Consider the following 50,951-nt stretch of genomic DNA (forward strand, 5'->3'; position numbering starts at 1 on the left):
AGCAAGCATTTTGCTTAAAATGGCATCTTTACGAGCCTTGGGAATACGCGACATGATAAGTAACCAGCCCCCTGAGTAAGTTGGAATCCCTGAAAAGGGAGTATCTCAACTATCCTGACACAGGGGGAGGGCTTGCGCTTACGCGTTAAGGATGTTGATTTTTTACGGCATGAAATTGTGGTGCGTTCGGGCAAGGGCGATAAAGACCGCGTGACCATGCTGCCTGCGAATATCATCACGGCTTTGCAAGCGCAAATGGCATATGCAAAAGCGCTGCATGACGCCGATTTGGCGCAAGGCTGGGGCGAGGTTTATCTGCCGTTTGCCCTTGCTCAAAAATATCCGAATGCCAGTCGGGAATGGGCCTGGCAATATATTTTCCCTTCGGCTCAGCGCAGTGCTGATCCGCGCTCGGGGCTGATCCGGCGGCATCATTTGGATGAAAAGGGCATGCAGCGGGCCATGAAGCAGGCGCTGCAGGCAACGGGCATCCCAAAGCTGGCTACGCCACATGCATTGCGCCATTCTTTTGCTACCCATTTATTAGAGGCGGGCTACGATATTCGTACTGTGCAGGAGCTGCTGGGGCACAACGATGTACGCACCACGATGATTTACACACATGTTTTAAATCGGGGTGGCATGGGGGTGCAAAGCCCGCTGGATAGGTACGGCGTTTCTTAAGTGGCATTCTTAAATTAAAGGACGTCTTTCAATCCGGTTAAATAAGAGTTTGCAGCTCGTTAATGAGCAAGATTCAGAAGGTGCTTTAACGAATAAGGTTTCGTGTTGAAGGCGATGGTGCAGGGTTTGGCAGGCAAGAAAAAAGGCAGGTTAATGATAAGAGGGTGTGGCCTCCGTATCATTAACCCGCCTTGCCGCTATTGGCGGATAAGGTTTTATTTCATCAGCAAGTGTGCTGGCCACCATTGATGGCGATATTGGCGCCGGTCATAAAGCCGGATAAGTCAGAAGCAAGGTAGCTGACTAAGCCTGCAATTTCTTCCGGTGTACCAAGACGATTAACAGGGATGCCGGCAATAATCTTGTTGCGCACATCTTCAGGAACAGCCATGACCATGTCTGTAGCGATATAGCCCGGTGAGATGGTATTAACTGTAACGCCTTTTTTTGCAACTTCTTGCGCTAAAGCCATACTAAACCCGTGTACACCCGCTTTTGCTGCGGAGTAATTGGTTTGGCCAAACTGGCCTTTCTGGCCGTTAATGGAAGAGATATTAATAACACGGCCCCAGTTACGCTCTACCATGGCATCAATAAACTGCTTGGATACATTAAACAGCGAATTAAGATTAGTGCTGATCACGCTGTCCCAATCCAGCTTGCCCATGCGTTTGAACGTGGCGTCACGGGTAATGCCTGCATTGTTTACTAATACATCAACAGGGCCGATTTCTTCATTGATTTTTTCAGCCATGCGAACGCAGGCGTCATAATCAGTGACATCACACTCATAAGCGCTAAAAAGATAGCCCGATGCTTTCATGTCTGCCAGCCATTGCAGCTCTCTGCCTGCCTTAGAGTAAGTCGCTACAACATTAAAGCCGCTATCTGCGAGTGCCTTGCAAATAGCAGAACCGATACCACCCATGCCACCAGTGACGAGTGCGATTTTTTTCATAGACTCTCCCTTTCTTTGCTTGTGTGAATGTTTGTGTAGAAGCCGTTAAAAATCTTACATTGTTTGTACGTATAAGCAAAGCATGTTTTGTTGTAAGGTGTGTGTGAATTGTATTACTAGTTTTTTCTAGCCATAAAAACAAGCTTGTGTTGCATAAGTATTTGTATTTTATGAAATTTGCATTAATCAATTCTAAATGTGATTTTTCTTTGAATGTTTAGCTTTATTTTAAGCACTTAAGATATTTACAAGTTTAATTGTTGGTTGTTGAAATTTATTGGCGCAATATTGCGCGGCTCAAATGAAAAGGATGGCTGCTGTGGCGGTTGGCGTGATCTTAATTACAGGCTGTTCAAGTGGAATTGGCTATGTAACGGCCCATGGGCTAAAGGCCAGTGGGTGGCGTGTTTTTGCAACAGCCCGGGCGGATGCAGATGTGGAGCAGCTGAAGGCCGAGGGTTTTGAGGCTTTACAGCTTGATGTTGCCGATTCGGCTTCAATACAAAATGCTGTGGCGGCACTGCTTAAAAAAACCGGCGGGCGTATTGATGCATTATTTAATAATGCAGGTTTTGGTGTGCCGGGCGCGGTGGAAGACCTTAGCCGGGAGGCGATGCGTCATCAGTTTGAAACCAATGTATTTGGAGCAATAGAGCTGACAAATGCCGTTTTGCCGGTGATGCGCCAGCAGGGGCACGGGCGCATTATTTTTAATGGATCAGTACTCGGTTTTGCGGCCATGCCTTACCGTGGTGCTTATAACGCGAGTAAATTTGCATTAGAAGGGTTTGCAGATACGCTGCGGCAAGAAATGATGGGCAGTCATATTCATACTGTACTTTTGCAGCCCGGCCCAATTACCAGCCGCTTCAGGGCCAATGCCCAGCAGCAATTTATGCGCTGGATTAGTGCGGATAAAAGCTTTCATCAGCCTTCGTATCTGGCCATGCAGGCGCGGCTGGCGAAAGTGGGGCCTGCCGCGCCCTTTACTCTGCCCGCCGAAGCGGTGCTGGCTGTTGTGTTAAAGGTACTGAGTGCCCGCCGCCCGTCTGCCCGCTACCAAATAACTACGCCAACAAAAGTGTTCTGGCTGCTTAAAAAAATCTTACCGGGCCGTTTACTGGATTATATTTTATTAAAAGCATCGGGTGATGAGCCCGGATGCAGTTATGGCCGCTCCTAAATGACGTGTGATTTCTGCACTTGATTTTTAATTTTTAGCGCAAAAAAGCGTAAAACAGACGCGGAAGCGGTGTTTTTGCTTGGTTTAGCGACGAGTCAATCCTGTTTGGAGAAAATAATGGGTCTTTTTTTTGATGGACGCACAAAGTCAGGCTCTTGTCGAGAATTGAGCCGCTTCTCCCTATCGGGTAAAATAGCGAATTCCAACCTGCTATTCATGCCATGACCAAGTTTATTTTCGTAACCGGTGGTGTTGTTTCCTCACTGGGCAAGGGCATCGCCGCTGCGTCGCTGGCTGCTATTCTTGAATCGCGTGGCCTTAAAGTCACGATGATGAAGCTCGATCCGTATATCAACGTTGATCCGGGCACAATGAGCCCATTTCAGCATGGCGAAGTTTTCGTAACCGAAGACGGCGCTGAAACCGATCTGGATCTCGGCCACTATGAGCGTTTTATTCGCTCTAAGATGCGTAAATCTAATAATTTCACGACCGGACAAATCTATGAATCCGTGATCACTAAGGAGCGCCGTGGCGATTACCTGGGTGGCACGGTGCAAGTGATTCCGCACATCACCGACGAAATCAAAATGAAGGTGAAAGAAGGCGCGGGCGAAGTTGATGTGGCGATTGTAGAAATCGGCGGTACTGTGGGTGATATCGAATCACTGCCGTTTCTTGAAGCGATTCGTCAAATGCGCTCTAACCTTGGCCGCAAAAACACACTCTACGTTCATTTGTCGTATGTGCCTTACTTGGCCACTGCTGGCGAAATCAAGACTAAGCCAACTCAGCACAGCGTAAGAGAATTGCGTCAGATCGGTATTCAGCCTGATATCTTGCTGTGCCGTATGGACAGAGAGTTACCGGATGAAGAACGCCGTAAGCTGGCACTGTTCTGTAATGTAGAAGAAAACGCCGTGATTGCCTGCTACGACGCAGGCAGTATTTATCAGGTGCCGGGCATGCTGCATGCCCAGGGTATTGATGATATTGCGTGCGAATTGCTGCAAATTGATGCACCTAAGGCTGATTTATCTGCTTGGGATAAGATTGTTTACGGCTTAAACAACCCTACACGCACTGTTAATATTGCGATGGTAGGTAAGTATGTTGATCTGACAGAATCTTACAAATCCTTGTCTGAAGCACTGATCCATGCCGGTGTGCACACCACAAGTAAAGTTCAGATTCATTATATGGATTCTGAAGAGCTTGAAAAAAATGGCACAGACAGCCTGAAAGATATGGATGCCATTCTGGTGCCGGGCGGCTTTGGTAAGCGCGGTGTGGAAGGCAAGATTCTGGCTGTGAAATATGCGCGTGAAAACAATGTACCTTACCTCGGTATTTGCTTGGGCATGCAAATTGCGCTGATTGAATACGCACGTGATGTAGCCGGCATGAAAGGCGCCAATTCAACTGAATTCGATCTGGATACTGAATTCCCTGTTGTTGCGCTGATTAATGAGTGGGTAAACCACGACGGCAGGATTGAAACACGCGATGCGAATTCTAATCTGGGCGGCACGATGCGTCTGGGTGCACAAGAGTGCCGTCTGGGTGAAGATTCATTGGCTGCACGTGTATATGGTGCATCAACGATTACCGAGCGCCATCGTCACCGCTATGAAGTAAACAACTATTACCTACCACGCTTAGAAGCGGCAGGCCTGACCATCAGTGGTAAATCAACAGGCACAGAACAATTGGTTGAAACCATTGAATTAAATGGTCATCGCTGGTTCTTTGCTTGTCAGTTCCACCCTGAATTCACGTCAACACCGCGTGATGGTCATCCGCTGTTCACTTCCTATATCGAAGCGGCACTATCGTACGCCAAAGAGCAGGGTCGTGAAGGTCTGAGCTGCTAAAACCGTGAGGGGTAGGTGTGAGGGGCCAGGAGGAACTCCCTCTCACCTTACACCTTACTCCTCACTCCTCACGGAGCGAAAAATGAAATTATGTGGCTTTGAAGTCGGTATCGATCAACCTTTCTTTTTGATCGCCGGCACCTGTGTGATTGAAAGCGAGCAAATGGCGCTGGATACAGCAGGTCAATTAAAAGAAATGGCCGATGCGCTGGGCATTCCTTTTATCTATAAATCGAGTTTTGATAAAGCAAATCGCAGTTCTGGCAAATCATTCCGTGGTTTGGGAATCGATGAAGGCCTGCGTATTTTGTCTGAAGTTAAAAAACAGATTGGCGTTCCGGTAATTACCGATGTGCATACTGAAGCCGAAGCGCCGATTGTGGCCAGCGTAGTTGATGTATTGCAAACCCCTGCCTTTTTAGCGCGTCAGACTGATTTTATTCACGCAGTGTGCGCTACAGGCAAGCCGGTTAATATCAAAAAAGGCCAGTTTATGGCCCCCGGTGATATGGTAAATGTGATTAATAAGGCGCGCGATGCAAACGGCGGGCTGGATAATCTGATGGTATGCGAGCGTGGTGCATCTTTTGGCTATAACACGCTGGTAAGTGATATGCGTGGTTTAGCGATTATGCGTGAAACCGGCTGCCCGATTGTTTTTGATGCAACGCACTCGGTACAACAGCCGGGCGGGCAGGGCGATCGCTCTGGTGGCCAGCGTGAATTCGTGCCGGTATTGGCGCGTGCTGCGGTGGCAGCGGGGATTTCCGGCTTATTTATGGAAACCCATCCGGACCCGTCAAAAGCATTGTCTGATGGCCCTAACGCCTGGCCCTTGGCCCGAATGAAAGAATTGCTGATGGTGTTAAAAGATATTGATCGCGCAGTAAAGGGTCATTCTTTTATTGAACACAGTTTGTAAAATAGTTTGCAAATGGCCAGATAGTCTGGCCATTTGCATCTATGAAAGAATATTTCATGGTATTTGTAGGATTTGTGGCTTATTGGCACGCAAAAACGCGTAGCGTCCTTGTTGAAATTGCTGTTTATGTAGTAAAAGTACATTTTGTGATCTGAGATAGCCTGCCATCTTAGGTATTGATGGCGTGTTAGCGATGAGAATCACAGATTTGCTGATCGTACTCAAAGACACTGACTGTGCTGTTAAGGCACACTTATTGATTGAACACTCACTGTCATAAAGAGTGTGTATTTTTAGTGCCGGACTATTCCGGCAAGCTAGTCTTCAGACCAACCCTCCATATAGGTGTTTGAAATATGAGCGCAATTGTTGAAGTAATCGCCCGCGAAATTCTTGATTCACGCGGCAATCCAACTGTAGAAGCCGATGTATTGCTGGAATCCGGCGTGATGGGCCGTGCTGCAGTGCCGTCTGGCGCATCCACAGGTGAGCGCGAAGCGCTTGAGCTGCGTGATGGTGATAAAGCCCGTTACCTGGGTAAGGGTGTACTGAAGGCTGTTGAAAACATCAACACCGAAATCTGTGAAGCCATTATTGGTCTGGATGCAGCTGATCAGGCGTTTATCGACAAAACCATGATCGATTTAGATGGTACTGACGACAAACGTAACCTAGGCGCAAATGCAATCCTGGCGGTATCGATGGCTGTTGCTAAAGCGGCTGCTGAAGAAGCAGGCCTGCCACTTTACCGTTACATCGGTGGTTCAGGCCCGATGAGCCTGCCAGTACCAATGATGAATGTGGTAAACGGCGGTGAGCACGCATCTAACAGCCTGGATTTCCAGGAGTTGATGATTGTTCCTGTTGGCGCGCCAACTTTCCGTGAAGCACTGCGTTACGGTGCAGAAGTATTCCACAACCTGAAAAAAATCCTGCACGACAAGGGTATGCCTACCCAAGTTGGTGATGAAGGTGGTTTTGCTCCGGATGTAGCCAATGCTGAAGAAGCATTGGAAATGATCATGTCTGCTATTGAAAAAGCAGGCTACAAAGCTGGCACTGATTTCTGCATCGCTCTGGATTGCGCTGCTTCTGAGTTCTTTGATAAAGAAACCGGCAAGTATGTTTACAAGAAAAGCGATAAACGTGCACTGACTTCCGAAGAGCAAGTGGATTACCTGGAAAGCCTGGTCAATAAATTCCCAATTATCTCGATCGAAGATGGTATGGGCGAGCGCGACTGGGCAGGCTGGAAAGTACTGACCGACCGCCTTGGTAAACGTGTACAAATCGTGGGTGATGATTTGTTTGTTACCAACACCAAGATTCTGGCTGAAGGGATTCGCTTAGGCGTTTGTAACTCCATCCTGATCAAGGTTAACCAAATTGGTTCGCTGTCCGAAACACTGGCTGCAGTTGATCTGGCTAAACGCAATGGCTACACATCCGTAATGAGCCATCGTTCAGGTGAAACCGAAGATGCAACGATTGCAGATCTGGCTGTTGCAACTAACTGCATGCAAATCAAAACTGGCTCATTAAGCCGTTCTGATCGTATTGCTAAATACAATCAGCTGATTCGTATTGAAGAAGAATTGGGTGAAGCAGCGGTTTACCCAGGTAAAGATGCTTTTTACCAAATCAATAAGTAATTGCAAAAGATAGAGTAATATACCGAACCGGAGCCATCAGGCTCCGGTTTTCTTCTATACAGAATGAACTATGCGCCTTCTTGCTATTATCTTTTCTATTATGATTGCAGCCCTGCAATGGCCTCTTTGGGTCGGTAAGGGGAGCTGGTTGCGTGTATGGCAACTGGATCATCAGTTAGTAGAAAAAAAACTACATAATGAAAAATTAAAAGAGCGCAATGATACTCTGGATGCGGATGTGCGCGATTTAAAAACCGGATCAGATGCGATTGAAGAGCGGGGCCGCAATGAGCTGGGCATGATTCGGCAGGACGAAGTGTTTTTTCAGGTATTGGATAAAGACCACCCCGCCTTAACGGCAACAACTCCCTCTCCTGTCACGAAGTAATCTCTCCATTACACTTTCTTAATTTATGGTTAAATTTTTAACTGTAATGGCTTCACTCAGGTATAGTGAAACAAAAAGGGGGTGTATATGACAGAGGTTCCCGTTGCAAGGCGCAAGGCAGACACATTGTATTTTCAATTGGCGGGCGAGATTGCCCATGCAATTGCTACAGGTGTTTTGCAGGCCGGGGAGAAACTCCCTTCTATCCGCAAATTGTCGTCGCAAAGACAGGTTAGCTTGTCCACTGTTATGGAAGCCTACCGGGAACTGGAAGACCGCGCTCTGATTGAAGTGCGGCCTCAATCCGGCTTTTACGTTCGCAGTAAACCCACCGCTTTGTTTTCCCCGGAGCTAACTCAGCCCCCTCAATCCCCAAGTGATGTGGTGATTGATCCTATGTGGCTGCCTGCCACTTTAGCGCGCCTGCACGATATTAAAATTGATTTTGGTTTTGCTATTTTAGCCCCTGCATTATTTCCTAATCAGCAATTGCAGCGTTTGCTGGCGCAAGTCACCCGGCAAGATCCTGATTTAATTGCCGATTACGGCCGCCCGGCAGGCGATGTGGAATTGCGCCGCCAGATTGCACGCCGCTCTTTAAATTGGGGTGGGCAATTTGAGGCGGATGAAATACTGATCACACAAGGCGCAATCGAAGCACTTAATTTATGTTTAAGAGCAGTGACCCAGCCGGGTGATGTGGTGGCCATTGAATCACCTGCTTATTTCGGTTTACTGCAAATATTAGAAAGTTTTCAGCTTAAAGCGCTGGAAATACCCACTCATCCGCAAACAGGTATATCCATTGAAGCGCTGGAATTTGCCACGCGCAATGACAAAGTAAAAGCTTGCGTATTACTGCCTAATTTCTCTAATCCATTGGGCAGCTTAATGCCTGATGAAAATAAAAAACGGCTGGTTGAATTGCTGGCAGAGCGGCATATTCCACTTATTGAAGACGATTTATACGGCGAATTCTATTACAAAGGTGAGCGCCCGAGGCCAGCAAAAGCCTTTGATAAAGAAGGCAATGTCATGCTGATTTCGTCTTTCACTAAAACAGTTGCGCCAGGGTTCAGAATTGGCTGGGTGGTGGCTGGAAAACACCATCAGAAAATAGAGCAGCTGAAGTTTATTAATACTTTTTCCAATGCCATGCCGCTGCAAAGAACGATTGCCCGGTTTTTAGAAAGCGGGGGCTACGATCATCATTTACGCCGCTTGCGCCGTGCATGTCATGAGCAGGTGGGGTATGCGGTTGCGGCCATTGAGCGTTCATTTCCTGCAGATACTCGGCTCTACGTGCCACAAGGCGGCTATGTGTTTTGGGTGGAGCTGAATGCTGCGGTGAATACGCTGCTGCTTTTACAGCAGGCACTGAAAGAGGGGATAAGCTTCACCCCTGGCTCTTTGTTTTCCCCAAGCCACAGCTACGGGCATTGCTTAAGGATTTGCTGCAACGAAACTTGGAGCGAGCGGCATGAGCGGGCAATTGAGCGCTTGGGCGAGCTGATACAGCAGCAAATTGGCCCGGTTTTACCATGAAACACTGACCACTTTGCCCTCAGCTGCTTTGTCTTCCTGATCTCTCATAACAACCTGGCAGCTTTGGGGCGAATCAGGCTGTGTTTCTTCACAGCCATCAGAGTAGCTTAAGATGCAAGGCGGATTGCTATGTGATTCATCGACCAAAATCACATTCATTTTTGCGCCGCAAAAAGCGTTGATTGCTTGTTGCAAGCCAAGAATATCGTTGATATCGGCAAGTGCAAAAGGGTGGATAAGGCTTAAGCCAAGCAGTGCTGAATAAAAATGTTTGCGCATGATCAAACTCCTACTCTGTATTTGCAGAATAGAGCGCAAAGCTGACGTGTAAGGGCTGAATGGGGCTAAATCCGCCGAACGGATACATCCGGTAATGTTTGATAACAATCAGCAAAAATTTGAGTGTTTTTGTCCTCTTTCGTCAGACAACTTGTTTGTTATTGCTTGCTCTGGCGGTATTTTCGTAATATAAACCGCGCCGGATCAATGGCTTGTTGTAAGTCTGCCTCGATGGGGGCCGGGTCATGATGAAGCTGACAAGCCAGTGTTTCAGCCGCAATCAGCGCCCAGCTCAGCCCCCTGGAGCCGAGGCCTAACAAGCAATATGCGCCATTTAATCTGGGGATTTGATGAAGCTGGTGTATGGCCCCGCTAATACTCTGCGGATCCGGCAGGGCACCGGCAAGCGGCAGGCGATCCAGGCTGTTTGGGCGGTAGCAGGCGCGGCTGCCTGCACTCTGGCGGGGTGCAAAGGCAGGCAGCAAGGATTGCAGCTCAGATAGATTGGACTGCTCTGCAGAGGCTAAATCATCATTTTTAACTTCGGCGGCACCAATGCAGCGATAGCCCTGAAAAGCGGGGGTGATGTAGCCCGAGCCAGTAAGGCTGTGGCGCGGCGTTGCAGATGCGGGAATCAGCGTCGTGCTGCGCAATGTTTTACTCAGCGGCAATTCAAGTTCCGGAAGCAGCTTCAGGGCTTCGGTGGCATTGGCGATAATTAAAACCGGCGCCGCAGCCAAAACGCCGCCATGCTGATCCAAAGCCTGCCACCCTTCGGTTGTGTGTATCAGCTGTTCCACATGGCTGTTGCAGCGCAGCTGTATCTGCGCTGGCCATTGCGCCAGATTGGCGCGGCATACGCTGGCAGGATTAGCCCAGCCCCCCTTGGGGAACCACCATCCACCGTGATTTGGGCACTCGCCCAGCAGGTTGGCAGCGGCGTCTTGAGTTATCCAGCTTAATACTTTTTCAGGTAAATCCCTGGCTATTTCCTGCATCAGCATGGCTTGCGTATCGTCTTTGGCAATTTGCAAAATACCATCGCTACCAAAGAAAACATCCAGCCCTGCGTTTTTTAATTGCGTCAGGTGCGCTTTAGTTTCTGCACAGCCTGCACGGCTTAGGCGGGCAGGGATATTGTCATCCCGGCTGGCGCTGGGGTGGAATAAACCCGCGTGGTTGCCCGATGATTGTGTGGCGATTTCGCCTTGTGCTTCCAGGATATCGATTTTCCAGCCACGAGCCGCCAGCCGCGCAGCAATGCTGGTTCCGGCAAGCCCCGCGCCAATAATCATGGCGTGGTGAGGGTGCTTTGGCGTTTTATCAAAGGGCGGGCGCGTGCACAGACCCGCCTGATAGTCCCCCCAATCCTGCAGCAGATAGCCTGCGCTTTTTAAATGCGCCTCTCCGGATTTTTCGCGGGTGACCACGCGTGTGGCCGCGCCCGATAAGCGCCAAAGGGCTTTGTAGTGTGCGGTACTCAGATCAGGCGTGTTGATATCGGCCGCATCCAGAGTGGCGCTCAGGCTGCGAAGCTGGGCCAGTGGCTCGCCCCACATCAGCGTAAGAATCAGTGCGCCGTCTTCTAAATGAATTCGCTGAAAGCCACGCGGTAAAGCGGGCCATTTACTGACTAATTCATCATGTAAAGCGGCCAGCTCCGGCAGCGGGCAGGCCGCCAAGCTGGCTGTATTAATCATGGCAAAGTAATAAAAGCGCTGGCTGCGCTTTGGGTCTTGCCGCCACGCCTGCCAGGCCTGCAAAAAGCCCGCACCATCTGCAAAATCAAATTGCAGCATGACAAAGCGATCTTTATTTTGCCAGCGGTCTGGCAATTGATGGCGGGCTAAAAAAGGGTGAAGTACAGGCATCAGGCTTTAAGCGCCTCAATGCGCTGATGTTTATCCATAAAGCGTTTGAGTGCGATCACAAATACCGCACCCACCATCAGCAGGGCGGTAGCAAAAAAGCGGTTACCTGCCAGTAAATGTCCTGCCTTGATGCCTTCAATACCCAGCGAGTAAACGCCCATGGTGATCATGCCGAATGCGGCGGCGACCGTGCCCTTGCTGACGTTACTGGAAAAAAGCACCAGCCTGAATAAGCCGGCGTTCACAAGCCCGCAGCCAAAAGCATAGAAGCTAATACCAATCACCAATGAAATATAGTGGCCAGGGGCGATCATCATACTAATAAAGCAAAATCCCAGCCCAAACAGCTGTGGAATCAAACCAAGGCCAATCATGCGCCGCACGGGTAAATAATTGCTTAATTTAGCCAGCGTGAAGTTGCCAATAATCAACGCACCAAACACAGGCATTTGCCAGTAGCCAAATTCAATTGGGGAAAGGCCCGCGTCTTTAATCAGGATAACGGGCGAAATGCCAATCCAGGTCAGCAGGGGGACGCTGCATAGGCCCATCGCTAATGCGCCGGTTAAAAAATGCGTATTGCCAAAAACTTTTCTGTAATCCTGCCAGACCGCATTCAAAGTGAACGGTGTATTGGCCTTGGCGGGTGTCACCGTTGGCATGGCGTGCCAGAGGCCAACAAAAGCAACAAAAGACACTGCCGCAATTAAAACAAAAATCATCCGCCATGGCGCAAATTCAATCATGATTGCGCCCGCAAGAGGGCCAAGCAAAGGGGCGATCATTGCCACATTGGCCATCAGTGCTGTTACTTTAATGGCGGTTTTTTCGTCGAAGGATTCTTGTACCAGTGCATAGCCCACTGCACCAATAAAACACATGCCTACGCCCTGAAAAACCCGCAGCACAATAAATTGCTCGATCGTGCGATTCAGCAGGGTGAGTAAGCACATACAAATAAAAAACATCACCCCTGTCAGCATCACCGGCCTGCGGCCTATCCGGTCGGACAGCGGGCCCAGCAGCCATTGCAATGAGGCTCCGCCAACCAGATAAGCGGTCATCGAGGTGGGTATCCACTGTGGGCCCGCGTTAAATTCGTGCGTCACCGCCAGCATGCCCGGCAAAATCATATCGTTAGCGATATAGGTAGAGAATTCAAATAATACTAATGCCAGCGGCAAAAGCAGGGTACGCCAAGTGAGCTGCGTAATAAGGGCGGGAGATGCGGGCATGAAATGTAAGCAGGGCGATGATTAACCAAGTATTTTGTCGTGTTTGGCATAATTTAGATAGGGAAGGATTGCCAGCCGCTTAATTATTTTCTGCGGCTGAGGCTTGCTCTGCCGCTTGTTTCAGTACGACACCCTCTACTTGCTTGGCTTTTTCTAAAGCTTCGCGTTGCGGCTCGGCAATTTTATGCGGCGCTGGGCTAGGGCCGCAGGCGCTCAGAGTAATGACAAGAGGGATAATGAAAAGTGATTTCATGATAGGCCTGTGTTGTAAGGGAATTTCGAAGTAAGCCCAAATCCCAGTCCGTAGAGAACACGGAAGCTTTACGGAGAAAGCCTTGTTTTGCTGCGTTTTTCCCGCGCACCTTCGTGCTTTACGGGGTTTAAGGTTTGGGTTTGCTTTGCGTAATATCAGCTGTTAATCGTAAGCATTCTGAATGCACTGCAGGTATTCGCTTACCGTTTGTGTATATCCCAGCTCCAGCGCATCGGCAATAAAGGCGTGGCCGATGGAGACTTCCAGCACGCCGGGTACGGCACGTAAAAAGCGGGTTAAATTGTCACGATTTAAATCGTGGCCGGCATTGATGCCCAATCCCAGAGCCAGAGCGGCCTCTGCAGTGGCCGTAAAACCTGCCAAAACCTGCTCTTCTTTGTCTGTGCCGTAAGCATTGGCGTAGGTTTCGGTATAAAGCTCGATACGATCAGCTCCCAGCTCGGCCACAAAGGGCATCACAGCAGGGTTTGGGTCCATAAAGAGGCTGACGCGCACGCCCAGTGCTTTGCATTCTGCGATCAGCGGGCGTAAGCGATCCATATCGGCGGGCAAATTCCAGCCCACATTGGAGGTGAATTGCTCTTCGCTGTCGGGCACAAAGGTGGCCTGATGCGGGCGGTATTCACGGATAAAATCCATCAGGTTTTGGGTGGGGTTGCCTTCAATATTGTATTCGGCCTGCGGCCAGCTTTTAAGTAAGGCGGCTAAATCACTCACATCATTGCTACGGATATGACGCGCATCGGGGCGTGGGTGGACGGTAATGCCCTGAGCACCGGCAGCAAGGCAAATCTGCGCAGCTTTTACAACACAGGGTATGCCCAGATGGCGGGTATTGCGCAGCAGCGCTACTTTATTTACGTTAACAGAGAGGGCGCATGGGTGTGTTGGCGTTGTCATGGTGATGTGTTTTCTTTTAATAAGACAGCAAGTGGTGCGTGGCGTTAGAAAGAGGATTGAACAATCATGTCACGGCGGATCAAAAGCCCAAGCTCTTTCGTTTTTGTAAGGATGCAAGAGGGGGATTCTGCCTCAAGCTCGCCCAAAGAGCCATAGCCCCAGAGTACACCACAGGCATTTAAACCATTGATATGCGCGGCTTGCAAATCAACGGCACGATCGCCAATCATTAGTGTTTGCCGGTCGATCGACTGGCTGGCTAGCAAAGATTCAATCTGCTGCCATTTATGGATGCCAATATCACCACCGCAGATAAAATCAAAGTAATCGCTGATGCCAAATAGTTTCAGAATTTTATCGGCAAAATCGGCGCGTTTAGAGGTGCAAATCCCCGTGCGGATATTCTGTGTTGCCAGCGTTTGCAGTGCTTCTGCGATGCCGGGGTAGAGCGTATTTTCTGAATAACCCACTTCAGCGTAGCGCTCGCGGTATTTTGCGACCAGCGCAGCAATTTCTGCATCATCATTCACCCCCGTAATCAGCTTGAAGGATGCATCCAGAGGCGGGCCAATATACTGCGCCAGCGATGCCTCGGCTTGCTGTGGATAGCCTCGTGATTCAAGGGCGTAATTAATCGAGCGGGAAATCCCTGTAAATGGATCACTGATTGTGCCGTCTAAATCAAATAAAAGCTGAGCCATGCGTATCCATGATGTGATTTAAAGGGGGGGGGGTGCCATAAAGACCAGCTCCCAGATATGCCCGTCTAAATCCTGAAAGCCATGTGCGTACATAAAACCATGATCCTGCGGGTCGTTATAGGTAGCGCCACCTGCGGCTACCGCCTTGGCCACTATTTCATCGACTTCTTTATGGCTGTCGCACGACAGGCAAAGCAGTATCTCGGTGTGGGTGTGGGCATTACAAAGGGGCTTGGGCGTAAAGGTTTGAAATCTGGTTTCGTTTAACAGCATGACAAAAATATCATCTGAAACAATCATACAGCTGGCACTGCTGTCAGAATACTGAGGGTTAAAACTAAAACCCAGTGATTGAAAAAAACCAAGGGATGCTTCGAGGTTTTTTACAGGCAAATTAACAAATATTTTACGGCTCATAGCTACACCCTCAGAATAGGATTTCAGCGTGGCAGATTCCTTGCGCTGTTGACTAAGACGCCAAAGCGCCCAATCCAGTGTAGAGAGCGCTGGGCTAAATCGCTACTGATCCGTGTTTGTTTGTTAATTTTAAGGTAAGAATAAGTAAGCGAATTGGGCGCTTGCCTATTTTTTAAGTGGCTCGCACCAGCAATCGCCACTTTTGGCAGAGCAAACACGTATTTCATTTGCGCAAGGCAGCGGGCTTTCTACCCAAGTTTCTGGCTTTTTAGTCTTACTGCTGAGCAAGCCTTTAATGATTTCTTCATCTACTGCGGCCCCTGCCTGCATCAGCGGCTCCTAGTAGAGCGGCGCATTTCGATGGTCATCCAGTTGCTTGCCCGCAACCGCACCCAATAGCGTGCAGCCACAAAGCGGGGCAGTCAAAAATAGACTGCACAGAAATTTATTTGGCATGGATATTCGCTGGAATAGTAATGCCGCTACCTTACGCCACCTAAAAGAAATATGCCGTTGCAATAAGTGCGGATTGTTATTTGTCTGTAACTGAAATCCAGATTTCAACCTCGCCCGAACCTGCATTCCAGTCAAACGTGGCCTCATAAATTTCAAAATCTGGCTTATGCGCGGATTGATAAGCAGAGTGCGGCAGCCATTCATTACAAATCGCCCCCCATAATGCGCCCAACTGAATAAGGGGGCCGCTGTGTTTAAAGACGGCATATTGCTGGCTGGCAATCCGCATCCTGCCCATGTCAGTGGGTACGTCCTGTAACGATGCGACTTCAACTCCACACATATATTCAAAGCCCAGTGCCGGATCATGCCCGCACATTACGCCGTAAACATTTGATCCTTGCTGGCCAGGGAGGGGCAGAAGCGAGCGAAACTGCCGCCATTGCTCAGGCTGGCTTTGGATGGATTCAGCAAAACCATGTTGCTGCCTTAAGCCACCCAGCAGCATGGGGCGGCCTTGTTCAAACCGTATGGGGTGCAATGAGCTCAATTTGTGATCCTGAAAAAATGATAAGCAGGGCAGGCAAATCGATGGCCTATGAAAACCACTGTTGTAATTTTTGTGCCGCCTGCTCTTTGATATCCGCCGTGATATACATCGACACCATGCCAATTGCAGCGGCGAGTGCGCCCAAATCATCGCTGTAGCCCGCAACGGGAATCACATCAGGAATAGCATCCAGAGGCAAAATAAAATAGGCGAGTGCGCCAAACATAATGGTCTTGGCCCATGCGGGGGTTTCAGGACGCTGCGCTGCGTAATAAAGCCAGAGTGCTTTTTCGATGACTTCTTTGCCAGCCTTAAGGGCGAATGATTTGAGCTTTTGCCAGAAGCCGTCATCAGAGTAGTTTTGTGCTGCAGTCATGAAGTTCACCTTGAGGTTGATGCTGATGCATGGGCATTCTGGTATTTCAGTAGTGATGAAGATGGTTTGATGTCAGTAAATCCACATAAGCTACATCAATCAGCTGGCCGGGGCGAATCCCTGATTGCTGCATCAGGGACTCTGCTTCTTGTATCCCTGCTGCCTGGCTTTTATTTCTATATATCTGGCCATGAGTGTTGTTTTACCTTGTTTTTGTCTGCAGGGCGTAACTCAATCCACAATAAATAATTTTGCACCTGATACGGTAGAAGAGCGGTGTGGCTCTGCCTGATCGGCCACCTGGTAGCTCATGCCTGCGCTTAAAGTAAAGCGCCGCCCGTCTTCCAGCTCGGTGAGTAGTTCGCCATCCAGGCAAAGCAAAATGTGGCCCTTGCTGCACCAGTGGTCTGCTAAATAGCCTGCGCTGTATTCCACCATGCGTACCCGCAGATCACCAAAATATTGGGTGCGCCAATAAGCTACACCTTTTTCGCCAGTATGTTCTGTGCGTTCAATGGCTGACCAGTCTGTAGTACAAAAAGGGGTATCGGTGATTTTCATGCGGAGCTCCGGGAGTGAGAGGGCTTGCGTCGCCACCACGAACGTTTTTGCGTGGTTTTATATGATTTTTTCTTGTCCATGCTGCCGTTACAGGAGCCAAGACAGTCGCATACATCAATACAATCCAGTGCGTCGGTGAAATCACAATCCCCTCTTTGCGCGATGGCCGGGCGGCGCTGCAAAGGTGTGTGCAGGTGATAAATCTGCCCGCATCGAATCATGCGCTGCCTGAGAATAACGATTCCTGCCCATGCACCATGCCTGCGAATGCCCCGAAAGCCCAGTGTGGAGCAACTGGCCCTGCCTGTGTGAAAATGATAAGCGCAGCAAAAACCTTTGTAGGGTGAAATGTATTTTTTATAAAACCGGATGAATAGCAGCAGAATATAGCGCAAGGCAAATTAACCTTTAATAGCATAACAAATGAGTTAAGCAGACCTGAATGCGTTTGTTTTTAAATGCTATTTTGATGAGCTTCTGACAGATACGCCTTTAAATGCTTTGCTTCGATATCGCCCGCTTCTTGTATTTTGATATGGCGGCGGATTTTTCCTTTGCCTTCCAGTACCTGATGGGGGTCTTGCAGATCACAGCCCCGGCTAAATTCAAGGCTGATATGGCTGGTATATGCAAATACGCCGCAAAACGGAATGGTGTCTGCAAAAATCAATCCGCCATACATCACGCGCTCGCTGGCGTGGGGAATCAGCGAATAAATCAGCGCCCTTATGGATTGCACTATTGCATGTAATTCCGGATTATTTAAGCAAATATCACGCAGTAATTGCTCTGTTTTTTCATCGCTCATGCGGGTGTGCCTCAGGTAAAAATAATGAATAAACAGAGTTGCTTGCTTTGATTAATACAAAACACCACGTCATCTGCCTGATGTTGCCATCTCAACTTGCTTTCATCAAGATTAATTTTAAAGCGGGCATGTCAGGCTGTTTCCGGCCCTGTTTGTCATGATGCAACGCCGGGATTTCATAGATTGCGTTTATAATTCCGGGGCAGCTGACCAATAAGAGCGTAATGATGAGCAATGAACTAATCGTTGAAGATATTCAGCTGGGTGATGGCAAAGAAGCCGTAAGAGGCGCTTTGATTACCACGCAATATCGTGGTTTTTTGGAAGACGGCACGCAGTTTGATTCTTCCTATGACAGGGGTGTGCCGTTTAAATGTGTGATTGGCACCGGGCGCGTGATTAAGGGCTGGGATCAGGGCTTGATGGGTATGAAGGTGGGTGGCAAGCGTAAGCTTTGGGTGCCCGCGCATCTGGCCTATGGCGAGCGGCAAATCGGCGGGCATATCAAGCCAAATTCTAATTTGATTTTTGAATTGGAATTACTGGAAGTGCTGACGCGTGACGAATAGCGCAAATTAAAAAGCAGCCCCGCATGCGGCGGGGCTCAGGCGGATCTTATAAGGATTTGCCGTCGTAGTGATGTACAGGAATGGCGGCAAGATCGATGCCTTCCAGACAGCGCAAATTCACCGCCATCACGGTATTGCCCTCTGGGTCTTTGCCTTCGCCATAGGGGTGGATGCCGCAATTAGGGCAAAAATGGTGATTGATCAAATGCTTGTTGAATGTGTAAGTGCTGACCGCTTCTTTGGGCGTATGAAGGGTGAACTGATCGCCTGGCACAAACCATAATAAAGAGCCTTTGCGCGAGCAGATCGAGCAATTGCAAGCAAGAGCGCTGCCAATCTCACCTTCAGCACTGAACGCAATCTTGCCACAGTGACAACTGCCTTTATAAACCATGAAATTTCTCCTTTAGGTCTTTGGGTATAACGCTGGGGAAAATGAATTCAAAATAGCATGTGTTTTATGGATTGCGGATCTGTGCAGTATTGCCTGCCTGATGATTCAATTAAAGCTACTCCATCAGGGCGACGGATTTTATCTGCGCCCATACCTGCATGCCGGGGCGGATATTGAGCATGGTGGCCGATTTTTTGGTCAGCCTTGCCAGAATCATGGCATCGCCGACTTTTACCCTGACCAGCACGAGGCCTTGGTGCTCATCGCCGGCAAGGGCATCAACACAGCCAAGTAAAATATTCTGGATGCTGCTTTTGCCCGGCGGCTCAATGGCCAGGCTGACATCTCTGGCGAGTACCCGTACCCGCAGTTTACGCCCTACCGGCAGGCCCTGATCTCTGGCCCACAGGCTGCCGCCTGAAAAAGTGACTCTGGCTAAATGCCATTCCGCATCCAGCTCTGCCACGCAAACATCCAGAATGGCACCGGCATCTTCACCCAGGCGAATCGGCAGATCGAGACGGGTCAGCGTATCGGCCAGCGGGCCGGTTGCCAGTACTCGGCCGTTTTCCATCAGCACTAAATAATCGGCGAGCCTGGCAATTTCATCAGGGGCGTGGCTGATATACAGCACGGGGATGCGCAATTCTTCGTGCAGACGCTCCAGATAGGGCAGGATTTCTTGCTTGCGTTTTACATCAAGCGCGGCCAGTGGCTCGTCCATCAGCAAAATATCCGGGCTGAGCGCCAGGGCGCGCGCAATTCCAACCCTGCTGCGCTCGCCGCCAGACAGCCGCTCGGGTTTGCGCTCCAGCAGATGAGCAATACCCAGCAGCTCAATGGCTTGCTCTAAGCTGACCTGCTGCCTGGCAGGGATGCGCTTTAGCCCGTAGCGCAGATTGCCTGACACGCTGAGGTGCGCGAATAAGCTGGCTTCCTGAAACACATAACCCAGCGCGCGTTTGTGTGTGGCTAAAAAATGGTGTTCATCCTGCCAGACTTCACCATTTACGATCAACCGGCCCCTGGCGCGCTCCAGCCCTGCAATACAGCGCAGCAATGTGGTTTTGCCAGAGCCGGAAGAGCCGAACAGGGCGGTGATGCCATGGCTGGGCAAGTCTAAATCCACATCAAGCTGAAAGCCGGGCCAGTCCAGTTGAAAGCGTGCCTGAATACCTGTCATTTTGTGCTCCTGCCGGGCCGCCACAGATACATGGCCAGCAGCACAATAAAGGAGAACGCCAGCATCACGGCAGAAAGGCGGTGCGCCTGCAGATAATCCATCGCTTCTACATGATCATAAATCTGTACCGAAACCACGCGGCTGACGCCGGGGATATTGCCCCCTATCATCAGCACAACGCCAAACTCGCCCACCGTATGGGCAAAAGTCAGGATCGATGCCGTTATAAAGCCGGGCAGGGATAAGGGAACGGCAACGGTAAAGAAAGCATCCAGCGGAGATGCCCGTAAAGTCGCCGCGACTTCCATCGGGCGCTCTCCCACTGCTTCAAAAGCGGTTTGCAGCGGCTGCACCATAAAAGGCAGCGAGTAAAACACTGAAGCAATGACCAGCCCCCAGAAGGTAAACGGCAGCAGCCCAAGCCCCAGCGCCTGAGTCAGCTGCCCGACAGGCCCCTGCGGCCCCATCGCCAGCAGCAAATAAAAGCCCAGCACCGATGGCGGTAAAACCAGCGGCAGCGCCACCACGGCAGCCACCGGCCCTTTCCACCATTTCTTGCTGCGCGCCAGCCACCATGCGATGGGCGTGCCAACAATCAGCAGAATGAGGGTCACGATGCTTGCCAGCTTCAGCGTCAGCCAGATGGCTTGCAAATCATTCTCAGCTAAAAGCATTCATCTTTTCTCGATCTGCTTAGGGATAGTTGTCACAGGGCAGGTGATGCCTGGCGCAATAAGGCTGAATATCAAATCGTATATCCAGAAGCATTAATGATTGCTTTTGCCGGGGCGGATTGTAAAAATTTAAGCAGTGCTTCAGCCGCAGGCTTGCCTTTTCCCTTGTTTAGTAAGACCGCATCTTGCCGAATTTCTGAGTATAAAGACGGCGGCACGATCCATGCAGATCCACTTTTAAGCTTGCCTGCTTCAAACGCTTGTGACATTGCAATAAAGCCCAGCCCGGCATTGCCAGTAGCAATAAACTGATGGGTTTGAGCGATGTTTTCGCCCGTTACCAATTTAGGTGTTAAAAGTTCAAACAGCCCGAGCGCTTTTAAGGTTTCGCTCGCGGCTAATCCATAGGGGGCAAGCTTGGGATTGGCAATGGCGAGGTGAGCAAAACCGCCTTTTTTCAGAACCTCACCCTTATCGTCAACATAATTGGCTTTTTCGCTCCACAGCACTAATTTGCCAATGGCGTAGGTGAAACGATTTGTGGCTAAGCCTTCTTTTTCCAGTCTGGCTGGGGTTTCATCATCGGCAGCCAGTAGAATCTCAAAAGGCGCACCATTTTTGATCTGCGCATAAAATTTGCCTGTTGCCCCGCTGGAAAGCAGCAGTTTGTGGCCGCTGCTTTGCTCAAACAGCGCGGCAATTTTTTGCATTGGCCCTGCAAAATTAGCTGCAACCGCTACTTGAACTTCATCGGCACAGGCCGGGATAGAAATGCAGATCATGGCGGCTGCAATAAAGTGTTTGGCAGTCATTGATGCTCCAATTAAATAAGTTGGCCAATTCGGAGGGGTAAGCTCAGCTTGCTAACGGATAGCTTAAAGCTTTTCGCTGCGGGTGTGTTGGTGCGAAAGGGGTAGGCCGCGTAAAGGCTTACTCTTCTGTAATAAAATCCCTTATTCTTGCAAACGCTGCCTCCGGATTATCCCGCCATGCGCCGTGGCCACAGCCTGCAAATTGCGTAAATTGCATCCACTCCTCAGGCAGTGCCCGGGCAATATCTTTCGCGTCTTCCAGAGGGCAGACAGGATCCAGCTCTCCGGCCAGGACGAGTACCGGGCATTGTGCTTTTGCAAGACCCGGTAATAAGTTCATGGTTTGCTGCTCCGTGCCTGCCCAGGTAAGTAAAATTTCGTGATTGGGAAGGCTGCGTCCTGAAGTTGCTTTCTTTGTGGAATAAAGTGGTTTGCAGATTTGCTGGTAGGGCCGCAGTGTCGCTTCGCAAGGGTTGCTCCAAAATTGCAAAGCGGCCTCTCTTGCCGCCGGGCCACCTAATTGGGCAAACATGGCAAGCTTACGCTCCAGATTAAGCGCAGCCGAGGTGCTGGATAAAATCACTTTGCCGGGGTGTTCCGGGTATCTCGCTAAATAATGCTGAGCCACAAAGCCACCAAAAGATTGCCCTAGCACGATGGGTTTGCTGATGCCCAGTGCGGCGCAGAGCGCCACCAAATCATCTGCAAAGTGATCCAGCGTCAGCTCTGCCACCGGGCGCGGATTGCTGCGGCCATGGCCACGGTGGTCGTAATAAATAATCTGTGCAATATCGCTAAGCTGGCTGAATGCTGGTTTAAAGCCGGTGTGATCGTAGCCGGGGCCGCCATGCAGCAGGATCAGCGTTGGTTTTTCGCGCATTTGCATGCCATCAGCAACCAGGCTTAAGCCCTCGGTATCTACAAATAATTGCACATCGTGGCTGAGGGCTATTTTCATTGGGGGCCTAATTTAAGGCGATCATGCCAATCACTGACTAAAAGCCCATACAAGGCCGTATCGGATACCACGCCATCTACAATCCAGCGTTCACGCAAATAGCCTTCGCGGCTAAAGCCCAGGCGTTCCAGGCTTTTTGCTGAAGCCATATTTCTGGGGTCGATATCTGCTTCTACGCGGTTTAAATTTAATTGAGTAAAGCCAAAATCAAGCAATGCACTCAGCGCTTCATGCATATAGCCCTTACCCCATGCTGAATGGGCCATGCCATAGCCAATTTCTGCACGGCGGCATTGTTTATCCAGATCAAACAGCGTGCAGTTACCAATTAAAACACGGTCTTCTTCGCGCTCAATTCCCAGACGAATATAGTCTCCCGCGGCCATGGCTTTTAAATCGCGGGCAATCAGCGCTTCTGCAATTTCAATAGAATCCCATGGGGGTGTGCTCCAGTATTGCATTACTTTTTCATCAGAAAAAATAGCCAGCAATGCAGCCGCATCCGTTTCTTGTAGTGGCCGCAATATTAAGCGGCTGGTCTGCAATTTAACTTTTTCAAAAGTGGTCATTTGTGCAATCTTTAAAATATTAAAGGCCTGATATGGGCGAAAGGCCCCTGGCAAGGAGCAATGATGGATATATAAACAGCGAGGCAGAGATTCAGCGTTTAATTGCCAGCACTAACACACCCGCAGCAACCAAAGCGATGCCCAGCCACTCTCTTGGGGAAGGGCGCTCACCTAAAAATGCAAAAGCAAAAACGGCAACTAAAACAAGACTGAATTTATCAACAGGCGCCACTTTTGATGCGTCGCCAATTTGTAAAGCCCTGAAATAGCAAAGCCAGGATATACCTGTGGCCAATGCAGAGAGTGTTAGAAATATCCAGGTTTTAGCAGTCAGTGCGAATGGATTGCTCCATTTTCCTGTAAATCCAATAAATCCCGTGAGCACAAAGACAATAATCACCGTTCGCAACAGGGTGGCAAAATCAGAATCGACACCTTTAATACCTATTTTTGCAAAGATGGCAGTCAGTGCCGCAAAAATAGCCGACAGTATTGCCCAAAAAAACCACGGATTACTCATTGGCGATTACACCTTAAAACAGGTGATACAAACAGATTTAAAGGCATACCTGCATGAATGAAAGCTTATTACAATTTTATGGTGGGAATGCCTTTTGTACTAAAAATTTATTCTGCCTTTGGTGCGCAGGAAGGTATCTTATCATTGGCTGTTAAAGCATTCAGCTGTTTCCAGCTGGCTCTTGGGCAAGCTGCTGGTTTTTTATCGGGCATGCACAAAATGTAATAGCTTTCGACGGCCTTATCTTTTAAGCATTTTTTAAAGTCTTTAATTTCAAGATACTTCGGAGGCAGGGCGGCAGCGCCGTTTACTGCAGTGCCAGCCGTTGTTGCAAGCAAAACAATTGTACTGATCTTACAGATATTTTTTCGCATATCATGGCCTGTATAAAATGAACAATGATGTTGTAATTTATAAACGAACTGCGGAGCATATATAGGGTACAGGCAAACAAACAAAGTGGCGTACTCAAAAGGGTTTGATTCGTTTATTTTGCATTTAAATAACTTGCCTTCGGCAGATTGCTTTGATGCAGAGGATGTCACTTATGTCCAGCGCATCACTGCCATGATGATCTGAGTCTGCCTTGAATAGCCATGGTACAAGTATCCGCTGCTTAATCCATCATCAACTTGCCTTTTGCATACCCGGTGGAGTTATAGTTTATTTTCAAATCATTCAGAAGAAAATCGATTGAGTTAAAAAGATCAATTTTTATGGCTGCGGGCGTTTGGGCTTCTTTTATGGTCAATATTGTTTTTTTACTCCAGCGCTCAAGCATATTATTGATGGATGCACCTTGCCTTACGGATAGCTCAATACTCAATACATTGCTTTTTTTACTTCTTATATCGATTCTCAGGGCATCTTCTGAGTCTTCATACACGGCGCCAGGATTGATTGCCTGAATGGTATATTTCTTCAGCGCGCTGTTTGAGTATTCTTCCAGTGCTTTTGCAGTTATTTCGTATTTTTTTAACAGTTTTTGTGCGGATGGGGATGTGTAAGAATAAGCTAAAAGTGCATTATTAGTTGTTTCAGCATAAATTGTGCTTGAAAAAATAAACACTATAAGACAGATCAAAATCTTCAAGGCAGTCTCCTTTGTTTTAAATATTGCAGGGTTTATGTATGGCGATTAGACCTGTGCTATCTCCCTCGTCCATCAGTGATATGCCATGCAAAGCAGCGCGCTAATTTTGGGGGTATGCCCGGCGCATCTTCTTTCAGCCATTTTTCAACGGCAGGCCCTTCGCCATCGGCGGCCGATCCGGCCCAATAAGTCAGATACCCGCTGCTTTTATCAGGCGCAGCGTTATAAACCAAATAGGGCTCATCGGTTACACGGGTGCTGATATAAATAATGTACCATTGCTTATAATGAATCACTTCAAAAATATCAGTGCTATCTGTAATTAAGGTCTGATTAAGTGAAGGCCCTAATTCCCGGTTGAGATGCACATTAATGGCTTTGGCAAATATGGTTTTCTTTTTTTCTGAAACAGGCCGTATCATTTTTTCGCAAGGGTTTGCAAATGCAGAAAAAGAAACGCAGTAAAAAATAGCAGCGATGAAACATATTCTCAAATTTTTTACTCTGTTTGCCATTGCCTCTGTTGAATATTCAGCCATGGGCAGGCTCTTTATTTCGCCAGTCATTTTTATTCATGGCCAGTACAATAGTATTCCATGAGGCCCCTTTGAAAAACCGATCATTGATGCGCTCGGCTTCAATATGCATGCCCAGTGATTTACAAAGATTGACCGCGGCTTTATTGCCTGCGATTGTTTCAGCATAAATACGCTGAACTTTTAATACGCTGAATCCAAAATCAATGATCGCCTGCGCGGCTTGTCTGTCTGCACCTGTACCGTGCCAGCGCCTTCCTAATTCGCAGCCAACAGAGGCATTGGCCGTATCTTCAAGACGAATACCACAAGAGCCCATTAATTCGCCGGTGAGGGAAACAACAGCCAGTTGAAACTTTCGCCTTGGCTGCTCTTTTGATTGCTGAATAAATAAATCCAGTAAAAATTCGGATTTTTCAGCTGAGAAATCTTCCTCGCTATAAAAACGCTGAAATTTTTCATCATTACGCAGTTTCTTATATTCATTTAAGTCTGCGGGCGTGAAATCTCTCAGTAATAGCATTGGGGTTGAAATGGGCAGCATGACTTAATTCCATCCGTAAAAAAATGCGTAATAAGCCGAATTTTAAAGCAATGTTTCAGTTTAAAAGCTCAGCCTGAATAGCAGCGCCTCCTGATTATCCGCCTCCGGGCCTGCATTAAATTGCCGCAAAAGAATAGCCCCCGCTTTTTCTGCAGCGCGGCGCGAAGAGATATTATCAATACCCATGGCGATATCTATCCAGCTCAAACCGTGGCTTTGTGCCAAAGGGCAAAGTTGCATAATGGCTTGCGCGGCGTAGTTTTTTCCGCGCTTCCACGGAACCACCGCATAGCCAAGGTGCCCCAAGCAATAAGCAGGCAATTCTGAAGTCCCTTTTTGCCAGCGCAGGCTTATATTGCCTGCAAACTTGCCATCGGAAATCCAATATCTGGCTCTGGGTAGCCGGGGCACCGTGCTGCCGTCATTTAAAACCACCGGCGGGCCGCGCCCCTCTAAATCTGTTAAAGAAGCCAGAAACTTGTCTGCATTTTGCGCAATGCGGGCCAGTTGGGCTGACGCACCTTCGGGATCTTGATCGCTGTCTCTGGTCCAGCTTCGTTCGAGCGCTGCGACATAGCTGGGCAAAAGAGCCAGGTTGGGTAAGGTGAGTGTGATGGGCATATATTAATCTGGCCTTGGTGATAAACTTGCTATTCGGGGTGGTGTATAGTTTATTTATTCATCCGGAAGGCCATCCCATCCTCTGCGATCCCACGCGGCAGTGACTCTGGACCATATTTCATCAGGGGTTGATCCTTGCCAGACGCCTCCTAATAAACTGGCAAATAGAGGATTTGTTTTTGCTTCCTGCTCTATTTTTTCAATCATCGATTCGCCAAAATTTTCGATTAAATCCTCAAGCGGGCCCGCAGATAAATTCGCCATAATCTTATTGCTGCTGTCTTCCCTTAAAGTGGCGAGAATAAAAGCAAAAGTGTGTTCGGGATTTTTCTGGGAAAAGAAAAACACCTCTTCCCATGCCCACCATAACTGATCTGCAATCTCTGATTCTGCACCTGCATGCTGTATTTTTATCCAGGCAGAAATTAATTCGGGTGAAATCACTGGGGGCTGATTCATAGTGCCAACTTTTAAAAGGGTTGCTCATCATAAAGCAATAGTGCGATTTGCTTGTAGTCTGATAGATTTGCTATTGCCGCAAATAATGTAAAACATTGTAATGCAGCCGAGGGCAATTAATGATTCTTTATGCTAAAGACTGGCATGAGTGTTGCTGATAAAGTATATGTAAACTTTTTAAAAAGTTGTATTCTGATTTATTTAAGGACTATTCATGCGCCAACGCCTTAACCTGATTTTGCTTGGGGTAAACGATATTGAAAAAGCCACGGCTTTTTACGAAGCACTGGGCTGGCCTAAAGCAGCATCGAGCCATGCCGGATTTGTGAAATTTGATTTGGGCGGCATTGTGATGGCGATTCAATCCCGTGAGGCATTTGCCAAAGACGCCAACTTTGCTACGGCAGAAGGGAGCGGTTTTTCAGGCGTGGCATTGGCCTATATCGCCCGCAGCCCGGAAGAAGTGCCGCGAATTTTAGATAAAGCCGCCAGGCTAGGTGCAACAATCACAAAACCAGCCACAAAAAACGCATGGGGTATAGCAGGCTATTTCCGAGATTCAGATGGTCATTTATTTGAAGTGATTTATGAAGATGGCTGGGTTTTTGATGAGTTTGATGATTTGGTTGTTTGATAAAAAGTATTGATCTTTGAAATTGAATTTGTTTCTGTAATTATTTAGCCTCTCCCTTCGCCGCCAACAACAAGGGCAAGATAAAAAGGGAACAAGCACATGCAATTCATCGTGCTTGAAAAAGTGGATTGGGTGCATAGCTGTAATTCAAGGCAATATGCATGAGTGATCATGGCTAAAAGAATAAGCCCAAGTGTTAAGCCGAATGCGATAACAGCAGCGGCCAGCAGGAGAACAAAAAATGATTGAAAATCCTTATTGCGTAAGGAGTACCAGCTAAGGGGGATTCCAATTATGGGAATAAACCAAGCAATAATGATGTCCATTTAATTCTCTGTGATTGTAAATGCTTGTTGCCTCAATTGTTTAGTGTATATCTAAAACAAAACCCCGCATAAGCTATTAACTTACGCGGGGTTTTGTTTGTTCAGGCAAAAAGCTAAAACTTACTCAGGGCGCATTTGCGGGAAGAGGATGACGTCGCGAATGCTTGGTGAGTCTGTCAGCAGCATCACTAAGCGATCAATACCAATACCACAGCCGCCGGTTGGTGGCATGCCGGATTCCAGTGCGCGGATGTAGTCTGCATCGAAATGCATGGCTTCATCGTCACCTGCGTCTTTTTGCTCGACTTGGGCCATAAAGCGTTCGGCCTGATCTTCCGGATCGTTCAGCTCGGAGTAACCATTGGCGTGTTCACGGCCAACCATAAACAGCTCGAAGCGTTCGGTAATACCGGGCTTGCTGTCGTTGGCGCGGGCCAGCGGGGAGACTTCGGCCGGGTAGTCGATGATGAAGGTCGGCTCCCACAACTTGGCTTCGGTGTTTTCTTCAAACAGCGCCAGTTGCAATGCGCCAACGCCTGCGTTTGGCATTGGTTTGCCGCCTAAACGCACCACTTCTGCAGCCAGGAAGGCTTGATCGTTCAGTTGCTCGTCGGTGTATTCCGGGTTGTAAGCTTTGATCGAGCCTGCGATGGTGTAGCGGGCAAAAGGCTTGGATAAATCGACTTCTTTGCCTTGATAGGTAATAACGGTGCTGCCCGTAGCCAGCAGGGCACAAGCGCGGATAATGCCTTCAGACATTTCCATCATGCGCTGGTAGTCGGCATACGCTTCGTAGAATTCGATCATGGTGAATTCTGGATTGTGGCGTGTGCTCATGCCTTCATTGCGGAAGGAGCGGTTAATTTCAAATACGCGCTCAAGGCCGCCAACGATCAGGCGTTTGAGGTAAAGCTCAGGCGCAATACGCAGGTAAAGTGGCATATCCAGCGCATTGTGGTGCGTTACAAATGGCTTGGCTGTTGCGCCGCCAGGGATGCCGTGCATCATTGGGGTTTCAACTTCCAGGTAGTTTTCGCCCACCATGTAATCGCGGATGCACTGCACGATTTTAGAGCGCTTGATAAAGGTGGCGCGGCTTAAATCGTTAGTGATTAAATCCAGATGGCGCTGACGGTAAATTTGTTCCTGGTCTGCAAGGCCATGGTGTTTATCCGGAAGAGGGCGCAGGGATTTAGTCAGTAAACGCAATTCTGTGACTTGGATCGAAAGCTCGCCGGTATTGGTTTTCATCAGCAGGCCACGGGCAGCAATGATATCGCCCATATCCCATGACTTGAAGCTGTCGTAAACGTCTTCGCCCACTTTGTCTTTGCTGATGAAAAACTGAATACGGCCGGAAGAGTCTTGCACAGTGGCAAAGCTGGCCTTGCCCATTACGCGTTTAAGCATCATGCGGCCAGCAACGGCTACGCTGACTTGCGCTGCTTCCATGTCGGCTTTTTCAAACTCGCCATACTTGGCTTGCAAATCGCCAGCCATGTTTTCCCGTTTAAAATCATTCGGGTAAGCCACGCCGGCAGCGCGCAGGGCAGTCAGCTTAGCGCGGCGTTCTGCGATAATCTGGTTTTCATCTTGCTGGATAATTTGTTCTTCAGCCATTTTTATATAAACCCAAATCTTGAACCACAGAGGGCACAGAGAACACGGAGGTTCACGGAGGAAACCCTTAAAGCACAATGCGTTTAATGCCGTGCTTTAATAATGTGGTATTGAAGTTAATCAACAAGCCAACCTTATGGCCACTTAGTCTTAAATAAGTCAATAATTGCGCTTCATGTATCGCTAACAAATGATCGCAACTTTTTAATTCAACAATAACTTGCCCGCCAATCAGCAGATCAAGCCGAAATGCATGCTCGACAATGGTGTTTTTGTAGTGGATTTTACAATCCACTTGTCGTTCCGCCGTCAGCCCGCGCAGAAATAGCTCATGGATTAAACATGTTTCATAGGCTGATTCAAGCAAGCCTGGCCCAAGATGGCGATGCACTTCAATGGCAGCTCCCAAAATATCGTCGGTTAACTCGCTCAATTGCATCAGAAACCTCTATGAAATGTGCCTTACAGCTTCTTGAGTATTTACATGTTGCGACGAGCCTTGGGGAGCGGTGTTAGGCAACAAAAAACGAAGAGCTGGCTTTAAATAAACCCTCACGATTCTCTCCGTGAAACTCTGTGTTCTCTGTGCCCTCCGTGGTTCAAGATTTGGGTTTTAGAAAATTAAACCCCGTGTTTCAGGCTGGCGGCGATGAAGCCTTCCAGGTCGCCGTCCATTACGCCCTTGATATTGCCAACTTCATAGCTGGTACGCAGGTCTTTGATGCGGCTTTGGTCGAACACATAAGAGCGAATCTGATGGCCCCAGCCGATGTCGGATTTGGTGGCTTCCAGTGATTGCTGCGCTTCCATGCGTTTACGCAGCTCCAGCTCATACAATTTGGCGCGCAGCATTTTCCATGCTTCGTCACGGTTTTTGTGCTGGGAGCGATCATTCTGGCATTGCACCACGGTATTGGTCGGGATGTGTGTCAGGCGAACCGCAGAATCGGTTTTATTAATGTGCTGACCACCTGCGCCCGAAGCACGGTAGGTATCGGTACGCACATCGGCAGGATTGATTTCAATCTCGAAACTCTCGTCCACTTCCGGGTAAACGAATACCGAAGCAAACGAGGTATGGCGGCGATTGTTTGAGTCGTACGGCGAGCAGCGAACCAGGCGGTGTACGCCGGTTTCAGTGCGCAAAAAACCGTAAGCGTAGTCGCCGGTCAGTTTGATCGTTGCCTGACTGATACCCACGATATCGCCGTCTGATTGCTCCATGACTTCAACGGTAAAGCCTTTACGCTCACCGTAGCGCACGTACATACGCAGCAACATGCCTGCCCAGTCTTGCGCCTCAGTGCCGCCTGCGCCCGATTGAATATCAATAAAGCAGGGCATAGGGTCCATCGGGTGATTAAACATCCGGCGGAATTCAAGCTCTTCAACACGGGCAGAAATGGCATCCACATCGTCCGATACGGCTTGCAGGGTGTCGAAGTCGCCTTCTTCCTTGCCCATATCGAATAAATCTTTGGCGTCACCAAGGCCTGCCAGAACTTCATCCAGCACCACAACCACGCCTTCAAGCGCTTTTCGTTCGCGGCCTAATTCCTGCGCTTTTTTCTGATCGTTCCAGATATCCGGGTCTTCCATCAGGCGCACAACTTCTTCAAGCCGATCGCTTTTGCCGGGATAATCTAAGTATTTGCGTAGTTCTTCGCTGCGAGAAACCAGGTCTGCAACCCGGTTCTCGATCTGATTAAGCTGTTCTGCTTCCATGCCTGTGGCTTTGTCCCATTAAGACGGCTTGCAGCCTGTCGGTCTTATGCCAGGCAGGCTGCAAGCACTAAAGCGCGAAATTATACCGTGAGAGTGGCTCTCAGTGGGAGTATCAGATTGAAAATTGCTAAAAGTACATTTCCCGGTCCGGCTGCCGCGCGTTGTTTTGGGGCTAAGCCTGCGCAGAAAATTGCGGCATGCTTACTTGAATGGCGGTGGTGTTGCCACTGGCAGAGTAAATCATTGGCGCGTTTGCCGCTTTGGCTGCTTGTTCTAAAGCGGCGGTGGCTTTTTGCAGCGAGGTATCCATGGTTTTAATCGCATCCTGATAAAGCGATTTATCCGTTTTGGATTCTCTTTTGCTTTTCTGGATTTCCAAAGCCAGAAGCAGCTTGGCTTTTTGCATGATTTTTTTTGCGTCTTCCAGAAAAGCTTTATCCTCAGCACTCATGCCCTTATTGGATGGCGACGCCATTTCATTATTTGATTTTTCAGCTTTCTCTTCTTTTTCGGTTTTTTCAGTCGCTTCGGCTTTTTCAGCCTTCTCTGCAATTTGCAATGCTTGCTCTGCGGCTTGCCCCGCTACTGCCCCGGCATTTTCTGTGCTGCCAGCTGCAGGTGCTGTTTGCGGGGCCGCTGCAGCCGGGCTGCCTCCTGAAATGAGCGGCGTTTGCACAGCGCTGCCGCCACTTACGCCTGCATATTCTGCAACAGCGGCCGCAATTTGCTTGGCCAGCCTGGCTGCTGCCGCGACATTGCTTTTGCCCACGCCTGCAAATTTCAACATGCCATCCAGCTGGCGTTTGAGCATATCCAGCCGTGCTTTGGCTGCACTTTTTCTGCTTGAAACCGGATCCCATTTCGGGATTTTAAAAGAGAAGCTGCTTTCCTGCGTCTGGCTGCCTTCGTTTTTTTCGCTGTGCGGGCGGGCGTTTAAGGGCTGGAGGAGTGTTTGGATAGAGTCGGCAGCAATTTTCATATAAAACCTTGATGAGAAAGCAAGTAGTCAGTCTTGTGCCTATATATCGAAGAAAAACCGTCAATCTTTAATGTGATTTGTAAAGATCGGTTTTTTGATGGCTCGCGATGCAATAGATCTGGCCTGAAGCAGTTTGCCATAATTGTATTTGTTGTAAATTTTTATAAAATGATTTGTCAGTAAAAAAACAAACTAAACCATGAAAATCTTTCGTTGAGCAACAGTAATGAGTAAGTGCTCTGCTACCCAGAGGAAACTCGCTCATGTTATTTCTTCACCGCCTTAGTGTGCGTACCAAGTTGGTGTGCTTGTTTTTATGCTTAAACTTGCTCACGGTACTGTCGTTTTCCATTCATACCTATCTTCAAAGCTCTGAACAAGCTGTGGCCCTGATTGACAGCCGCCTGAATGCCGCTGCGCGCGCTGTGCCTACCTTGCTGGGTGAAGCCTTTTTTTTCCTCAATGTTTACCGAGGGCAGTGTAAGCAAGGCGCAAATGGCCGCAAATGCTCTTAAGCTGGATCATTACGCCAGGCCGCTGGAGGTGAAATACCTCTACCTTTTATGGCAAAAAGAGGATGGCGTTTATTATCTGGCCGATGGCGCAGGGGAGCAGGAGGTGGCTGCGGGTAAATTCAGCCAGCACCTGGAAAAATACAATCCCAGCGAGGGCGTTTTACGTGCTTTCAGCCGCAATAGCATTGAATACGACGAATACACCGATAAATATGGCACCTTCCGCTCGGTATTTATCCCGCTGCAGCACAAAGGCCAGCATATTTTGCTGGCAGCAGATGTGCCGCTGCAGGCCGCTATGCAAAGCCGTAATGATGCACTAAAAGAAACGCTGCTAATTGGCGTGGTGTCCTTACTGGTGGGGGCGATTATTTCTTGGTTTTTAGCTAATTTGCTTGGCCGCTCTATTTTAGGGATTGCCAATCATATATCCCGTCAGGCTCAGGACCATAATCTGTCTACTGAGCTGAAGCCACGCGGACAAGATGAAGTCGCCACCATTGCCCGCAGCTTTAATCATCTTTGCTCGGCATTCAGCAGCACTTTAAGAGAAGTTGCTGATAATGCGCTTGATACTGTTAAAAGTGCAGAAAGCGTGCGGCAAAGTGCTTTGTTTGTGCGGGATGCAGCCAGTAAGGGCCAGCACTATCTGGCCGATATCGCACACCGCTCCGGCCATATCGGGCAATTGTCTGCGGGCAGCCGGGAAATGCTGGGCCAGGTACAGCTGCAATTAAGCGGCGTAGATCAGGAGATGGCAGGCTCTGGCACTGCGGTGAAAGAAATGACATCGGGCATGGCCGATCATGTGGCCGCCAACCGCCAGCTGGCGCAGCGTTTTAAAGCGCTCTCTACCGATGTGCAAAGCATTACCGTGATTTTGCAGCGCATTTCAGGTATTTCTGAGCAAACCAATTTACTGGCACTTAACGCCGCAATTGAAGCGGCCAGGGCTGGTGAGGCAGGGCGCGGCTTTGCCGTGGTGGCCGATGAAGTCAGAAAACTGGCGGGGCAAACGCAGGCAACGCTTTCAGAAACTGATCTTTTTGTGGGCACGCTCACCCATTCCATTCATGAAACAGCCAGCATCATTACGCAGCATGCCGATGAGGCCGACCGGCTTTCCGGCGCATCGGATCTGGTAGAAAGCGCGCTGGAAAAAACCCGTGGACTGCTCAGCCAGTTGCGCCATGCCTTTGCCCAAAGCGTCAGCCAGAGTGAATCCATCAGCGATTCGGTGGGCGATATGCATACCGATCTCAAAGAGCTTGAAATCAATGTGCGTCAAAACACCGAAGAAGCCGACCGCCTTTCTGCCGAAGCGGTCAGTCTGGAAAACACCTCGCGGCTGTTAAATCAATCGCTGGTGAGCTTTAAGCTGGGTTAGTGTTTTCATTCTGCTTAATGCCCGAAGGCGTTATTTCGGGCAATGCCCGTGTTTCGCATAAAAAAATGCGGCCCCTCACAGGGCCGCATTTTTTATAAAGAGAGCCTGAGCTCTGCTTTCTTTATACCGCCAGGCGATGACGGATTTCGCGTAATGCTGCAGACATCATGGCGAGATCTGGCGCGAGTGTTTTCATTTCTTCAAACATTCTGCGGCAGTGGGCTATGGCTGTTTCCTGGCTTTGCAACCATGATTCAACCCGCACACTTGGCGCAGCACCAGGGCTGAGCTCCAGCGCGGCGCTGGTCAGCGCGATATGAGCGCGCTGCAGATCATCGCGGCAAGCCAGGCGTGCCAGCGTTTGCCAGTGGTTGGTGCGTGGCAATTGCTCAATCAGGCTGTGCAGCCAGTCCAGCTCCAGCGCGTCACCCAGGGCAAAGTGAATGGTGGCTACGGCATCCACATCAGCGGCTTGTTTTTTGGTGAGCAGCGCGATATTAAGCAGCTGCGTTGCACCATCAAGGCAAGCGCTTTGTTTGGCCAGTGCAGCAGGTACGCCTGCAGCCAGCCAGCTTTGGGTGATTTCCACCTGCTTGGCCGAGCCCGCATACCACTCAGGCAATTGCGGCAACAGCGCCGGGATGGTCCCTTTCAGCTCGCGGATCAGCTCTGCGTAATCTGGCAGGGTGTCCTGATTTTGCACCAGCCAGCGTGTTGCATGCTCCAGCTGACGGCGCTCGCGCAGCAGCATAGCGTATTGCATGGATGCCGGAATGCTGTTGTCCAGCGATTCGATGGCAACAAAGCGGGCTTCGCTGTCCAGTAGCTCGGTGGCGTCGTACCATGCACGCACAATCGTGGCTGGGGAAAGCTCGGTTTCCTCAGAAAGACGGAAGACAAAGCTGATACCCATGCGGTTGATGGTGCGGTTGGTCAGCTCATTGGCCACAATTTCACGGCGCAATGGGTGCTCGCCCAAGCGATCACCAAAGCGATCCACCAGCGGTTTAGGGAAGTAAGCCGCCAGCAGATTGTCCCAATCCGGGCTGTCTGGCAAATCACTTGCCAGCAAGTCCTGGAACAATGCCATTTTTGCGTAGGCCAGTAATACCGCCAGTTCCGGACGCTCTAAGCCCTTGCCTTCTTGCTGACGCACGGCGATTTGTGTGTCGGTGGGCAAGAATTCAATGCGGCGGGATAGGCGGCCGCTTTTCTCCAGTGCCTGCATAAAGCGCTGATGCACAGGCAAGAGCGAGGCCGTTTGCTGGTATTCCAGGCTGATGGCTTCGGTTTGCAGATAGTTATCACGCAGAACCAGCTCGCCCACTTCATCGGTCATTGAGGCCAGCAGATCGTTACGTTGCTTCATGGTCAGATCGCCACCGGCCATAATGCGGCCCAGCAGAATCTTGATATTCACTTCGTGATCGGAGCAATCCACACCGGCCGAGTTATCAATCGCATCGGTATGCACGCGGCCACCGTGAGCAGCGTATTCCACGCGGCCCAGCTGGGTGAAGCCCAAATTGCCGCCTTCGGCGATTACTTTGCAGCGGAATTCCTTACCGTCGATACGTACTGCATCGGTACCGCGATCGTTGGCTTCAGCTGGCGTTTGGGTGGATGCCTTCCCGTATGTACCAATCCCGCCGTTGTAGAACAAATCAACCGGCGCTTTCAGCATGGCGCGGATCAGCTCGTTTGGCTCCAGCTCGTCAGCTTCGATGTCCAGAATGGCTTTAACTTCGGCCGACAGCGGGATGGTTTTGGCATTGCGCGGCCAGACACCGCCACCTGCAGAAATCAGCTCTGCGTTGTAATCCGCCCATGAAGAGCGGGGCAGATTAAACAAGCGTTCGCGTTCTTTAAACGACGCGGCAGGATCCGGATTTGGATCCAGGAAAATATGGCGGTGATCGAACGCCCCCAGAAGCTTGGTGTGTTCGCTGCGCAGCAGGCCGTTACCAAATACGTCGCCGGACATATCGCCCACGCCGATGACGGTAAATTCATCGGTACGGGTGTTAATGCCCAACTCACGGAATTGGCGCTCTACCGAAACCCATGCACCCTTGGCGGTAATGCCCATTTTCTTGTGGTCGTAGCCTACCGAGCCGCCCGAAGCAAAAGCATCATCCAGCCAGAAGCCATAATCGCGTGAAATACCGTTAGCGATATCAGAGAATGTAGCCGTGCCCTTATCTGCAGCCACCACCAGGTAAGGATCATCCTCATCCAGGCGGCGTACTTGCGGTGGATGAACCACTTGGCCCGCTACTAAGTTATCGGTTAAATCGAGCAGACCACGGATAAAGTTTTTGTAGCACTCAATGCCGCGTGTCATTAGAGTTTCGCGATCGCTTGGTGGGTTTTTCACCACAAAGCCACCTTTGGAGCCCACCGGCACAATGACGGTGTTCTTTACCATCTGTGCTTTTACAAGGCCCAGCACTTCGGTGCGGAAGTCTTCGCGGCGGTCAGACCAGCGCAAGCCACCACGCGCTACCTTACCGCCGCGTAAATGCACGCCTTCCATTTCTGGTGAGTAAACGAAAATTTCAAATAGCGGCACAGGCTGCGGCATATTCGGAATACGCGCCGATTCAATCTTGAACGAGGTGTAGGACTTGCTCTTGCCTTCAGCATCCAGCTGGAAAAAGTTGGTGCGTACAGTAGCCAGAATCGCGGCCAGCAGGCTGGAGAGAATGCGCTCCTCATCCACGCTGGATTGATTGGCGCAAGCCTGGCGAATTTCTTCGGCCAGAATATCCGCCACGCCAGGTGCGCTGGTGGATGGATCGTGCGACATCACAAACAGCGCAGCCAGCTGGCCGCTCAGCTTGCCGTGGCGCAACAGGCAATCGGCAATGATTTCAATACCGTATTTCAGATTCACCTGACGCATATAGCATGAATAAGCACGCAAAATCAGCACTTCGCGCCAAGCCAGACCAGCCCCCAGAATCAGACGGTTAAAGCTGTCGTTCTCGCATGCGCCTTCAAAAATAGCGGCAAAGGCAGCAATCAGGCGCTCACGGTCGATGCTGTTTTCCAGTGACGTGCCAGCAGGCAGGCGCAGACCAATATCAATAATCCATGCGTGTTCTGTCTGATCGAAGGTCAGCTCATAAGGGCGCTCGTCCAGCACGCGCACGCCCAGGTTTTCCACGAGTGGCAGGCAATCGGACAATTCAATCGGTTTGCCACGGTAAAGCTTTAAGCGCCACAGCGTTGGATCAACCACGCTGCCCGGTGAAAGGGTGATGGCAATTTTGTCATTCTTTAAGCTGGTTTCCAGCGCTTCAATATCGTAAACCGCAACACGGCCGGAGAAATCTGCGCAATAAGCCGGGGAGAAAGCTCGCTGATAACGCTGATACAGCGCGGCACCTGCTTCTTCGCCGCGCACATGGGTCAGCTGATTGCGTAAGTCATCCTGCCAGCGCTGGGCAGCACGGGCGATTTCGTCTTCAATTTCTTTAACATTGTAAACAATGCGCTCGCCCACCGGCAGATGAATCAGGAAGTGGATGCGTGCTAATGGGCTGTCAGCCAGCAGAACATTAAATTCTGCTTCGTAGCCACCCAGGCGTTCCATCAGAATTTTCTCAACCTTCACGCGCACTTCAGTGGTGTAGTTATCACGCGGCACAAACAGCATCACGGATACATAACGGCGGTAGAGGTCTTCGCGGAAGAAAGTACGCACGCGGCTGCGCTCGTGCAGGCTGACGACGCCCTGAGCGATGCGGGTTAAATCGTCGATGCCGATTTCCAGCAGCTCGTCGCGCGGATAGGTATCGATGACATTCAGTAAAGCCTTGCCACGATAGCCGCCTACATCGGCATTGCTCGCCAGCAGAACCGCATTAATTTTTTTACGCAGCAGTGGGATATTGCGTGGCGGTGTGGTGTAAGCGCTGGCGGTGTAAAGACCAAGAATGCGTAATTCACCAATGACTTTGCCATTGGCATCCACTTCGCGCAGGCTGACCATATCGAGGTAAACCGGGCGGTGGATCAGGGAGCGGGTATCGGCCTTGGTCATCAGAATCAGCGGATCGGCTGAATAGGCGCGCTCTCTTAAATCAACAGGTAAGGCTGCCCATGTGTGCGACAGGCCGGAATCGCCGGAGTCGCGCAGCAGGCCATGGCCAGAGCCACCTACAAAATGCAGGTTGCCATCTTCCGCAAAGCGGTAATCACGCACGCCAAGGAAAATAAAGTGGCCAGCCAGCATCCATTCTAAAAATGCACTGGTTTCGCGCACCAACACCATATCCAGCGGAGGCGGGCGATGACGCAGTCCTTCCAGTGCTGCAGTGACGCGGTCTGCCATGGATGGCCAGTCGGTTACGCATGCGTCCAGCATGTCCAGCGCGTTGTTCAGATCGTTTTCCAGCTGGGTAATGGCTTCGCTGGCCGTGATGCGGTCAATCTCAATATGCATCCATGATTCGGCCGTGCCTTGCTCGCCCATGCCTTGCCAGTCGCCATTTTCCTGACGGCTTACTTGTAGTACGGGGTGTACAACCTGATGTACGCCGTAACCCAGCCGTGCAACAGACATGCCGATCGTATCAACGAGGAAAGGACGATCCGATTGAACAATCTCAATGACGGTGTGGCTGCTTTGCCAGCCATGATCAGGCACGCTTGGATTATAAATACGGATTTTGCGCGTATTCGCCACCCGGGTGCGAGCCATACGCCAATGCGCAAGCACCGCTCCAAACCAATCTTCCGGCGTTTTTTCTATTAAATCGTCTTCAGAAATGTGTGCGAAGTAAGCAGAGAGAAAATCTTGGGTGATTGGCTGGTCACTCGCTGCAGCAAGTTCGCCAAGTGCTTTGAGTGTGGACAAAACGGTCATAACAGAAGCTCCGGTTCAGTGTGCCCTGACTCTATACCCACCTTTCAGGCATTGCCAGCTTTGGCGCATCATGATTTTCACTAATAGCAGGAATACAATAGTAAGGATATTGCCGCCAAGTTGTTGTTGTTAATGAATAAGCCTGACAGCATGTTATTTTTAACAATAGGGTAAATTGTAAATTTCAAGAATGTTTAATTTGTCACCCCATTAGTAATCTGCGGTTTTAAAATTTAATCAAGAACATATTGATAAGTGAAATCACCTATGGTGCTGGTTTTTGCTAAGAATAAAGCCGCTTGCAATGCCCATGTTATAGGCGCTTTATGACCGTTTATATTTATAAGTAGTAAACGACTGTTTTAAAATTGCTGCTCGGGTGTTATTTGTTAATGCACTGCAGAAAAATAAATAATTGCTTCATACATGCAGCGCTGTTATTGATTGGCTTGATAAATAAACATGAAAATCCAATTAGGGCAGGAATGGAAAGTGCTTGTAAGTTTTCGTGCTTTTGCCAGCCTGCCGCATCCACATTGCCCATAAAGGTTTCTCACTTGTCCAGAGCAGAAAGATTACTGAGTTTAATGCAGCAATTACGCCTGAATCACTACCCTGTAAGCGGTGCCGTACTGGCAGAAACACTGGGGGTCAGCTTGCGAACGCTTTACCGTGATATTGCAAGCTTACAGGCACAGGGCGCAAAAATTGAAGGCGAAGCTGGTCTGGGTTATGTATTGCGGCCAGGCTTTACGTTGCCGCCTTTGATGTTTACGGTGGAAGAAATCGAAGCGCTGGCGCTGGGAGCCAAATGGGTGGCCAATCGCGCCGATTCAGGGCTGGGGGATGCCGCAAACCATGCATTAAGCAAAATTGCGGCCGTGTTGCCTGCAGAGCTGCGCTTTGAGCTCGACAGCGCCGCTTTATTAATTGGCCCCAGTATGCATCCGGGTGATTCGGATGAAACGCTTCATCTGATCAGGGCAGCCATCCGCCATGAGATGAAGCTGGATTTGCTGTACATGGATGCAAAACAACAAGCATCCCATCGTCTGATCTGGCCCTGCGCGCTGGCTTTTTTTGATCAGGCGCGGGTTATTGTGGCCTGGTGTGAAACAAGGCAGGCTTTCCGCCACTTTCGGGTGGATCGCATTCAGTCAGTGATCAGCCTGGATGAGCGTTATCCAAAGCGGCGCCAGACTTTGCTTAAAGCCTGGCGTGAAGCCGAGGGTATTCCTGCAGGGGGCCGGGGTGCTTAGGCAGCCTCATGTGCGCGGTCGAGTTTCTGAACTTTGCGCCATACAGAGGGAGAAAGCGTTTCAGCCTGCCGCCATGCGGCTCTGAATGCCTGAGGGCTGGCAAATCCGCAGTGCTCGATAATGCCTTCAATAGAGCGGTGGCTGTCTTTAAGCATGCGACGGGCCAGATCAAGCTTCAGTTTTTGCTGGTATTGCTTCAGCGTAATGCCGCAGGCTTGTTGAAATAAGCGGGCCAGGTGCCGGTAGCTCAGCGAAAACTGCTCAGCCAGCTCGTCATAAGTGCCTGAATCGCAAGGGTGTTGTGTCATATAGTCCTGTACCAGATGAATGACAGGATCATTGTGATTGCGGTAGCAAAGCGGCGCGCTCAGCTCCGGATCGTGCTCCAGACGCCGGAACTGCACCAGGTTTTCCCGCGCCACTCGCAGCGCAACTGCACTGCCAAAGTACTGGCCCACCAGGTGCAAGGCCAGATCAATCCCGGCTGAAACACCTGCCGACGTATAAACAGGCCCGTCCTGCACCATCAGCCGTTTACTCAGCACGCGGGAGGCGGGAGCTGCTTTCTGTAAGCGCTCCAGGTAATCATGATGAGTGGTGCAATATCGCCCGTTAAGTAAGCCTGCTTCAGCCAGAAAAAGCGCGCCTGTGCAGACACTGGCAATGATGACGCCCTCAGGCATGTTTCTACCTAAGGCACTAAGCCAGTCCACCACTTTTAACTGATGAGGCGTGTATGGCTGATCGGTTTGAATTTTGCTACCCACCATTACCACCACATCGCCCTTGATTAATTTTGCGGGCAGCGGTGCAATATCCATCAGGCTGACCCCCTGAAAGCTGTTGAGCCCTGTATGGGGGCCAACGCAGTGAATGCTGAGCTCAGCAAGGCCCAGTTCGGGCAGCGTGCCCAGAATTTGCATCGGCCCGCCTAAATCCAGGATATGTACATGGGGAAGCAGCACAAAGAAAATACGTTTCATGGCGTAATGGCAAAGCGTTCGTTAAAAAAACTTACAATCCGGCGGCGTGCATCTTCGCGCGCATCAGGATTGGGGGCTGAGAAGCTTTCTCCCCCTTTGCCGCGATGTGAGTAAGGATCCTGATAAAGGTTTTCTTTTTCCAGCATATCGAAGCCATGCTCTGCATTGGGGTAGACCTGCACGCTCAGCTGATTGCGATATTCAGGCTCCAGCGACTGAGCCAGCTCAGGGCAGGCTTGCTCACTATCGTCGTAACGATCTTTTGCTCCCGCCAGAATCAAGACTTTGGTGGCTCTCAGCGCCTGGAAGCGATAGCCGGGCACTTTGTTATAAGCCCAGCAAACAGGGTAGAGCGCAATATTTCCCTGTAAAGGCGGAACCCCTGCTGGCGGTCCGTTCTCTTTGGTGGCCGAGAGCATCGCCATCACGCCTCCCCATGAAAACCCCATCACACCGATGCGTTTTGCGTCTATTTTTTCCTGATTGGCCAGCCATACTTCCGCGCCCCATAAATCGGGCAGGGTGTCGTGCACTTTGTCCGGGCGGCCTTTTGCGCCGCCACTCAGGCCTCGGGCCCCCCACATATCCAGCTCCAGGCTGGCGATGCCTGCTTTAGCCAGGTTCTGAGCATGCATGGCACCGCGTGAATCTATACCTGCGGAGCCATGCAAAATAATCACGACAGGAAATTTCCCTGTGCCCTGTGGCGTGCGAAACACCCCCATGACTTCCAGCGGCGTTTTACCACCCAAAGCAGGAAAGTGAACTAGCCGGGTATTCAGCGCGGCGGCTTCTGGCTCGTTGGCAACCGCCGCAGACAAAAGTCCGCAGCAAAGCAGGCCGGTAAGGCCTTTAACAGCAAAATTTTTCATGAGCGTGCAGGTCTGTGAATTTGCAATTGTGCTCATTCTAAATGCAAATTCATAATCATGTGCATTAAAAATTTTATGTCCTTATTTTTGCTTTTTTTGTCCTTTTTTTCGCTTATCCATTTGGAATTAACCAAGTAAGATCAATAATAACTTGCATTAATAAGTATATAAGGGGCGGATGTGTCAAAACTTGAATTGCACTGGAATCCAGATTTTTCTGCGGAATATGGCAGAAATATTGTTGATCTGATTAATGCCACGGTGGCTGATGGCGGAACGCTCGGGTTTATCGAGCCGCTGGATGCAGATAAAGCCCGGCAATTTTTAAGCGCGCTGATTCAAAAAATAGCCAAAGGGGAAACGTACGCGCTTTACGGCTCTGAAAATGGCGAGCCGGTTTTTTTTGTTTTAATGAATCTCAGCACCATGCCTAATTGCCGCCATAGCGCTGAGCTGGCCAAAGGCGTGGTTTCTCCGCGCTTCAGGGGGCAGGGGCTGGTGCAGGCGGCTTTTAAGGCTCTGATCAGCAAGGCGCGCGCTTTGCAGATTGAGCAGTTTGTGCTGGATGTACGGGCCAATTCACGGGCGCATCAGGTGTGGCAATACTTTGGCTTTAAAACATGGGGCGTATTAGAAGACTACGCCAGAATTAACGGCCAAAAGCATGCCGGGCACTATATGGCGCAATCGGTTGAATCGCTGGCGGAACGAATAGCATACACACAGGAGGAATCAGCATGTTAATGACAAAAGCAGAATTTAAAACCACCTTAGAAAAAACTTTACATAAACATTTAACGCTTTCTCATCCGATTTTTTTGCACTTACTGGATGAAAAAAATCCCAATAAGGAGTTGCTTAAACAAGTTGCATTGCAGGGCTATCAGCTGACTAAGCATTTTCTTGATTATGTGGAGCATCTCTTCTTTTATTGCCCGCATCCCAAGTTTAAGAAAGCGCTGCTGATTAATGTGTACGAGGAAGAAACAGGCCAATTATCCCGTACCGATAACCATGTTGTGCTGATGCAAAATTTTATCCGGGCTTTGGGCATCAGCGATCAAGAGCGTGATGCTGCTGTGGCGCTGCCCGCCACCCAGCGTCTGATTGATTACCGGCTGAATGCGGTACGCAATCCTGATCAATACCATATTGGCGCAGCGGCGGTCATGATTGCCAGTGAAGGACAAAACCTTGAAACCAAGGCGGGTGAAGCAAGGCATACGCTGCTGGGCGGGGTTTATGGCCTGAACGAGTACGATCTTTTGTTTTTTTCGGTACATCAAAAAGAAGACGTTGGCCATGTGCAGCAGGGCTTGAATCTGGTGAGCACACTCTGTGATACCCAGCAAAAACAACAGGAGGCCCTGTTTGCCGTAGAGCATACCTGCGAGCTGTTCTGGGGCATGTACGAGAACCTTTATCAAGAATATTGCCAGCAAAGCGAGCCTTGCCTGAGCAACTGACGGGAGCCCCCGATGAATAAAGCCAGAATCACCTGGACCCTGGTTGGGCTGGGTTTCTTTACGATGTTTTTATCCAGTGCGCTTAAAGGGGTTTTTCAAGTGTACTTCAGCGATCTCGCCCAGTCTTTTGGGCGTGGCCGCGCAGATTTTGGCTTTGCTGGGGGCTTGTTTTTGCTGGTGTCTGGTCTGGCTTCACCGCTGGTAGGCGCGTTATCTGACCGGGCCGGACCCATTAAAACGGTGATGCTGGGCAGCCTAACAGGCGGAATTGCATTTGTGCTGCTGGCCTGGTTTTCTGGCCAGTACTGGTTATTTGTTGCTCTGTATGGCCTAGTTGCAGCATTTGCATTGGCGGCCATGAGCTATGTGCCGATGGGTGTGCTGGTTGATCGTCTGTTTGAGCAAAAAAAGAAAAGCTTTGCCTACGCAGTGATCAGTAATGGCACGTCGGTGGGGTTTATTGTGCTGTCGCCCCTGTGGTTATGGCTGCAGCCGCACTTTAGCTGGCAACAGATCTTTATGGTGATCGGCGCATTATTCGCAGGGCCAGTCACATTATTGCTGTGGTGGGCAAGCCGCCTTCCCATGCCTGAGAAACCCGTTGCAGAGCATAAGCAAGAGGGCAACTGGCGCAGCGTACTGAGCGATCAGGGCTTTTACGTTTTAGCGCTCGGTTTTATTGGCTGCGGTGCCACCATGGCCTTTATTGATATACACCTTGTGCCGCTTTGGCAGGATGGCGGGGCCAGCCGCGCAGGGATGGGGTTCAGCTTAAGTTTGCTGGGTATTCTTGAATTAATCAGTGGTTTGGCCGCTGGCTGGCTGGCTACGCGCTATGCACAGCAAAATCTGCTTGGCCTGTTTTATTTAATGCGCTGCCTCGCTATGGCGCTGCTGCTTGTGCAAAACAGCCTTGTTACGACCTATCTTTTTGCAGCCATTTTTGGGGCCAGCTACTTGGGGACGGTTGTGCTCACTTCGGCAATATGCCTGGAGCGCTATGGCAATCAGGTCAAAGGGCAGGTATTTGGGGTCTTATTTTTACTGCACCAGGCAGGTGGCTTTGCCTCGGCCCAGCTGGGGGCTTATGGCTACGATCTTTTCCATAGCTACCGGCCCACTATTATTGTGCTGACCCTGATCACGGCCATAGCGGGGCTGGCATGTTTTCTCTTTTTTACCGAATCAAAACACCAGCCTGCAGTAGAGCCGGCATAAACCATTGAGGCCATGATGTTTGATATCCAATCCGACAGCCAAGTCTTGCGCCAAGGGCAGTTTGCCGATTATTCAGATAGTTTTTGCGAGCCGATTGCCATGACATCGGCTTACCGCTTTCAATCTGCAGAGCAGGCGGCAGCCCGCTTCAGCGGTGCAGAGCCGGGCCATGTTTACAGCCGGTTTACTAATCCGAGCGTACAGGTGTTTGAAGAGCGCGTGGCCTTGCTGGAAGCCGCAGAAGGCGCGGTGGCTTTTGCATCAGGCATGGCCGCGCTGACGGCAGTGATGATGGCGTTTGCCGAAAGTGGTAGCAATATTGTCTGCTCACGGGATGTGTTTGGCACCACGCTGGTGGCATTACGCAGCTACTTTGCCCGGTTTGGAGTTGAAGTGCGCGTAGTGGGTCTGATGGATTATGCGGCATGGCAGCAGGCAATTGATCAGCAAACCCGCCTGGTTTTTGTTGAAACCCCCTCCAACCCCATGCAGGATATTGTCAATATTGCGGTGCTGGCTGGTTTGGCCCATGCAAAGAATGCCTTGCTGGTTGTGGATAACACCTTACTCACACCCATCATGCAGCAGCCCTTATTGCTGGGCGCTGATCTCGTTTTGCATTCAGCCGGTAAATATATGGATGGGCAGGGGCGCTGCGTTGCGGGTGTTGTTTGCGGCCCCCAGTCGCTGATGTCCCCTCTGCGCGGTGTGCTGCGCACCCTGGGTTTTTCTTTGAGCCCGATGAATGCATGGCTGCTGTTAAAAAGCCTTGAAATGTTGTCACTGCGTATGGTACAGATTAATCAAAGTACTTTGCAGCTGGCCTCCTGGCTGGAACATCAGCAAGATGTACAGGCTGTTTATTACTCCGGCCTTGAGAGCCACCCCTGCCATACGCTTGCTTGCCAGCAGCAGGCCGGTTTTGGTGGTGTATTCAGCTTTAAAGCGGGCACAGACCGCCACGATGCCTGGGTCTTTATTAATGCTTTGCGGCTGATATCTATTGCCACCAATATTGGCGATACACGCAGCATGGTGACGCATCCTGCTTCAACCACGCATGGCCGCCTTTCACCAGAAGAGCGGCAGCAATCAGGCATCAGTGAAAATCTGGTCCGGCTGTCCATTGGTCTGGAATCAAGAGAAGATCTAATCCAGGATCTTGCCCAGGCTTTAATGCAGATGCGCAGCGCCCGCTTGCCGCATTCCATCTCTTTACAACAAGCCAGTGCTTTGGCTTAACTGCCATGTTAAGTGCACTGTTATTGCTTGCCTTGGTATTACAGGCGCTGGCCTTGTCGCCCTCGTTGCGGCGGGCCTGGCCAGGCGTCTTGCTGGCTGGCATTCTGGCGCTTAGCCTCGATGCCGGCCGGGCAGGCTTTGCCAGAGTGGACGCCAAACTATTTGGTGCAATGTGCAGCAGCCCAATCCCGCTTAAATCCTCCATAAACACTGCTGACAAAAACTGACACAGCCCGCCTATAGGATGAAAATACTTTCAACCACACATGAGGTTTAACGTGTTTAATCCTGACTTTGTATTGCTTTATGTGAACAGCCCCGAAGCCAGTGCGGTGTTCTATCAGAAAATCCTTGGCATTGCCCCTGTTGAGCTTTCGGCCACATTTGCACTTTTTAAATCAGAGTCTGGCTTAAAGCTTGGCCTCTGGGCAAAAAACACCGTAGAGCCTGCCGCGCTGGCTTGCGGTGGCGGCGCTGAGCTGGCTTTTGCTTTAGATGATGCGGCAGCCGTTGATGATCTTTATGCCCGGTGGTCTGAGCTGACTATTATACAAAAGCCTGTGCAGATGGATTTTGGCTATACCTTTGTGGCCACAGACCCAGATCAGCATCGTTTACGGGTCTACGCACTGAATGCCGCTTAGCAAAACTCTGGCAGAAAAGAGATGAATAACTGGATCGCAGTGGTATGTGCCACCCATGTGGCGCGTGGCAGGGAAGGCGGTTTTATGCAGGTTTGCCATGGCAAGGCAGGCCCGCTAAAACGCATTCAGCCTGGCGACAGGGTGGTGTATTACTCCCCTGCAACGGAAATGGGCGGCAAAGATAAATTGCAGTCTTTTACCGCCATTGGGATGGTCAGGGCAGGGGAACCCTATCCCTTTGATATGGGAGGCGGTTTCATTCCTTACCGTAAAGATGTAGATTGGTGGCCCGCACAGCAAGCGGCCATACAGCCTTTATTAGAACCGCTGGAATTTTCTAAAGGTGTGCGTCAGTGGGGCGCGCCATTTCGCTTTGGCCTGTTTGCAATCAGTGCGCATGATATGCAGATTATTGCGAATGCAATGGGGGTAAATATTGGTGCACCTCCGCCTTTATTAAGCAGCGGCCCGAATCAAACTGTTTTTCCTTTTTAAATTCACATAAAGCATCAAAAATGAATCCAAAACGTCTTGAAGTGAGTGGCTTTACGGTTGCAGGTATTGCTGTCAGAACAAAAAACAGTGATGAATTCAACCCCACAACGGCCAGAATTGCCAGGCTTTGGGGGCGTTTTTTTTCAGAGAATTTAATCGATAAAATCCCGGGGCGCATGGCGAATTCTCCTGTTTATGGCGTTTATTCAGGGTTTGAAAGCGATGCAAATGGCTTTTACGATTTAACGGCGGGCGTCTCTGTTCATCAGGGGGGTGAGCATTTCACGCATATCGCCATTGAGCCAGGTAGTTATTTGGTTTTTGAAGGCGTGGGGCCTATGCCCGGCGCTGTGATACAGGCATGGGGGCAAGTCTGGGCTTATTTTGAACAAAACCCACACATTAAACGCAGCTATCAGAGTGATTTTGAATCCTATATTGGCCCGGCCGAAGTGCATATTTACATCGGTGTAGCTGCAGAATAAAGTGCGAATAAAGTGCTGTTCCTGTAAAGTCTGGTGGGCTGCATAATCATTGCGGCCACGCCAGAGATGCTTATCCCAACAGGAAAACTTATGTGCAGAGTGCTTGTTCTTCTTTTTATTTTTTTATGCCCGGTGCTTGTCGCGTGCTCCCAGATGCCCGTTTCAGCTGCGATACAGTCTGAGCAAACGCCACCAATTAAATCCTTAATCAGCTTAATGACACAGCGCCTCGCTGTTGCGCCTTTGGTGGCACAAAGCAAATGGAATAGCGGTGCTGCGATTAATGATCCGGCCCGCGAGCAGGCTATTCTGGCTGATGTGGAAAAACAAGCTCGGGCGATTGATCTTGACCCCCGCTTTGCAGCGGCGTTTTTTCAGGCTCAGTTCGATGCAGGTAAGCTGATCCAAAGCCAGCTTCATCAAAAATGGCAGAAGCAAAAACAAGTCCCGTTTTCTCCCGCGCCGGATCTGGCAAAAGAGGTGCGTCCTGTGCTGGACCAGCTCACCCCTCAATTACTGATGGCGCTAAAAACGATACAGGCTGATTTATGCAAGGCCGGAGTTAAACAATCTTTACAAACCGCAACATTTGGCCAGACGGATGACGAAGTCAGCAAAATGGCCGTCAGCACATTGCAATGCCCCTGAAGCTTGGCCGCAGCTGCCGCTGAAAAACGCGCTAATTTGATAAAACAAGGGGGCAGGGGGCTTAATTACTTAGCAAACAGCGGCGAAGAAAGTAAGTCACTCTGTTAGAATCCTGCCCCATGATACGACTTAAATCCCTCACTCTAAGACGCGGCACCAAGGTGCTGCTTAATTCTGCAGACCTTCTCTTGCAACCCGGCAGCAAAACCGGTGTAGTAGGGGCCAATGGTGCAGGTAAATCCAGCTTCTTTGCGCTGATGCGCGGCGAATTACACCCGGATGGCGGCGATATCGAAATGCCGCCACGCATTACAATCAGCCATGTGGCTCAGGAAACCCCGGCACTTGATTGCTCGGCGCTTGATTATGTACTGGATGGCGATCGCGAATTACGCCGTTTAGAACACGAATTAGAAAACGTCTCGCACGATGACGGCATCCGCCACGGCGAGCTGCTGGGCGAATTTGACGCCATTGATGGCTATACCGCAGCATCCCGCGGGGCAAAATTGCTGGCGGGTCTGGGTTTCTCTACCGAAGAGCTTTCTAATCCTGTATCTAGTTTCTCTGGCGGCTGGCGTATGCGCCTGAATCTGGCCCAGGCTTTGATGTGCCGCTCAGATTTGCTGCTGCTGGATGAGCCAACCAATCACTTGGATCTGGAAACAGTGGTTTGGCTTGAGCAATGGCTCAAAACTTACCAGGGCATGTTGCTGGTGATTTCGCATGATCGCGATTTCCTTGACAACACCATCAAGCAAATTCTGCATGTGGAAGGCGGCGCACTGACGCTTTACACCGGTACCTATGAAGACTTTGAAAACCAGCGCGCCGAGCGTTTATCGCTGCAGCAGCTGGCTTTTGATAAACAACAGCGCACGATTAACCACTTAGAATCCTTTATTACCCGCTTTAAAGCCAAAGCAAGTAAGGCACGCCAGGCACAAAGCCGGGTTAAAGCGCTGGAAAAAATGGAGCGTATTTCTGCCGCGCACGTGGATTCGCCATTTACTTTTGCCTTCCGCGAGCCTGAAAACAGCCCTAATCCTTTAGTTAAACTGGAAAACGGCCAGGCTGGCTATGATATTAATCGCCCCATCTTAAAAAACCTAACACTCAGCCTGGAAAACGAAGCGCGTCTTGGTTTGCTGGGTGTGAATGGCGCGGGTAAATCAACTTTCATCAAGGCTTTGGCTGGCGAAAACCCACTGCTGTTGGGTGAGCGTGAAGAGGGTAAGGGCCTAAAAATTGGTTACTTTGCCCAGCATCAGCTCGAGCATTTGCGTCTGGATGAATCCCCGCTCTGGCATATGCAAAAAATTGATCCGCAAACGCGCGAGCAAGAACATCGCAACTTCTTAGGCGGTTTTGATTTTAACGGCACCATGGCCACCAGCAAGATTGAGCCGTTTTCCGGCGGCGAAAAAGCGCGTCTGGCTTTGGCTCTGTTGATCTGGCAAAAACCAAATCTATTACTGCTGGACGAGCCAACCAATCACTTAGACATCGAAATGCGCCAGGCGCTAACGATGGCGCTGCAAGATTTCGAAGGCGCGATTATTGTGGTCTCGCACGACAGGCACTTGCTGCGCGCCACGGTAGATGATTTCTGGCTAATCGAAGACGGCACAGTTCGCCCGTTTGATGGTGATCTGGATGAGTACACCAAATACAGCCAGCAAAAGCGCAGCGAAGAAAACAGCGCACTGCGTAATTCCAGCAGCGCCATTGATCGCAAAGCACAGAAAAAACTGGAAGCCGACGCACGCCAGCGAAATGCCGTGCTGCGTAAACCCGTAGAGAAAAAGCTCGCCAAGGTAGAAAAAGACATGGCGGTGCTGACGGCAGAAATGCAGAAAGTGGTGGCTTTGCTGGCCGAAGAAAGCCTGTATTTGCCTGCAAGAGCCGCAGAATTAAAAACAGCGCGCGAAAAAGAAACCGAGCTTAAAAATAAGATCGATCCACTGGAAGCGCTCTGGTTGGAAATCTCGGATGAGCTGGAAGCTTTACGCTAAACGCGGCTGATAAGCCGTTACAAACGCATGGACAATCGGGGTGCTTTCACAGGCATTCTGATCACCATGCGTTTTTCTTTGTAAATTGCCGGTGATATCTCTGTAATATTGACCATTTATTCTCTTTGCGTATAGTTCGCCGTAATGATAATGCAAACAATGCCCTATGTTTTTATCTGCTTAATCTTTGTTTCTTTTTCAGCATCCGCTGAAATGTTCAAATGTTTTGACGGCGTCCGCCCCAAATACACCTATCAAAATAAGCCTTGCGAAGAAGCGGGTTTAAAAACAGAAAAAATTATTACGGATAAAGATGCCCTGATTGGCAGCGTTGATTACTCTGACTACAAGCGGGAAGCCAAAGAAAGAGCGGCTTTGGCTGATTTATCAGAGCAAGGCAATCATGAGCACCGCAAAGCAGATTATGCCCGCTCTTGGGCAAATCAGAGGCAGGATACGGCTGATGAATGCGCTGCCTTGCTGTTAGAGAAGCGGCATATTTTATCGATGCAGCGGCAAAACTCGACCGCATGGCTGCATGAGCGTTATGCGGCAAATCGCAAAAGAATGCAGACAATCGATTGCAGGGCGTTTAATTAGCGGCATGAAAAAGCCTTCTTTTCTATGCATCACTCCGTCAGAACAGAGCTTGTAAGTTTTCTAGTTATTTATGCATTAACTTTACATAATATACAATATACGAATACTGACAAATCGGGGGTGTAAGATATATTACAACATGTAATTATTATTGTTGGCTTGAAAGGATTTGCAGGTTTACACTGCGACAACAAAGAAGGGAAGAGGGTGTTTCCCTTTGATAATACTCCTTATAAACATACATATAAGCAGACAAATTCGGCAACCATATGGTAAGCGCTCAGCCCTCCCACCTAGCCAACTGCTTTAGCCTTCGTTATCTTGTGGGTTCTGATCTTTAACAAATGGCAGCAGCTCGTCAATTCGGCTATTGGGCCAAGTCGGGAGTTTTTCTAATGT

The 50,951-nt window shown here is 49.8% G+C and carries 58 protein-coding genes; 23 read left to right on the forward strand and 35 right to left on the reverse strand.

Features of this window, described 5'->3' with window-relative positions:
• The first annotated feature begins 114 nt into the window (after window positions 1-114).
• The gene (locus CSQ88_RS12080; RefSeq protein WP_257212581.1) at window positions 115-684 is read left to right on the forward strand and encodes an integron integrase; all 570 of its coding nucleotides are present in this window, start codon (window positions 115-117) and stop codon (window positions 682-684) included.
• 223 nt (window positions 685-907) lie between these two features.
• Here the strand turns inward: CSQ88_RS12080 and phbB are convergent, their stop codons facing one another.
• The gene (gene phbB / locus CSQ88_RS12085; protein ID WP_099398351.1) at window positions 908-1,642 is read right to left on the reverse strand and encodes an acetoacetyl-CoA reductase; all 735 of its coding nucleotides are present in this window, start codon (window positions 1,640-1,642) and stop codon (window positions 908-910) included.
• Window positions 1,643-1,943: 301 nt separating this feature from the next.
• Here phbB and CSQ88_RS12090 point away from each other — a divergent pair, with 301 nt between their 5' ends.
• The 6 genes from CSQ88_RS12090 to CSQ88_RS12115 all read left to right on the forward strand — a co-directional run bounded on the left by CSQ88_RS12090 (window position 1,944) and on the right by CSQ88_RS12115 (window position 9,206).
• Window positions 1,944-2,825 (forward strand): SDR family NAD(P)-dependent oxidoreductase, encoded by an 882-nt coding sequence (locus CSQ88_RS12090; RefSeq protein WP_257212578.1) that lies wholly within the window; start codon window positions 1,944-1,946, stop codon window positions 2,823-2,825.
• Between the two features lie 221 nt (window positions 2,826-3,046).
• The gene (locus CSQ88_RS12095) at window positions 3,047-4,699 is read left to right on the forward strand and encodes a CTP synthase (RefSeq protein WP_099398352.1); all 1,653 of its coding nucleotides are present in this window, start codon (window positions 3,047-3,049) and stop codon (window positions 4,697-4,699) included.
• An 82-nt stretch (window positions 4,700-4,781) separates the two neighbouring features.
• Window positions 4,782-5,621, forward strand: a complete 840-nt coding sequence (gene kdsA / locus CSQ88_RS12100; protein ID WP_099398353.1) for a 3-deoxy-8-phosphooctulonate synthase — start codon at window positions 4,782-4,784, stop codon at window positions 5,619-5,621.
• Between the two features lie 356 nt (window positions 5,622-5,977).
• Entirely contained in the window at window positions 5,978-7,273 is a 1,296-nt protein-coding gene (gene eno / locus CSQ88_RS12105; protein ID WP_099398354.1) for a phosphopyruvate hydratase, read from the forward strand.
• Window positions 7,274-7,343: 70 nt separating this feature from the next.
• Window positions 7,344-7,661, forward strand: coding sequence for a cell division protein FtsB (gene ftsB, locus CSQ88_RS12110; RefSeq protein WP_099398355.1), 318 nt, complete (start codon window positions 7,344-7,346; stop codon window positions 7,659-7,661).
• 87 nt (window positions 7,662-7,748) lie between these two features.
• Window positions 7,749-9,206 carry a PLP-dependent aminotransferase family protein gene (locus tag CSQ88_RS12115; protein WP_099398356.1) on the forward strand — a complete coding sequence of 486 codons (1,458 nt, stop codon included), beginning with the start codon at window positions 7,749-7,751 and terminating at the stop codon, window positions 9,204-9,206.
• On the opposite strand, the gene CSQ88_RS12120 is transcribed toward CSQ88_RS12115, so the two are convergent.
• The 13 genes from CSQ88_RS12120 to CSQ88_RS12170 form a co-directional block, all read right to left on the reverse strand.
• Window positions 9,198-9,485, reverse strand: a complete 288-nt coding sequence (locus CSQ88_RS12120; RefSeq protein WP_099398357.1) for a hypothetical protein — start codon at window positions 9,483-9,485, stop codon at window positions 9,198-9,200. The two genes, CSQ88_RS12115 and CSQ88_RS12120, sit on opposite strands and share 9 nt — an antisense overlap.
• A 158-nt stretch (window positions 9,486-9,643) precedes the next feature.
• A complete protein-coding gene (mnmC, locus tag CSQ88_RS12125; RefSeq protein WP_099398358.1) occupies window positions 9,644-11,356 on the reverse strand; it encodes an FAD-dependent 5-carboxymethylaminomethyl-2-thiouridine(34) oxidoreductase MnmC in 1,713 nt (570 codons plus the stop codon).
• A complete protein-coding gene (locus CSQ88_RS12130) occupies window positions 11,356-12,591 on the reverse strand; it encodes an MFS transporter (protein ID WP_099398359.1) in 1,236 nt (411 codons plus the stop codon). Before CSQ88_RS12130 ends, mnmC begins: the two co-directional genes overlap by 1 nt.
• A 79-nt stretch (window positions 12,592-12,670) precedes the next feature.
• Window positions 12,671-12,844: a hypothetical protein gene (locus tag CSQ88_RS22990; RefSeq protein WP_165928646.1), complete on the reverse strand. Its 174-nt coding sequence runs from the start codon at window positions 12,842-12,844 to the stop codon at window positions 12,671-12,673.
• Window positions 12,845-13,006: 162 nt separating this feature from the next.
• Window positions 13,007-13,765: a pyridoxine 5'-phosphate synthase gene (locus CSQ88_RS12135; protein WP_099398360.1), complete on the reverse strand. Its 759-nt coding sequence runs from the start codon at window positions 13,763-13,765 to the stop codon at window positions 13,007-13,009.
• A 44-nt stretch (window positions 13,766-13,809) separates the two neighbouring features.
• On the reverse strand, window positions 13,810-14,466 hold the full coding sequence (locus CSQ88_RS12140; protein WP_099398361.1) for an HAD-IA family hydrolase: 657 nt from the start codon (window positions 14,464-14,466) through the stop codon (window positions 13,810-13,812).
• Between the two features lie 18 nt (window positions 14,467-14,484).
• Window positions 14,485-14,883 carry a VOC family protein gene (locus CSQ88_RS12145; RefSeq protein ID WP_099398362.1) on the reverse strand — a complete coding sequence of 133 codons (399 nt, stop codon included), beginning with the start codon at window positions 14,881-14,883 and terminating at the stop codon, window positions 14,485-14,487.
• Window positions 14,884-15,048: 165 nt separating this feature from the next.
• The gene (locus CSQ88_RS22995; RefSeq protein WP_180273641.1) at window positions 15,049-15,213 is read right to left on the reverse strand and encodes a hypothetical protein; all 165 of its coding nucleotides are present in this window, start codon (window positions 15,211-15,213) and stop codon (window positions 15,049-15,051) included.
• Window positions 15,214-15,415: 202 nt separating this feature from the next.
• Window positions 15,416-15,889 carry a GyrI-like domain-containing protein gene (locus CSQ88_RS12150; RefSeq protein ID WP_218963075.1) on the reverse strand — a complete coding sequence of 158 codons (474 nt, stop codon included), beginning with the start codon at window positions 15,887-15,889 and terminating at the stop codon, window positions 15,416-15,418.
• Between the two features lie 46 nt (window positions 15,890-15,935).
• Window positions 15,936-16,265: a YkvA family protein gene (locus CSQ88_RS12155; RefSeq protein ID WP_099398364.1), complete on the reverse strand. Its 330-nt coding sequence runs from the start codon at window positions 16,263-16,265 to the stop codon at window positions 15,936-15,938.
• Between the two features lie 231 nt (window positions 16,266-16,496).
• On the reverse strand, window positions 16,497-16,826 hold the full coding sequence (locus CSQ88_RS12160) for a DHCW motif cupin fold protein (RefSeq protein ID WP_099398365.1): 330 nt from the start codon (window positions 16,824-16,826) through the stop codon (window positions 16,497-16,499).
• Window positions 16,823-17,221 (reverse strand): membrane protein insertion efficiency factor YidD, encoded by a 399-nt coding sequence (yidD, locus tag CSQ88_RS23675; RefSeq protein WP_099398366.1) that lies wholly within the window; start codon window positions 17,219-17,221, stop codon window positions 16,823-16,825. Before yidD ends, CSQ88_RS12160 begins: the two co-directional genes overlap by 4 nt.
• A 59-nt stretch (window positions 17,222-17,280) precedes the next feature.
• Window positions 17,281-17,634 carry a DUF1801 domain-containing protein gene (locus CSQ88_RS12170; RefSeq protein ID WP_099398367.1) on the reverse strand — a complete coding sequence of 118 codons (354 nt, stop codon included), beginning with the start codon at window positions 17,632-17,634 and terminating at the stop codon, window positions 17,281-17,283.
• 227 nt (window positions 17,635-17,861) lie between these two features.
• Here CSQ88_RS12170 and CSQ88_RS12175 point away from each other — a divergent pair, with 227 nt between their 5' ends.
• Entirely contained in the window at window positions 17,862-18,203 is a 342-nt protein-coding gene (locus CSQ88_RS12175; RefSeq protein WP_099398368.1) for an FKBP-type peptidyl-prolyl cis-trans isomerase, read from the forward strand.
• 46 nt (window positions 18,204-18,249) lie between these two features.
• On the opposite strand, the gene CSQ88_RS12180 is transcribed toward CSQ88_RS12175, so the two are convergent.
• The 13 genes from CSQ88_RS12180 to CSQ88_RS12235 all read right to left on the reverse strand — a co-directional run bounded on the left by CSQ88_RS12180 (window position 18,250) and on the right by CSQ88_RS12235 (window position 26,566).
• Window positions 18,250-18,597, reverse strand: coding sequence for a GFA family protein (locus tag CSQ88_RS12180; RefSeq protein ID WP_099398369.1), 348 nt, complete (start codon window positions 18,595-18,597; stop codon window positions 18,250-18,252).
• 115 nt (window positions 18,598-18,712) lie between these two features.
• A complete protein-coding gene (gene modC, locus CSQ88_RS12185) occupies window positions 18,713-19,780 on the reverse strand; it encodes a molybdenum ABC transporter ATP-binding protein (protein ID WP_099398370.1) in 1,068 nt (355 codons plus the stop codon).
• Window positions 19,777-20,454, reverse strand: a complete 678-nt coding sequence (gene modB, locus CSQ88_RS12190; RefSeq protein ID WP_099398371.1) for a molybdate ABC transporter permease subunit — start codon at window positions 20,452-20,454, stop codon at window positions 19,777-19,779. Before modB ends, modC begins: the two co-directional genes overlap by 4 nt.
• Before the next feature lie 71 nt (window positions 20,455-20,525).
• Entirely contained in the window at window positions 20,526-21,266 is a 741-nt protein-coding gene (gene modA / locus CSQ88_RS12195; protein ID WP_099398372.1) for a molybdate ABC transporter substrate-binding protein, read from the reverse strand.
• Between the two features lie 118 nt (window positions 21,267-21,384).
• Window positions 21,385-22,224, reverse strand: a complete 840-nt coding sequence (locus CSQ88_RS12200) for an alpha/beta fold hydrolase (RefSeq protein ID WP_099398373.1) — start codon at window positions 22,222-22,224, stop codon at window positions 21,385-21,387.
• Window positions 22,221-22,793, reverse strand: coding sequence for a GNAT family N-acetyltransferase (locus tag CSQ88_RS12205; RefSeq protein WP_099398374.1), 573 nt, complete (start codon window positions 22,791-22,793; stop codon window positions 22,221-22,223). Before CSQ88_RS12205 ends, CSQ88_RS12200 begins: the two co-directional genes overlap by 4 nt.
• A gap of 91 nt (window positions 22,794-22,884) precedes the next feature.
• Complete coding sequence (locus tag CSQ88_RS12210) at window positions 22,885-23,313, reverse strand: EamA family transporter (protein WP_099398375.1); 429 nt, start codon at window positions 23,311-23,313, stop codon at window positions 22,885-22,887.
• A 107-nt stretch (window positions 23,314-23,420) separates the two neighbouring features.
• Window positions 23,421-23,858 (reverse strand): hypothetical protein, encoded by a 438-nt coding sequence (locus CSQ88_RS22790; protein ID WP_143449472.1) that lies wholly within the window; start codon window positions 23,856-23,858, stop codon window positions 23,421-23,423.
• 71 nt (window positions 23,859-23,929) lie between these two features.
• Window positions 23,930-24,406, reverse strand: coding sequence for a hypothetical protein (locus CSQ88_RS12215; protein WP_143449473.1), 477 nt, complete (start codon window positions 24,404-24,406; stop codon window positions 23,930-23,932).
• A gap of 56 nt (window positions 24,407-24,462) precedes the next feature.
• Window positions 24,463-24,828, reverse strand: coding sequence for a hypothetical protein (locus tag CSQ88_RS12220; protein ID WP_143449474.1), 366 nt, complete (start codon window positions 24,826-24,828; stop codon window positions 24,463-24,465).
• 109 nt (window positions 24,829-24,937) lie between these two features.
• Window positions 24,938-25,486, reverse strand: coding sequence for a GNAT family N-acetyltransferase (locus CSQ88_RS12225; protein ID WP_099398378.1), 549 nt, complete (start codon window positions 25,484-25,486; stop codon window positions 24,938-24,940).
• Between the two features lie 60 nt (window positions 25,487-25,546).
• Entirely contained in the window at window positions 25,547-26,107 is a 561-nt protein-coding gene (locus tag CSQ88_RS12230) for a GNAT family N-acetyltransferase (protein ID WP_099398379.1), read from the reverse strand.
• Window positions 26,108-26,161: 54 nt separating this feature from the next.
• Window positions 26,162-26,566 carry a DUF6869 domain-containing protein gene (locus tag CSQ88_RS12235; protein WP_099398380.1) on the reverse strand — a complete coding sequence of 135 codons (405 nt, stop codon included), beginning with the start codon at window positions 26,564-26,566 and terminating at the stop codon, window positions 26,162-26,164.
• A gap of 214 nt (window positions 26,567-26,780) precedes the next feature.
• On the opposite strand from CSQ88_RS12235, the gene CSQ88_RS12240 reads away from it, so the two are divergent.
• Window positions 26,781-27,200 (forward strand): VOC family protein, encoded by a 420-nt coding sequence (locus tag CSQ88_RS12240; protein WP_099398381.1) that lies wholly within the window; start codon window positions 26,781-26,783, stop codon window positions 27,198-27,200.
• Window positions 27,201-27,244: 44 nt separating this feature from the next.
• Here CSQ88_RS12240 and CSQ88_RS12245 read toward each other — a convergent pair whose 3' ends face one another.
• From CSQ88_RS12245 to CSQ88_RS12265, 5 genes are all read right to left on the reverse strand, one after another.
• Window positions 27,245-27,526: a hypothetical protein gene (locus CSQ88_RS12245; RefSeq protein ID WP_099398382.1), complete on the reverse strand. Its 282-nt coding sequence runs from the start codon at window positions 27,524-27,526 to the stop codon at window positions 27,245-27,247.
• A gap of 120 nt (window positions 27,527-27,646) precedes the next feature.
• Window positions 27,647-29,146 (reverse strand): lysine--tRNA ligase, encoded by a 1,500-nt coding sequence (lysS, locus tag CSQ88_RS12250; protein ID WP_099398383.1) that lies wholly within the window; start codon window positions 29,144-29,146, stop codon window positions 27,647-27,649.
• Window positions 29,147-29,213: 67 nt separating this feature from the next.
• Window positions 29,214-29,585, reverse strand: coding sequence for a GxxExxY protein (locus CSQ88_RS12255; protein WP_099398384.1), 372 nt, complete (start codon window positions 29,583-29,585; stop codon window positions 29,214-29,216).
• Between the two features lie 182 nt (window positions 29,586-29,767).
• A complete protein-coding gene (gene prfB, locus CSQ88_RS12260) occupies window positions 29,768-30,871 on the reverse strand; it encodes a peptide chain release factor 2 (protein WP_099398385.1) in 1,104 nt (367 codons plus the stop codon).
• A 172-nt stretch (window positions 30,872-31,043) separates the two neighbouring features.
• Window positions 31,044-31,850, reverse strand: coding sequence for a hypothetical protein (locus CSQ88_RS12265; protein WP_099398386.1), 807 nt, complete (start codon window positions 31,848-31,850; stop codon window positions 31,044-31,046).
• Window positions 31,851-32,113: 263 nt separating this feature from the next.
• On the opposite strand from CSQ88_RS12265, the gene CSQ88_RS23000 reads away from it, so the two are divergent.
• Together CSQ88_RS23000 and CSQ88_RS12270 are read left to right on the forward strand one after the other, a co-directional pair.
• Window positions 32,114-32,365 carry a hypothetical protein gene (locus CSQ88_RS23000; protein WP_180273642.1) on the forward strand — a complete coding sequence of 84 codons (252 nt, stop codon included), beginning with the start codon at window positions 32,114-32,116 and terminating at the stop codon, window positions 32,363-32,365.
• Window positions 32,346-33,752 carry a methyl-accepting chemotaxis protein gene (locus CSQ88_RS12270; RefSeq protein WP_180273643.1) on the forward strand — a complete coding sequence of 469 codons (1,407 nt, stop codon included), beginning with the start codon at window positions 32,346-32,348 and terminating at the stop codon, window positions 33,750-33,752. The genes CSQ88_RS23000 and CSQ88_RS12270 overlap by 20 nt, the downstream gene beginning before the upstream one ends.
• A 121-nt stretch (window positions 33,753-33,873) precedes the next feature.
• Here the strand turns inward: CSQ88_RS12270 and CSQ88_RS12275 are convergent, their stop codons facing one another.
• Window positions 33,874-38,625 carry an NAD-glutamate dehydrogenase gene (locus tag CSQ88_RS12275; RefSeq protein ID WP_099398388.1) on the reverse strand — a complete coding sequence of 1,584 codons (4,752 nt, stop codon included), beginning with the start codon at window positions 38,623-38,625 and terminating at the stop codon, window positions 33,874-33,876.
• Window positions 38,626-39,182: 557 nt separating this feature from the next.
• Here CSQ88_RS12275 and CSQ88_RS12280 point away from each other — a divergent pair.
• Complete coding sequence (locus CSQ88_RS12280) at window positions 39,183-39,884, forward strand: YafY family protein (protein WP_099398389.1); 702 nt, start codon at window positions 39,183-39,185, stop codon at window positions 39,882-39,884.
• Here CSQ88_RS12280 and CSQ88_RS12285 read toward each other — a convergent pair.
• Both CSQ88_RS12285 and CSQ88_RS12290 read right to left on the reverse strand, forming a co-directional pair.
• Window positions 39,881-40,867, reverse strand: a complete 987-nt coding sequence (locus CSQ88_RS12285; protein ID WP_099398390.1) for a GlxA family transcriptional regulator — start codon at window positions 40,865-40,867, stop codon at window positions 39,881-39,883. The genes CSQ88_RS12280 and CSQ88_RS12285 overlap by 4 nt on opposite strands.
• Window positions 40,864-41,739 (reverse strand): dienelactone hydrolase family protein, encoded by an 876-nt coding sequence (locus CSQ88_RS12290; protein WP_099398402.1) that lies wholly within the window; start codon window positions 41,737-41,739, stop codon window positions 40,864-40,866. Before CSQ88_RS12290 ends, CSQ88_RS12285 begins: the two co-directional genes overlap by 4 nt.
• 180 nt (window positions 41,740-41,919) lie before the next feature.
• Here CSQ88_RS12290 and CSQ88_RS12295 point away from each other — a divergent pair, with 180 nt between their 5' ends.
• The 11 genes from CSQ88_RS12295 (at window position 41,920) to CSQ88_RS12345 (ending at window position 50,552) form a co-directional block, all read left to right on the forward strand.
• Complete coding sequence (locus tag CSQ88_RS12295) at window positions 41,920-42,483, forward strand: GNAT family N-acetyltransferase (protein ID WP_099398391.1); 564 nt, start codon at window positions 41,920-41,922, stop codon at window positions 42,481-42,483.
• Entirely contained in the window at window positions 42,477-43,205 is a 729-nt protein-coding gene (locus tag CSQ88_RS12300; protein ID WP_099398392.1) for a TenA family transcriptional regulator, read from the forward strand. The genes CSQ88_RS12295 and CSQ88_RS12300 overlap by 7 nt, the downstream gene beginning before the upstream one ends.
• A 12-nt stretch (window positions 43,206-43,217) precedes the next feature.
• The gene (locus CSQ88_RS12305) at window positions 43,218-44,423 is read left to right on the forward strand and encodes an MFS transporter (RefSeq protein ID WP_099398393.1); all 1,206 of its coding nucleotides are present in this window, start codon (window positions 43,218-43,220) and stop codon (window positions 44,421-44,423) included.
• 12 nt (window positions 44,424-44,435) lie between these two features.
• Window positions 44,436-45,665: an aminotransferase class I/II-fold pyridoxal phosphate-dependent enzyme gene (locus tag CSQ88_RS12310; protein WP_099398394.1), complete on the forward strand. Its 1,230-nt coding sequence runs from the start codon at window positions 44,436-44,438 to the stop codon at window positions 45,663-45,665.
• Between the two features lie 5 nt (window positions 45,666-45,670).
• Window positions 45,671-45,892 (forward strand): hypothetical protein, encoded by a 222-nt coding sequence (locus CSQ88_RS12315; RefSeq protein WP_099398395.1) that lies wholly within the window; start codon window positions 45,671-45,673, stop codon window positions 45,890-45,892.
• A 51-nt stretch (window positions 45,893-45,943) separates the two neighbouring features.
• Window positions 45,944-46,309 carry a VOC family protein gene (locus tag CSQ88_RS12320; protein ID WP_099398403.1) on the forward strand — a complete coding sequence of 122 codons (366 nt, stop codon included), beginning with the start codon at window positions 45,944-45,946 and terminating at the stop codon, window positions 46,307-46,309.
• Window positions 46,310-46,330: 21 nt separating this feature from the next.
• Window positions 46,331-46,804 (forward strand): EVE domain-containing protein, encoded by a 474-nt coding sequence (locus tag CSQ88_RS12325; RefSeq protein WP_099398396.1) that lies wholly within the window; start codon window positions 46,331-46,333, stop codon window positions 46,802-46,804.
• A gap of 20 nt (window positions 46,805-46,824) precedes the next feature.
• Window positions 46,825-47,289, forward strand: coding sequence for a GyrI-like domain-containing protein (locus CSQ88_RS12330; RefSeq protein WP_099398397.1), 465 nt, complete (start codon window positions 46,825-46,827; stop codon window positions 47,287-47,289).
• Between the two features lie 153 nt (window positions 47,290-47,442).
• Window positions 47,443-47,937 carry a gamma subclass chorismate mutase AroQ gene (gene aroQ / locus CSQ88_RS12335; protein WP_257212580.1) on the forward strand — a complete coding sequence of 165 codons (495 nt, stop codon included), beginning with the start codon at window positions 47,443-47,445 and terminating at the stop codon, window positions 47,935-47,937.
• 119 nt (window positions 47,938-48,056) lie between these two features.
• On the forward strand, window positions 48,057-49,952 hold the full coding sequence (locus CSQ88_RS12340) for an ATP-binding cassette domain-containing protein (protein WP_099398399.1): 1,896 nt from the start codon (window positions 48,057-48,059) through the stop codon (window positions 49,950-49,952).
• Window positions 49,953-50,165: 213 nt separating this feature from the next.
• Complete coding sequence (locus CSQ88_RS12345) at window positions 50,166-50,552, forward strand: hypothetical protein (RefSeq protein WP_143449475.1); 387 nt, start codon at window positions 50,166-50,168, stop codon at window positions 50,550-50,552.
• The last annotated feature ends 399 nt before the right edge of the window (window positions 50,553-50,951 follow it).

This window comes from Iodobacter sp. BJB302, from assembly GCF_002735645.1.
Lineage (GTDB): Bacteria > Pseudomonadota > Gammaproteobacteria > Burkholderiales > Chitinibacteraceae > Iodobacter.

Excerpts from the sequence above, each read along its gene's own strand:
- phbB (WP_099398351.1), bottom strand. The coding sequence starts at position 1,642 with ATGAAAAAAATCGCACTCGTCACTGGTGGCATGGGTGGTATCGGTTCT.
- CSQ88_RS12090 (WP_257212578.1), top strand. The coding sequence starts at position 1,944 with ATGAAAAGGATGGCTGCTGTGGCGGTTGGCGTGATCTTAATTACAGGC.
- CSQ88_RS12095 (WP_099398352.1), top strand. The coding sequence starts at position 3,047 with ATGACCAAGTTTATTTTCGTAACCGGTGGTGTTGTTTCCTCACTGGGC.
- kdsA (WP_099398353.1), top strand. The coding sequence starts at position 4,782 with ATGAAATTATGTGGCTTTGAAGTCGGTATCGATCAACCTTTCTTTTTG.
- eno (WP_099398354.1), top strand. The coding sequence starts at position 5,978 with ATGAGCGCAATTGTTGAAGTAATCGCCCGCGAAATTCTTGATTCACGC.
- ftsB (WP_099398355.1), top strand. The coding sequence starts at position 7,344 with ATGCGCCTTCTTGCTATTATCTTTTCTATTATGATTGCAGCCCTGCAA.
- CSQ88_RS12115 (WP_099398356.1), top strand. The coding sequence starts at position 7,749 with ATGACAGAGGTTCCCGTTGCAAGGCGCAAGGCAGACACATTGTATTTT.
- CSQ88_RS12120 (WP_099398357.1), bottom strand. The coding sequence starts at position 9,485 with ATGCGCAAACATTTTTATTCAGCACTGCTTGGCTTAAGCCTTATCCAC.
- mnmC (WP_099398358.1), bottom strand. The coding sequence starts at position 11,356 with ATGCCTGTACTTCACCCTTTTTTAGCCCGCCATCAATTGCCAGACCGC.
- CSQ88_RS12130 (WP_099398359.1), bottom strand. The coding sequence starts at position 12,591 with ATGCCCGCATCTCCCGCCCTTATTACGCAGCTCACTTGGCGTACCCTG.
- CSQ88_RS22990 (WP_165928646.1), bottom strand. The coding sequence starts at position 12,844 with ATGAAATCACTTTTCATTATCCCTCTTGTCATTACTCTGAGCGCCTGC.
- CSQ88_RS12135 (WP_099398360.1), bottom strand. The coding sequence starts at position 13,765 with ATGACAACGCCAACACACCCATGCGCCCTCTCTGTTAACGTAAATAAA.
- CSQ88_RS12140 (WP_099398361.1), bottom strand. The coding sequence starts at position 14,466 with ATGGCTCAGCTTTTATTTGATTTAGACGGCACAATCAGTGATCCATTT.
- CSQ88_RS12145 (WP_099398362.1), bottom strand. The coding sequence starts at position 14,883 with ATGAGCCGTAAAATATTTGTTAATTTGCCTGTAAAAAACCTCGAAGCA.
- CSQ88_RS22995 (WP_180273641.1), bottom strand. The coding sequence starts at position 15,213 with ATGCAGGCAGGGGCCGCAGTAGATGAAGAAATCATTAAAGGCTTGCTC.
- CSQ88_RS12155 (WP_099398364.1), bottom strand. The coding sequence starts at position 16,265 with ATGACTGCAGCACAAAACTACTCTGATGACGGCTTCTGGCAAAAGCTC.
- CSQ88_RS12160 (WP_099398365.1), bottom strand. The coding sequence starts at position 16,826 with ATGAAAATCACCGATACCCCTTTTTGTACTACAGACTGGTCAGCCATT.
- CSQ88_RS12170 (WP_099398367.1), bottom strand. The coding sequence starts at position 17,634 with ATGAGCGATGAAAAAACAGAGCAATTACTGCGTGATATTTGCTTAAAT.
- CSQ88_RS12175 (WP_099398368.1), top strand. The coding sequence starts at position 17,862 with ATGAGCAATGAACTAATCGTTGAAGATATTCAGCTGGGTGATGGCAAA.
- CSQ88_RS12180 (WP_099398369.1), bottom strand. The coding sequence starts at position 18,597 with ATGGTTTATAAAGGCAGTTGTCACTGTGGCAAGATTGCGTTCAGTGCT.
- modC (WP_099398370.1), bottom strand. The coding sequence starts at position 19,780 with ATGACAGGTATTCAGGCACGCTTTCAACTGGACTGGCCCGGCTTTCAG.
- modB (WP_099398371.1), bottom strand. The coding sequence starts at position 20,454 with ATGCTTTTAGCTGAGAATGATTTGCAAGCCATCTGGCTGACGCTGAAG.
- modA (WP_099398372.1), bottom strand. The coding sequence starts at position 21,266 with ATGACTGCCAAACACTTTATTGCAGCCGCCATGATCTGCATTTCTATC.
- CSQ88_RS12200 (WP_099398373.1), bottom strand. The coding sequence starts at position 22,224 with ATGAAAATAGCCCTCAGCCACGATGTGCAATTATTTGTAGATACCGAG.
- CSQ88_RS12205 (WP_099398374.1), bottom strand. The coding sequence starts at position 22,793 with ATGACCACTTTTGAAAAAGTTAAATTGCAGACCAGCCGCTTAATATTG.
- CSQ88_RS12210 (WP_099398375.1), bottom strand. The coding sequence starts at position 23,313 with ATGAGTAATCCGTGGTTTTTTTGGGCAATACTGTCGGCTATTTTTGCG.
- CSQ88_RS12220 (WP_143449474.1), bottom strand. The coding sequence starts at position 24,828 with ATGATACGGCCTGTTTCAGAAAAAAAGAAAACCATATTTGCCAAAGCC.
- CSQ88_RS12225 (WP_099398378.1), bottom strand. The coding sequence starts at position 25,486 with ATGCTGCCCATTTCAACCCCAATGCTATTACTGAGAGATTTCACGCCC.
- CSQ88_RS12230 (WP_099398379.1), bottom strand. The coding sequence starts at position 26,107 with ATGCCCATCACACTCACCTTACCCAACCTGGCTCTTTTGCCCAGCTAT.
- CSQ88_RS12235 (WP_099398380.1), bottom strand. The coding sequence starts at position 26,566 with ATGAATCAGCCCCCAGTGATTTCACCCGAATTAATTTCTGCCTGGATA.
- CSQ88_RS12240 (WP_099398381.1), top strand. The coding sequence starts at position 26,781 with ATGCGCCAACGCCTTAACCTGATTTTGCTTGGGGTAAACGATATTGAA.
- CSQ88_RS12245 (WP_099398382.1), bottom strand. The coding sequence starts at position 27,526 with ATGGACATCATTATTGCTTGGTTTATTCCCATAATTGGAATCCCCCTT.
- lysS (WP_099398383.1), bottom strand. The coding sequence starts at position 29,146 with ATGGCTGAAGAACAAATTATCCAGCAAGATGAAAACCAGATTATCGCA.
- CSQ88_RS12255 (WP_099398384.1), bottom strand. The coding sequence starts at position 29,585 with ATGCAATTGAGCGAGTTAACCGACGATATTTTGGGAGCTGCCATTGAA.
- prfB (WP_099398385.1), bottom strand. The coding sequence starts at position 30,871 with ATGGAAGCAGAACAGCTTAATCAGATCGAGAACCGGGTTGCAGACCTG.
- CSQ88_RS12265 (WP_099398386.1), bottom strand. The coding sequence starts at position 31,850 with ATGAAAATTGCTGCCGACTCTATCCAAACACTCCTCCAGCCCTTAAAC.
- CSQ88_RS23000 (WP_180273642.1), top strand. The coding sequence starts at position 32,114 with ATGTTATTTCTTCACCGCCTTAGTGTGCGTACCAAGTTGGTGTGCTTG.
- CSQ88_RS12270 (WP_180273643.1), top strand. The coding sequence starts at position 32,346 with ATGGCCGCAAATGCTCTTAAGCTGGATCATTACGCCAGGCCGCTGGAG.
- CSQ88_RS12275 (WP_099398388.1), bottom strand. The coding sequence starts at position 38,625 with ATGACCGTTTTGTCCACACTCAAAGCACTTGGCGAACTTGCTGCAGCG.
- CSQ88_RS12285 (WP_099398390.1), bottom strand. The coding sequence starts at position 40,867 with ATGAAACGTATTTTCTTTGTGCTGCTTCCCCATGTACATATCCTGGAT.
- CSQ88_RS12290 (WP_099398402.1), bottom strand. The coding sequence starts at position 41,739 with ATGAAAAATTTTGCTGTTAAAGGCCTTACCGGCCTGCTTTGCTGCGGA.
- CSQ88_RS12300 (WP_099398392.1), top strand. The coding sequence starts at position 42,477 with ATGTTAATGACAAAAGCAGAATTTAAAACCACCTTAGAAAAAACTTTA.
- CSQ88_RS12305 (WP_099398393.1), top strand. The coding sequence starts at position 43,218 with ATGAATAAAGCCAGAATCACCTGGACCCTGGTTGGGCTGGGTTTCTTT.
- CSQ88_RS12310 (WP_099398394.1), top strand. The coding sequence starts at position 44,436 with ATGATGTTTGATATCCAATCCGACAGCCAAGTCTTGCGCCAAGGGCAG.
- CSQ88_RS12315 (WP_099398395.1), top strand. The coding sequence starts at position 45,671 with ATGTTAAGTGCACTGTTATTGCTTGCCTTGGTATTACAGGCGCTGGCC.
- CSQ88_RS12325 (WP_099398396.1), top strand. The coding sequence starts at position 46,331 with ATGAATAACTGGATCGCAGTGGTATGTGCCACCCATGTGGCGCGTGGC.
- CSQ88_RS12330 (WP_099398397.1), top strand. The coding sequence starts at position 46,825 with ATGAATCCAAAACGTCTTGAAGTGAGTGGCTTTACGGTTGCAGGTATT.
- aroQ (WP_257212580.1), top strand. The coding sequence starts at position 47,443 with ATGCCCGTTTCAGCTGCGATACAGTCTGAGCAAACGCCACCAATTAAA.
- CSQ88_RS12340 (WP_099398399.1), top strand. The coding sequence starts at position 48,057 with ATGATACGACTTAAATCCCTCACTCTAAGACGCGGCACCAAGGTGCTG.
- CSQ88_RS12345 (WP_143449475.1), top strand. The coding sequence starts at position 50,166 with ATGTTCAAATGTTTTGACGGCGTCCGCCCCAAATACACCTATCAAAAT.